Here is a 57671-nt window from a genome sequence, read left to right as displayed (position 1 = left end):
ATAACTTTTTGTTTCTTCTTCTGTTCCTTTGTGGCCTTACTCTTCTCATAGAGGAACTTGCCGTAATCCATGATTCGGCAAACCGGCGGCTCGGCGTTCGGACTGATTTCAACTAAATCAACACCTGCTTCCTCGGCTTTTTCTAATGCTTCATTCAGACTGACAATGCCAAGCTGTTCGCCTTCGACGCCAGTTAAGCGTACCTCGTGTGCGCGAATTTCTCTGTTGATGCGATTAGGACGCGCCGGTTGAACTCGTTTTCCGCCTTTAATACCTTATTCCTCCAATTGATGAAGACTACGGCTGCGAATCTCTTGTTGCAGCTTGCTAATAACTTCACTGACATCAAGGCTCCCCAGGTCTTTACCTCGACGAGTGCGGACAGCAACTTTCCCTGCTTCCACTTCTTTATCGCCACAGACCAGCATATAGGGAACACGCCGTAAAGTGTGCTCGCGGATTTTAAAGCCTATCTTCTCATTTCTCAAGTCTGCTTTTACGCGAATGCCTGCTTCTTGCAGTTTTCTGGTCAATTCGCTGACATAATCAGACTGGCTATCGGTGATATTCATAATCACCGCTTGTACCGGTGCCAACCAGGTTGGGAAGAAGCCGGCGAATTCTTCGGTAAGAATACCGATGAAGCGCTCCATTGATCCCAGAATGGCACGGTGAATCATTACCGGTACCTGACGTTCGTTACTTTCACCCACGTAGGAGGCATTCAGGCGACCCGGTAGTGAAAAGTCGAGTTGCACCGTACCACACTGCCAGGCGCGATCCAAACAATCATGTAAGGTAAATTCAATTTTTGGTCCGTAGAACGCCCCTTCGCCAGGCTGATATTCAAATGGAATATCATTTTCGCTCAATGCGGCGGCCAAATCTTTCTCGGCACGATCCCACATTTCATCGCTGCCAATACGTTTCTCAGGACGGGTAGATAATTTCACCACGATTTTTTCAAAACCGAAGGTGCTGTACATATCATACACCATTTTGATACAGCTATTGACCTCATCACGCACTTGTTCTTCAGTACAGAAGATATGCGCATCATCCTGAGTAAAGCCGCGAACGCGCATCAAACCATGCAGGGAACCCGACGGCTCATTACGATGGCAGCTACCGAACTCGGCCATACGCAGCGGCAGATCGCGATAAGATTTCAATCCCTGATTGAAAATCTGTACGTGACCCGGGCAGTTCATCGGCTTAATGCAATATTCACGGTTTTCTGACGATGTGGTAAACATCGCTTCTTTGTAGTTGTCCCAGTGCCCGGTTTTTTCCCACAGCACGCGGTCCATCATGAATGGGCCTTTCACTTCCTGGTACTGGTACTCTTTCAGCTTCATGCGTACGAACGCTTCCAATTCGCGGAAGATAGTCCAGCCATCATTATGCCAGAACACCATACCCGGCGCTTCTTCCTGCATATGGTAAAGATCGAGCTGCTTGCCGATCTTGCGGTGATCGCGTTTGGCCGCTTCTTCGAGGCGTTGCAGGTAAGACCCAAGCTGTTTTTTATCTGCCCAGGCGGTACCGTAAATACGTTGCAGCATTTTATTTTTGCTGTCGCCGCGCCAGTAGGCGCCTGATGTTTTCTGCAATTTGAAATGATGGCAGAAACGCATGTTCGGCACGTGCGGACCACGGCACATATCGACGTATTCTTCATGATGATACAACCCGGGGCGATCATCATGACTGATGTTCTCGTCCAGAATGGCAATTTTATAAGTCTCACCGCGGGCAGCAAACGTATCGCGCGCTTCCTGCCAACTGACTTTCTTTTTAATCACGTCATAGTCAGTGCTGGCGAGCTCATGCATGCGCTTTTCAAGCAGATCGATATCTTCCTGAGTCAGAGTACGATCGATATCAACATCATAATAAAAACCGTTATCAATGACCGGGCCAATCGCCATCCTGGTATCTGGCCATAATTGCTTGATGGCGTGCCCCAACAGGTGGGCGCAAGAGTGGCGAATAATCTCCAGCCCCGCTTCATCTTTGGCAGTGATAATCGCCAACTGCGCATCGGTTTCGATTTTGTCGCTGGCGTCTACCAGTTCGCCATTGACACGACCGGCAATACAGGCTTTTGCCAATCCGGGACCAATATCAAGGGCAACATCAAGGGGAGAAACGGCGTGGTCATATTGACGCTGACTTCCATCAGGAAGGGTAATAACAGGCATTATAATTCCCTTATTTGCAGTGGTGACCCACACGAAAGATCACATACAAAATCATTTAACTATTGAACATCAAAATGTTAACCATGCTATTCCTCTATACTCTGCGAAATATATACACATGGATGCGCATACATAAAAATGCCCACCAGCGTGACATGGATAACGTCGCGGTAATAATACACCGTATAATGCGTGTGTTAAAGCCAGTCACAACAGGTTAATCGAGGGAAACCATCAACATGATGAACACCCTCGCCCTCGCCGCCACAGCACGGCATCAACATGCCCACCTTAAACGCCGCAATAAAAGCGCGCATTAGTATAAATCTGTTAATTGGAACACTGAATTCAAAAAAATAGAACGCTATTCTGATTTTAATACCCACTCAACATTAATGGTTTTACATTGTCACTATTCCCATCATCCAGAAAGGAAATGAAGTATGAAAATGAAATTGTTGTCTGTAGTTTTAACAGCTTTTTTGCGGTCGGTGTTTTTGCTGCAGAGAGTGCGATTAAAGATGGCACTTATAAAGCCGAAGCGATCACCTTTGATGAGAATGGCTGGAAACCTTTTCTAGACTTAACCTATAAAGATGGAAAAATCACTGAGGTCAAATTTGATTACACCAGTGAAAAAGATGGTCATCTGAAAACCAGCGACGAAGAATACATCAAGAAAATGCACGCCGTGACCGGCACATCACCCACTATTTACACCGTCAAGCTTTCTCAGAGCTTACTGGAAAAACAAAATGTTGCAGAGGTTGATGGCGTCACCGGCGCAACACATTCAACGGAAGATTTTAAAATACTGGCAGGCGCGGCGATACAGAACGCCAAAGCAGGCAATCTGGAAACGGCCAAGATAGAATAAGCCCTAATGTTATCATTAAAGATGATCATAATTTCATCCAATAACCATCGGCTATAATCAATCTCCCGCATTTTGATTGAATGCGGGAGAATCGGCGAGCTTTCGGAGCAGCCTTTTCCATTTCACTGGGGTAACGTTAATCAAACAAGTTTCAGCGGTAGTTTATAGATCAGTAAAATACACGAACGTCACGGGCTATCGTCATACGCGGTGATCAACGTTCAGGAATGACGTTTTTAAATGCCAGCACATCATCACGCTCTTGAATTTGTAACGCATCAGCGTCTTCCGCTTTCTCTTCGCGCACTTCCTGCGGAACCAACATGTTTAACAGCGTCAACTGTTGCCGCTGCTGCTCAACAATTTCATGCAGCAATTTAATCTGCTCATTTGCCCGAACGCTCGCCCGGTTAATGAAAAACCAAACCAGCATCACCAGCACTACCACCAGCGCGATAAAGACCATTTCTAATATGTTCACACCAACTCCACTTAACATTCCGTCAATCAGGACAAACGGCAAACAGCCGTTCGCTGCACTCATCTTAACACTGAGCGCCCGACAAGTTCGATACTCTTGCCGGTATCACCTTTGCGAGTCACGGAACCGATAGCCCGCGCCATAAAAAAAGCCTGCCGCAAAGACAGGCTTAACTGCACGGTTTAAATCAGAATGGATATTCGTGGTATCCCATCTGCTCAGAGATATTTCTGGCGGCGATATGCAGCATCTTAACGTATCCGAGTTTGTTTTCTTCAGAAAAACGAATGGTCGGGAATGAAATGCTCAAGCCGGCGATAACCACGCCAAAACGGTCGAAAACAGGAACCGCGATGCAACGCAACCCTTCTTCCTGCTCTTCATTATCTTCACCATATCCCTGCCCACGCACCAGATCCAACTGCGTTATCAGTTCATCCGCGGTACAGAGAGTATGCGGCGTACTGCGGGTAAATTCGACCGTCGAGAGGATTTCCTCCACCTCCTCTCTGTCGCGCCATGCCAGCAGCACTTTACCAATAGCCGTACTGTGTAATGGGTTACGACGCCCAATACGCGAGTACATACGCAGGTTATACATTGAATCAATCTTGTGGATATAAACGATGCTGTCTTCGTCCAGCGCGCCCAGGTGAATGGTTTCCCGCGTAAGCACCGAAAGCTCGCGCATCTGTATATCCGCACTACGGATCAAATCGACGTTTTGCAACGCCTTAGCCCCGAGTTCAAATAACTTAAGCGTCAATGAGTATTTCTCCGATTCGCCCTCCTGCGCTACATAGCCGAGGGATTTCATCGTCTGCAAGAAGCGGTACACGGTACTTTTGGACATCATTACACGTTGAGACAGTTCGGTAATACCAATCTCACGCTCTTCACCTAATGCCTGCAAAATACCAAAAACCTTTAAAACGGACGACACGGAATCGGGTTGTTTATCTAAATCTGCAATAGCCATTTTTGTGGTTACCCTACTCAGTTTTTTCTTGTTTTAAAAAAAATAGAACAATGGTTTTAGTATAAAGGGAACGCTTTGATTATGGCAATGGAGCAAAGACGATAATCAAGTAACTTTGATAAATATCAGCGTCAGAAACGTTACGAATTAACTATGTAAGCAAATTTATAGGTAATAAACCGCGACATTCAACATGACGGCACGGTTTATCAAGTATTGTTACTGCCAAACTGAGTCCGGCACCTTCGCCAGATACAGCGCCGGTTTTCCGTCAACATCGGAAGTAAACAGAATTTGCTTATTATCCGGTGTGAAAGAAGGATGCGGATGCGTTACCTGACGGTCGCCCTCCAGCACTTTCCAGGATGTATTATGTTGCGCCACACGGTGTTGCTTGCCGGTTTGCATATTAAATACATACAGGAAAGGATCGTTTTCAATCTTGTAACCACCGTCATCCTGCACATCAACCGGTGCGTCGGAACCATCGCCCACCAGCAACGATCCATCATAGTTGCTCATCAGGTGAGAACAGGCTGGCATAACGGTCAGTTGACGATCTTCCAGCGTAACTGGGTCAACGCTACAGATATAGCGGTTTGGATTACCCTTGTGATAAGAAACGTAGATCATCGCTGAGCCGTCAGGAACCCAGAATTCGTGGGTACAGCTCTCGCCTTCAGCATGCTCTTTCACTTTACGCATGTTGGTGCCGTCTTCATTGATGAACCACATACGGGCGTCAACCAGATCGTGCGGCCCTTCATGGCAGAACGCCACCGTGTTGTCATCACCGGGACGGTAGATCGGGTGACCCAGCCATTTATTTTCCTGAAGGATGGTTTCCGCTTCGCCCGTCGCCAGATCAACACGGATCAGACGGCAGCACGGGTTGGTGAAATAGAATTCCTGGAATTTTTTCCAGTCAGTTAACGGTTTCCAATCCTCTTTCCTGATTTCAATGCCAACCATCTTGGTGCAATCAGAATTCGCTACCCAGGTGCCGTAACCAACCCAATCATCAGGAACCTGATAAATGGTTTTCTCTTCCAGCGTTTTCAGATCGACGCGCATCAGGTTACGTACGTTCTTCACATAGTACAGCGCATCATCGTCAGGAGACAGGAACCCGCCGAAGGTGTTATCACCTTTGCCTTCGGTCAACTGCGTGGCTTCCTGCGTGTTCAGATCCAGCAGGTAATAGTTCCACGGGCCATCAAACGCGCCACCAAACAGCAGTTTACTTCCATCATTGCTGAAACATTTTTGATAAAAGTAATTGCGGTGGCAGATGACATCGGGCGGGGTTAAGCGCACCACTTCGGTGCCGGTTGCCGCATCCTGATAGGAATGAAATTTTAGGGGGAATTTGTTGCCTTTGGCCATCCGTAAATCCTTAGAACTTATCATGAAGAATCTGACGTCGCACGAGCATACAACCAGGAAGACCCGTCACTCTGGCTATACTTTCTCACACGAATTACCTAGTATGCTGACATTATAGAAACAATGTTTCATTTTTCCGTGATCGTGGTTTTATTTTATAAAACATTCTTTCTGTTTTCACCAGATGTTTCAGATTCAATGAAACCATTTTATGCCTGATGTTACAGAAACCGGCGGCGGCGTTTCAGAAAGAAAAAAGCCTGAGGCCGGTGGAATACCGAACTCAGGCTTCTATTAGCCCAGGCTTTTAAGAAAGGCCGCTATAACCTTATTTCAGATAAGCCCCTGAACGCAGCGCTTCGATGCGTTTGTCCAACGGCGGGTGCGACATAAACAGCTCGCTGAATGATTTGGATTTACCATTGATACAGAACGCCATCATGCTGTTTTCTTCCTGCGGTTCGTAGCTGGTTTTCAGACGCTGCAACGCGGCAATCATCTTTTCACGCCCGACCAGTTTTGCTGAACCGGCATCAGCGTGGAACTCACGGTAACGGGAGAACCACATGGTAATAATGCTGGCCAGTATGCCAAACACCAGTTCCAGCACGGTTGCCACCGCAAAGTAAACCAGCGGATTGCCGCTGCTGCTCTCGCCATCGCGATTAGCGGACAGGAAGCCCGACGCGACCTGCGCGATCAAGCGGGAAATAAAGATGACAAAGGTATTCACGACACCTTGAATCAGCGTCATCGTGACCATGTCGCCATTGGAAATATGGCTGATTTCATGCGCAATGACGGCCTCCGCCTCATCACGGCTCATGTTTTGCAGCAAGCCCGTGCTAACCGCAACCAGTGACGCATCACGGCGGGCGCCGGTTGCGAAGGCGTTAATATCAGGGGCATGGTAAATCGCTACCTGAGGCATCGCGATACCGGCCTGCTGTGACTGCGAACGGACAGTTTCCAGCAACCAGCGCTCTGTTTCATTGCGTGGCCGTTCAATCACTTCACCACCGACAGATCGTAATGCCATCCATTTGGACATCAGCAGAGAAACAAACGCACCGCCAAAGCCAAACAGCCCAGCCATAATCATTAAACCCTGGACACTGCTGGATTGAATTCCCGTCAGGCTGAGTACCAGCCCGAAAACCAACATCACCGCCAGGTTGGTGATCAGGAAAAGTGCAATACGCATCATAGAAGTCTGATTTCCTCTCGCAGAAAAATAAAGTTTGCAACACTCACATCGTATGGGTTGCCATGGCATTTTCAAGCATTCTTAACTTTTCAGTTACTAAATCCACATAACTTTACATTTTTCAAAAGGAAAGTCGCTTTGCATTAATCTATTTGCCCCTTATCTTCCCAACCGATAATCCACCGCTGACCAGCATGGTCGGCTATTCCTTCGTAATGGTAGAACGTTGAATGATTATTCAGCGGCGGGAAGATCAATTTTCAGCAGCCGAGTGAAATCCGCCGCTGACATCGGATGACCGAACAAATATCCCTGTGCCTCCTCGCAGCCTTTGCTTCTCAAGCGCTCGCACTGCTCCTGCGTTTCGACCCCTTCCGCAATGACCCCCAACCCGAAACTTTTGCCGAGATAGAGTATTGCCCGAACAATCGCCGCATCCGCGGGTGATTCACACATGGTGCGAACAAACGTCTGATCAATCTTGAGTCGCGTCACCGGATAGTTTTTCAACATACTCAGCGAGGCATAGCCTGTACCGTAGTCATCAAACGCAATTCCGATACCTGCATCGCGAAGTTCGTTTAACGGCTGCAACATATTTTCGTCATAGCGCAGAATAATGTTTTCGGTGATCTCCAGCTCAAGCGCACTTGGCTGCAATCCCGTCTGCATCAGCACATCGGCAATCTTCTGCGCCAGCATTCCCGAACGAAACTGAGCGCTGAACAGGTTAATGCTGATGCGGAAATTTTCAGCGCCCGCATTACGCCAGCGGGCAGTTTGTTCGCAAGCGGTTTTAACAACCCAATCGCCAACGCGCTCAGCCCAGGGACCGTGCTCCAGTGCAGCAAGAAACGCGCCCGGTCCCAGTAATCCCCGATGTGGATGACGCCAGCGTAACAGGGCTTCCGCGCCTACAATCTCGTTTCTCGCCAGATTTACCTGCGGCTGATAGAACATCTCAAATTCATGTTGCTCATACGCCCGCACGAACTCGAGTTGGAAAGCATGTCTGGCCTGAAAAATTTCGCGCAGCTCACGGGTAAAAAACCGATAGCAATTTCGGCCCTCGGACTTGGCCTGATAAAGCGCCAGATCCACGTTGGTCAACAATTCCTGTGCCGTAACGCCATGTTCAGGCGCCAGCACGATCCCGATACTGGCGCTGATATTGATTTGGTGATCATCAATAATCATGGCCTGAGAAACCTCGTGGATAATTTTTTCCGCAATGCGGGATATGACGTGCGGGTCGGTCATCCCCTGAAACAGCAAAACAAATTCATCGCCGCCCATGCGGGCAACCAGATCGCCAGTCTGGGCAATGGACTGAATTTTCTTCGCCACACGAACCAGGATGTGATCGCCGCTGGAATGGCCCAGGCTGTCATTGACATCCTTAAAACCATCCAGATCGACCATCATCACGCAGACCACAGGATCTTTTTTCAGCGCCTGTTCCAGGCTAGTGGTCAGCAAGGTACGGTTTGCAAGCCCGGTGAGCGGGTCCATATGCGCGAGTAAAAACAGCCGTTCTTCATTACGACGGCGCTCAGTGATATCACGCAGAATTGCGCCGTAGCTGACATGCTCATTATCTTCCCACATGGAAATCGACAGCTCGACAGGCACCATCACACCGCTTTTGGTTCTGACAGTCAGTTCCAACATGACGCCTTTGAGCAAGGCCTCACGATCGCTAATCAGGTGATCCAACTGCACAAGAAAATCATCGGGCACGATGGTATTAATATTTAAGCCAATAATTTCATCGCCGATATATTCAAGCATCTTGTGAGCAGCGGCATTCCAAAACGTAATCACGCCTTTCTCATTCACGCAGATAATACTGTCTGGCGATGTATTGGCGATATTTTCAAATCGCACCTGACTGGCTTTTCGCGCTAAATCAAGGCGCCGCATTTCCAGCTTATCCATCACCAGTACAGCCAAATCCTGCAAATTGTGTTCGTCTCTGGCGCTGAAAGCGAGACGAGGCTTGACGTCAACAATGCAGAGCGTACCAATCGCGTAGCCCGCCGGTGTTCTTAATGGAATACCGGCATAAAACCGAACATGAGGGACGCCGGTCACCAACGGGTTATTTTTGAAACGTAGATCTTTGCTGGCATCGGGAACCACCATGATTTTCTTTTTCAGAATCGCATGGGTACAAAAAGAGAGATCTCTTGGCGTTTCATAAAAAGCAATCCCCAGACTCGCCGCAAATAGCTGTCGTTCTGATTCCAGCAATGAGATCCAGACAATAGGAACGTCAAAAATATTTGCCGCCAGATTAATCAAATTGTTAAGGCCAGTATCAAATAAAAAATTTTTGATACCATACTCACGAAGAGCAGCAATACGGGCAGCTTCATCTTTGCCTATTGGGGCACGACTCATAGGTTCCCCCTACAGTATCCATCGTCTTAGGTTTCAGATTAAAAAGTAAAATTTAAGTTATAAATATAATGAATTGTTGCAATGGTATCGGCGCAAACGGTAACCCCGCGCTGGCAAGCAGAATTATGGGTAAAAAACCCATATTCAGAGCAGTAAACTCCCATCGTTGATAAATAATTATGGCAAAAGATCCCGTGTCTATCCCCTTGGCACACACTAACAACAATCCGATGTATTAAGATCTTTGGATAACTTATTGCTCAATGGCTACATAAAAAGCCATCACACATATTGATTACAACCAAGTCGGAGTGGTATTGCTTGCAAAGCTGGAATGCAAACTTTTGCACGATAACGGAACTGATCAGATGCTTACTGCGACAAGTATTCTTGATCAATTCTCGCGAGGTTCATCGTTGGAAAACATGCTGAATTGTGTACCTTTTATGCAGATAGCACCAAAGCGTTCACAGCAAGGAGAGTTAAATTCGGGAGGAGGAGATGTCTTTAGTACGCGACATGATTGCACCGGGAACGGTTTTCAGAAACTTATTTTTACGAAAAAAACGGCCTTTTTGCATAGTAATGCGGTTTTGCTGAGACGCCGATATTCAGCACATCAGCGATCGCTGTCAAAGGGTTCCCAGATATCCATGTTTCCCTGCCGGTTCAGGTTTACCCGCCATCTTTCAGGTTGAAAGAGCACAGTCCTCATTACGGCTCCTTTCTGGCATTCGTCAATTGCCCTCAGGTCACTTCCTTGTGTAAACGCCTGGGGATTCATTCAACTGCCTTCCTGGATTCAAAAGCTATTGGATATATACGGTTATCGCATCGATTTTTTATTAGATAAATTACTGGCCACGATATAATCAGGCTGGAAAATAGCTTATCGAATGTTCCGGCGTATTATTTTTTGCCTTGATGATTAAATCCCAATCACCGGTATACGGGACCGTTAAATAAATCTCATTTTCCGCACTAACGCTAATAGCGCCCGACGTAACCGTCTGATTCTGGTCGTTTTCGGTCTGACTACCATTAACCATTTGAAGTTCAAAGGTATTAGGACACCGAACGATCACAGTATCACCGCCAAAAAGACTCAAACACGTGCGAATTACAGACATACATCCTCCGCGGCATATCACTATTAGCATGCCTTTATGAAACCTATCGATGAGTTATTTTCCCACAACGGGATTTTCATAAGAACAAAATGCATACAGTCAGATTGTGATTTAGATCAAGTTAAATCCACGTTTTTAACAAAGTCGCGGTGTAATAAGACGAACCTATGAAGAGAATCATTACATTAGTTTTTTTGATAGCGACAATGACCCAGACTGAATAACAAAATAAACAAGTAAGGAGGCGATTTCCCTAGCATAAAATACGGTAAAAACTCCGAAATAGTATTTTTTGCCAATAATGATTCTAATTTTTATACTTGCCGAAATCCTGACATACGGTGGAAACACGATCCCGCGCCTATACTCTTACAATCATCAGTAAGATTTCAGAGGCCAGTATGCTTTGGTTTGAAGAAGGTCTGTATCTGAGAATAAAAGAGTTGGACAATGGCCCTACCCCTTTGCCGCTCAAAAGCGGCTTTAACGCTGAAACGGCATACCGCGCGATTGGAATGTTCAATCCATCTGAAACATCTGACGCCTATTACATTCTGTCCAATGACAGAAATGAAGTTTGGTTTATCTGTAACAGACACCTGAGAACCGTTGCCATGTCGCCTCTCCCCGCTGATTTCAGACGGCCGCTGGCCTCATTTCAACCATGAAATGACTCTGTTTTTGACGTAGACGTAATAGAAACCGATTGGCAACCATTGCAGATAAATAACGGGGAAAACAAAAACAAAGAGGCCAATAAAGGCCCCTTCTTCTTAATCTTCGATAAACGCCGATTACATATTATCGATAATGTCCTGCGCGAACTCGCTGCATTTCCGCAGCTTGGCGCCGTCCATCAGACGTTCGAAATCGTAGGTCACGGTCTTGTTCTTGATCGCGCCTTCCATTCCTTTAACAATCAGGTCGGCGGCTTCGAACCATTGCATGTGACGCAGCATCATTTCAGCAGACAGGATGACGGAACCCGGGTTCACTTTGTCCTGACCCGCATATTTCGGCGCCGTACCATGAGTCGCCTCGAACAGCGCGCATTCGTCACCGATGTTGGCTCCCGGCGCAATACCGATACCGCCAACCTGTGCCGCCAACGCATCAGAAATATAGTCGCCGTTCAGGTTCATACAGGCGATAACATCATATTCAGCAGGACGCAGCAGGATTTGCTGTAAGAACGCATCGGCAATCACGTCTTTTACCACAATGTCTTTGCCGGTGTCCGGGTTTTTAATCTTAACCCACGGACCGCCGTCGATCAGTTCACCACCGAATTCTTCGCGCGCCAACTGATAACCCCAGTCTTTAAAGGCGCCTTCGGTGAACTTCATGATGTTACCTTTATGCACCAGCGTGACGGAATCACGATCGTTGGTGATCGCATAGTAAATTGCGGCGCGAACCAGACGTTTCGTTCCTTCTTCGGAACACGGTTTAATACCGATACCACACTGTTCAGGGAAACGGATTTTATTAACGCCCATTTCCTCACGCAGGAATTTGATCACTTTGTCAGCTTCCGCCGAACCCGCTTTCCATTCGATACCCGCATAGATATCTTCTGCGTTTTCGCGGAAAATCACCATATCGGTCAACTCCGGATGTTTTACCGGGCTGGGTGTACCTTCGTAGTAGCGTACCGGACGCAGGCAAATATACAGGTCCAACTGTTGACGCAGTGCAACGTTCAGAGAACGAATGCCGCCGCCTACTGGTGTGGTCAGCGGGCCTTTAATCGCAACACGGTATTCACGAATCAGATCCAGCGTTTCTTCAGGCAGCCAAACGTCTTTACCATAAATTTGTGTGGATTTTTCACCGGTATAAATTTCCATCCAGGAAATAGCGCGCTTGCCTTGATAGGCTTTTTTCACTGCCGCGTTCACGACATCAATCATGGCGGGCGTCACATCGACGCCAATGCCGTCGCCTTCAATAAACGGGATTATCGGATTATTGGGGACAACCAGTTTGCCTTGGGCATCAACCGTGATCTTTTGCCCCTCTGTCGGTACAACTACTTTGCTTTCCATTAACCTCTCCTTCGAGCGCAATTTTGTTAATGACTTGTAAGATGCGTGTCAATACTACTTGAATATTCAGCCCGCGCCAATCGCAAACCATTTCGAGTATAATGCTTTTGTTTTCCGCGGCCATAAAGATGATGAATAAATTCCCTGTTAAAAATCACAACGTTAAACGATTCAGCTCGCAGACGGCACGAAAAAGGCGTCCAGATAACGCCCCCCGGCGCATCGTGCTGTTCAATAAACCCTTTGATGTCTTGCCGCAGTTCACCGATGAAGCGGGCCGCAAGACGCTAAAGGACTATATTCCACTAAGCGATATCTATGCCGCCGGGCGTCTGGATCGGGACAGCGAAGGACTGATGATCCTGACCAATGACGGTAAACTACAGGCCAGACTCACGCAACCGGCACAAAAAACGGCAAAAATCTACTATGTGCAGGTCGAAGGCATCCCGGATGATGACGCGCTGGCACAGTTTCGCGGTGGGCTTGAGCTGAAAGATGGGAAGACGCTGCCAGCGGGCGCCGAGATTGTAGAAGAACCGGTATGGCTGTGGGCACGGACGCCACCGATTCGCGAGCGGAAAAGCATTCCCGATTGCTGGCTGAAAATCACGTTGTATGAAGGGCGTAACCGTCAGGTTCGCCGTATGACCGCCCATATTGGTTACCCGACACTGCGTCTGATTCGCTACAGCATGGCCAATCAGACAGTGGGAACCCTGTTACCCGGAGAATGGAAGGAAATCACCGATGTTTAAACCTCATGTTACGGTTGCCTGCGTTGTTCAGGCCGAGAACCATTTTCTGGTCGTTGAAGAGTTGATTAACGATAAACGCCTGTGGAATCAACCCGCAGGACATCTGGAAGCCGATGAAACGCTGATCCAGGCGGCCAGTCGCGAGCTATGGGAAGAAACGGGAATTCACGCCGTGCCGCAACATTTTCTGCGTATGCATCAGTGGATTGCACCAGACCAAACCCCGTTTCTGCGCTTCTGTTTTGCTCTCGATCTCCCGCAGCGTGCCGAAACCCAACCCCACGACAGCGATATTGAGTGTTGCCACTGGCTGAGCGCCGAAGAAATTCTGCATTCGCACTGCCTGCGATCTCCACTGGTGGCGGAAAGTATTCGCTGCTATCAGCAGCCAGAACGTTATCCTTTAACCCTGTTACAAGCCTTTAACTGGCCTTTTTAACAGCCGGTCCGTCAGGAATAGCGGTGCAGGCCCCAACGCAACATGCTAAAATGCGCCGCCTGTTTTTGCTTTTAATGCGTAAGTATTCCAGTTCGTGAGATGTCCATGTCAGATAACAGCCAGAAAAAAGTGATCGTCGGTATGTCCGGCGGTGTTGATTCATCCGTTTCCGCTTACCTGTTACAACAACAGGGCTATCATGTTGAAGGCCTGTTCATGAAGAACTGGGAAGAGGATGACGACACGGAGTATTGTTCTGCGGCAACCGATCTTGCCGACGCCCAGGCCGTTTGTGACAAACTGGGTATTGAGCTGCACACCGTTAACTTTGCTGCCGAATACTGGGACAATGTATTTGAACTGTTTCTGGCAGAATACAAAGCCGGCCGCACCCCCAATCCGGACATTCTGTGCAACAAAGAAATCAAATTCAAAGCCTTCCTCGAATTTGCCGCCGAAGATCTCGGTGCGGATTACATTGCGACCGGTCACTACGTCCGCCGTCAGGACGTTGACGGCAAAAGCCGTTTACTGCGTGGTGTGGATGGCAATAAAGATCAAAGCTATTTCCTCTATACGCTAAGCCACGAACAAATCGCGCAAAGTCTGTTTCCCGTCGGGGAACTGGAAAAACCCGAGGTTCGCAAAATTGCCGAACAACTGGAACTGGTCACGGCCAGGAAAAAAGACTCCACGGGCATTTGTTTTATCGGCGAGCGTAAATTCACCGATTTCCTGGCGCGTTACCTGCCAGCCCAACCGGGCCCAATATTATCCGTTGATGATGGCAAACCGATGGGCCAGCATCAGGGGCTGATGTACCACACGCTGGGACAGCGTAAGGGGCTGGGCATTGGCGGCGTCAAAGACGGCGGCGAAGATCCGTGGTATGTCGTAGACAAAGATGTCGCCAATAATATTTTGTACGTCGCGCAAGGGCACGAGCACCCTCGCCTGATGTCGTACGGGTTAATTGCCCAACAGTTACATTGGGTCGACCGTCAACCGCTGACTGCGGCATTACGTTGCGTCGTCAAAACCCGTTACCGTCAGGCTGATATTCCCTGTACGGTCACCCCACTCGGCGAAGACCGCATCTCGGTTCGTTTTGATGAGCCGGTCGCCGCAGTCACCCCGGGACAGTCCGCCGTTTTCTATCTGGGTGAGGTCTGCCTTGGCGGAGGCATTATTGAAGAACGTTTACAGGAGTGATCGTGGCGAAAAATTATCATGATATTACCCTGGCGCTGGCGGGCATCTGTCAGTCGGCCCATCTGGTTCAGCAATTGGCGCATACCGGTCATTGCGACAATAGTGTTCTGCACACCTCTCTGAACAGTATTCTGGTAGTCAACCCGACATCTACGCTGTCGGTTTATGGTGATGCGGAAAGTAACCTGAAAACCGGTCTGGAAACCTTGCTGGGAATTCTGAACACCAGCAGTAAAGGTCCGGGCGCCGAACTATCGCGTTACGCGTTCAGCCTGATCGCCCTTGAGCGTAAGCTGAATGCCAAACCTGCCTCGCTGGACGAACTGGGTAAACGCATCGGGCAGTTGGAACGGCAGTTGGAGCATTTTGAACTGCTCTCTGATACGATCATCGGCGCGCTGGCCGGTATTTATGTTGATGTGATCAGTGCGCTGGGGCCGCGTATTCAGGTCATGGGTTCGCCGGACATACTGAAAAACAGTCAGATTCAGGCCAAGGTACGCGCGGTGTTGCTGGCCGGAATTCGGTCTGCCGTACTGTGGCAACAGATTGGCGGAGGACGTCTTCAGTTGATGTTTTTCCGCGGTCATCTGGTCAAACAAGCCAAACAGATACTGGCTCGTTGCTGACAATCGATTAATCGGCTACGACTTATGCTAACCGTCTCTCAATATTTTTATTAAAACCAATCTCAGGAGTTGCTTGCAATGGAATTATCCTCACTGACCGCCGTTTCCCCCATCGATGGACGCTACGGCGATAAAGTCAGCACGTTGCGCACGATTTTCAGCGAATTCGGTCTGCTGAAGTTCCGCGTACAGGTTGAAGTACGTTGGCTGCAAAAACTGGCAGCCTGTGCAGAAATCCGGGAAGTTCCTGCATTTGATCGTGACGCAAACGCTTTCCTTGACCAGATTGTCGCCGAATTCAGCGAGCAGGATGCCGAACGCATTAAAACCATTGAACGCACCACCAACCATGACGTTAAGGCCGTTGAGTATTTTCTGAAAGAGAAAGTGGCGTCGGTGCCTGCGCTGCACGCCGTCAACGAATTTATCCACTTTGCCTGTACGTCTGAAGACATCAATAACCTGTCTCACGCATTGATGCTGAATACGGCACGCCGCGATGTCATTCTGCCGCAGTGGCGCAAAATCATTGATGCGCTGGCCGATCTGGCTCATCAATACCGTGATATCCCTTTACTTTCCCGCACGCACGGTCAGCCGGCCACGCCGTCCACCATCGGCAAAGAATTTGCCAACGTAACTTACCGTATGGAGCGCCAATATCGACAGCTTCAGCAGATAGATATTCTGGGCAAGATCAATGGGGCGGTCGGCAACTACAACGCTCACCTCGCCGCCTATCCGGAAGTTGACTGGCACCAGTTCAGCGAAAGTTTTGTCACCTCGCTGGGCATTAACTGGAACCCGTATACCACGCAAATCGAACCGCATGATTACATCGCCGAACTGTTCGATTGCATTGCCCGTTTCAATACTATTCTGATCGATTTTGACCGTGACATCTGGGGTTACATCGCCCTGAATCACTTCAAGCAAAAAACCATCGCGGGTGAAATCGGCTCCTCTACCATGCCGCATAAGGTAAACCCCATTGACTTTGAAAACTCTGAAGGCAACCTGGGTCTGGCGAATGCCGTACTGGGCCACCTGGCCAGCAAACTACCGGTTTCCCGCTGGCAGCGCGATCTGACCGATTCGACCGTTCTGCGTAATCTGGGCGTGGGCGTTGGCTATGCGCTGATTGCTTATCAGGCAACCCTGAAAGGCATCAGCAAGCTGGAAGTGAATCGCGATCGCCTCGCTGACGAACTGGATCACAACTGGGAAGTGCTGGCCGAGCCTATTCAGACCGTGATGCGCCGCTACGGCATTGAGAAGCCGTATGAAAAGCTCAAAGAGCTGACCCGCGGCAAGCGCGTTGATGCCGCAGGCATTCAGGCCTTTATTGACGGTCTGGCGCTGCCTGAAGAAGAAAAAACCCGTTTGAAAGCCATGACGCCGGCCAACTACATTGGTCGCGCAATCAAAATGGTCGACGAACTGAAATAAGCTAAATCGTTGCTCAGGCGGACCTCGTCCGCCTTTTATTTCCGCCAAACAATTCCTGCGTTTATTACCTGTTTACTCCTTGTTTGTTATCGTTATGGATAGTTTAATCTTTTCATCAGGTTGATTTTGCCTGTTTGACAGAGGAAATAACCGTGCGCATTCTGGTTATCGAAGATAATATTTTATTACGTCACCATCTGACCGTTCAAATGAATGAAATGGGACATCAGGTTGATGCCGCCGCCGATGCGAAAGAAGCCGACTATTTTTTACATGAAAATACGCCCGATATTGCGATTGTGGATCTCGGCCTGCCTGATGAAGACGGCATAAGCTTGATTCGACGCTGGCGTTCACAGCAGGTTAAATTGCCAATTCTGGTGCTGACCGCCCGTGAAGGATGGCAGAATAAGGTCGCCGTGCTGGAAGCCGGTGCGGATGACTACGTCACCAAACCGTTTCATATGGAAGAAGTTGCCGCACGTTTACAGGCGCTGATGCGCCGCAACAGCGGGCTGGCGTCACAGGTGATCAACATCGCACCGTTTGAAATTGATCTTTCACGACGCGAGCTGATGATTCATGGCGCGTTGGTCAAGCTCACCGCGTTTGAATACACGATCATTGAGACCCTGATTCGTAACAGCGGTAAAGTGGTCAGCAAGGAATCACTGATGCTGCAACTCTATCCCGATGCAGAATTGCGTGAAAGCCATACCATTGATGTACTGATGGGGCGTTTACGCAAAAAAATACAAAGCGCCGGATCACCCGACGTCATCACGACGGTCCGTGGTCAGGGATACCGTTTCGACATTGAGAACCATCAAACGCAAAATGAGTGAACCGAAACCGCCGTTTTCACTACGCGTTCGCTTTTTGCTGGCGACAGCCGCTATCGTCCTCGCTCTGTCGTTGTCTTACGGCGTGGTAGCCATTATCGGCTACAGCGTCAATTTTGATAAAACCTCTTTCCGCCTGCTGCGGGGTGAAAGTAATCTGTATTATAGTCTGGCACAGTGGCGGGATAATCAGCTCAACATCGTGACGCCCCCGGATGTGGATATCAATTTCCCCACGCTGGTGCTGATTTACGATCGGCAGGGAAATATTCTCTGGCGTGAAAAGAAAGTTCCCGAACTCGAAGCCTTAATCAAACCTGAATTGCTGCAAAAAACCGCCTACCATGAGCTGGATACCGACAGCGATACCAGCAGCGCCGTGCTAACAGGCAATACGCTGCTTCTGAATGGCCTGCGGGCGCTCAACAACGTGCATAGCAATGCCCTTACCCACTCGATCGCGGTGAACGTCTACCCGCAAACCGAACATCTTCCCCAGTTGACGATTGTCGTCATTGACAGAATTCCGCAGGAATTGCAGCAGGCAGACGTGGTCTGGGAATGGTTTAACTACGTATTGCTGGCCAACCTGATACTGGTTTTACCCCTGCTCTGGCTGGCCGCTCACTGGAGCTTGCGGCCGATCAAACACCTGGTGAGGCAGATTGCCGAGCTGGAAAACGGAACGCGGGAACAGCTGGATGAAAATCCTCCGCGGGAAATGCTCAGTCTGGTGAGAAACCTGAACATCCTGCTGAATAATGAACGACAGCGTTACCACAAATATCGCACCACCCTGACAGATTTAACGCACAGTCTGAAAACCCCGCTGGCGGTGTTACAAACCACCCTGCGGGCATTACGTACCGGTAAAGAGATCACCATCGATCAGGCAGAACCAATTATGCTGGCCCAAATCAGCCGGATATCACAGCAGATAGGTTACTACCTGCACCGCGCCAGCGTCCGCTCGGAGCACCATATGCTGATGCGGGAAGTCCATTCCGTGCCCGCTATGCTGGACGGGCTTTGTTCTGCGCTAAATAAGGTGTATCAGCGGAAAGGCGTCGTACTGACGCTGGATATCCCCCCCGAGCTCACGTTTGTGGGTGAAAAAAACGACTTTATGGAAGTGTTGGGCAACATTCTGGATAACGCCTGCAAATACTGTCTGGAATTCGTCGAGATCAGCGCTCAGCATTCCGACCATAAACTTCATCTGATTATTGACGATGATGGTCCCGGCATTCCCGCCAGCAAACGGGAAGTCATTTTCCAGCGAGGGCAGCGCGCTGATCGGTTACGCCCCGGACAGGGCATCGGCTTATCGGTTGCCGCAGAAATTATTGAACAATATCAGGGAGAGATCCTCATCAGCGACAGCAAACTGGGCGGCGCCCGGGTGGAAGCCATCTTCTCCCGCCAGAATCTTGCTCAGAATGAGGTGTGAAAGTCAGTACAGCTGACGGCGCTTCCGCTATAATTGCTTCCAGCCTCTTGTTTCCTGGGAAATATGGTATGGACTATCAGCTCAATCTCGACTGGCAGGATTTTTTTGCACGCTACTGGCAAAAACGCCCGGTCATTATCAAACACGGTTTCACGAATTTCATTGATCCGATTTCTCCTGATGAACTGGCAGGTCTGGCACTGGAAAATGAGGTCGATAGCCGTCTGGTGAGCCACAACAATGGCCGCTGGCAGGTCAGCCACGGTCCTTTTGAAAGTTTCGATCATTTGGGTGAGACCAACTGGTCGCTATTGGTTCAGGCCGTCGACCACTGGCACGAGCCTTCCGCTGCGCTGATGCGCCCTTTCCGTCAGCTACCGGACTGGCGCATGGATGATCTGATGATCTCTTTCTCCGTTCCCGGTGGCGGCGTTGGCCCTCATCTGGATCAATATGACGTGTTCATCATTCAGGGCACCGGACGCCGCCGCTGGCGCGTGGGCGAAAAGATCCCGATGAAGCAGCATTGTCCTCATCCTGACCTGCTACAGGTCGATCCGTTCGATGCCATCATTGATGAAGAAATGGAACCGGGCGATATTCTGTATATTCCGCCCGGTTTCCCGCACGAAGGCTATTCGCTGGAAAACGCGCTCAACTACTCCGTGGGCTTCCGTGCCCCGAATGCGCGTGAGTTGGTGAGTGGTTTTGCTGATTATGTGCTTTCCCGCGAACTTGGCAGCTACCGCTACAGCGATCCGTCAATTCCCTCGCGTGAGCACCCGGCGACCATCCTGCCGCAGGAGATGGACGAGTTGCAGAAAATGATGTTGGAGCTGGTTCAGCAGCCAGAACATTTCCAGAATTGGTTTGGTGAATTTATTTCTCAATCTCGTCATGAGCTCGATCTCGCGCCGCCGGAACCACCTTATCAGGCGGGTGAAATCTACGAGTATCTGCAACAGGGTGAGCAATTACGTCGTCTGGGCGGGTTACGCGTCCTGTGCGTCGGCGATTGCTGTTTTGTGAACGGCGAAAAAATCGATACGCCGCACAAGCAGGCCGCATTCGCGCTGGCTGAGCACTATGCCATTGATGCATCCATGTTGGGTGAAGCGTTGGACGATCCGTCGTTCCTGGCTCAGCTCACCGTTCTGGTTAACAGCGGCTACTGGTATTTCGCCGATTAATCTCCAGAATGATACATAGAAATAAGGCGGGGTTTCCCCGCCTTTGGTTTTTAATTATGCCGACAGCGCGCGACAAAACCGGCTTACTGTGGTTTGGCCCGCTGGGCGGTCAATTCGGCAATTCTCATGATGACGGATACCGCCTGCTCCATACCTTCCAGCGTCACAAACTCATGCTTTCCATGGTAATTGTATCCGCCGGTAAACAGATTCGGGCACGGTAACCCCTGAAACGACAGGTGTGCGCCGTCAGTTCCGCCGCGAATCGGCTTGAGAACCGGTTCAATATCGCAATCCCGCATGGCCTGCTGCGCCAGCGCGATAATATGCGGATGTTGCTCAACCTGTTCCCGCATATTGTAATAGCTGTCGGTTATCGTCACCTCGATATAACAATCGGGATGCAGACCCGCCCCTACTTTTTCGGCAATCTCGATCATCTTCTGTTTGCGTCGTTCAAAACCCGCACGCTCAAAATCACGCACGATATAGTGCATTTCCGCGCGTTCAACCACACCTTTGACACTGTGCAAATGATAGAAACCCTGATAACCCGAGGTCTTTTCGGGGGATTCATCGGCAGGGACTTCCTGATGGAAACGAGACGCCAGCGTCAGCGCATTCACCATTACGCCTTTGGCGCTGCCTGGATGCACGTTATTACCAACAATTTTTACAGTCACCGAGGCGGCATTGAAGTTTTCATACTCCAGTTCACCAACGCCGCCGCCATCAACGGTATAGGCCCACTGCGCATTAAAGGCTTTCACATCAAAGAACTGTGCCCCTTTGCCGATCTCTTCATCGGGCGTAAACGCAATGCGAATTTCCCCATGCGCCACCTGACGTTTTTTCAATCGCATCATCGCCGTGATAATTTCGGCAATTCCCGCCTTATCATCCGCACCCAGCAGCGTTTTGCCGTCGGTGGTAATCAGCGTATGGCCTAACAGTTGATGCAACACCGGGAACATCACCGGCGACAACACCTCGTCACCAATCCCCAACGCAATATCACCGCCGCGATAGTTTTCCAGTATTTGTGGATTAACATTTTTTCCGGTGTAATCAGGCGACGTATCCATATGAGAAATAAAGCCGATGGTCGGCACCGCCCAGGCAACATTCGCAGGCAGCGTCGCCATCACGCAGCCATGTTTGCTAAGCGTTACCTGTTCAAATCCCAACTCCAGCAGTTCCTGTTGCAAAGCACGCGCCAGTCTGAGTTGTCCTTCTGTACTCGGTACCTGCCGAACGCCGGATTTTGACTGAGTATCAAAAGAAACGTAATTTAAAAACCTGTCGAGTAATTTATCCATCTCTATTGCCCTCTGGAGCCCTGTTTTGCATTATGAGGATGGCTATCAACGCAGATATTGCGTCAGGTCAGTTTTTACTGTGTTAGCGTCCTGAAGCGGAAAAACCGTAATTTCCACTATTCAGCGTCGTTTGCAAGGTAGCAAAATACGACAAAGACGCTGCCCCACCGGCCATATTTCACAGATTATCATCAAAAAAAGAACAATCATGAAATATTCAGATATCATTCCCCCGCCCTCATTTATCAGGTAATCCAGATTCCCGGTCAGAAGTATGTCAACACAAGTTGGCGTTAAGCATCGTTTCCCGTAAAATGCCGCCCTCAACTGAGTTCGTAGGCTGAAAGGTGATAACCCTTGGCATGCATCACAGCGGATCTTCCGTGGACACGCCATACTTGGAAACAGAGCAATACCTTAATGAAAGATAACGCTTGCGCTACACCGGTCGTCGAGTTGATCGATGTCCATAAAAATTTTGATGGCAAAGACATCATTTCTCACTTTAATCTCACCATTAATAACGGCGAGTTTCTGACCATTCTCGGTCCCTCCGGCTGTGGTAAAACCACCGTATTACGGTTGATCGCCGGTCTGGAAACCGTAGATAGCGGCAATGTTATATTAGAAAAACAGGATATTACCCACCAGCCTGCCGAGCAGCGGTACATTAATACCGTTTTCCAAAGCTACGCCCTATTTCCTCACCTTAGCGTTTTTGACAATGTTGCCTTCGGCCTGCGGATGCAGAAAACGCCGGCGGCCGAAATTACCCCGCGCGTGATTGAAGCCCTGAAGATGGTGCAACTGGACAGTCTGGCGCAACGTCGCCCTCATCAACTTTCCGGCGGCCAGCAGCAGCGCGTGGCGATTGCCCGAGCGGTCGTTAATCAGCCGAAAGTTCTGCTGCTGGATGAACCGCTTTCGGCGCTCGATTACAAGCTGCGCAAGCAGATGCAAAATGAACTGAAAGCCCTGCAACGTACGCTGGGCATTACGTTTATTTTTGTGACGCACGATCAGGAAGAAGCGCTCACCATGTCTGACCGCATCGTGGTGATGCGCGATGGTCGTATTGAGCAGGACGGTACGCCGCGAGAAATCTATGAAGAGCCGAAGAACCTGTTTGTGGCCAGTTTTATCGGTGAAATCAATAGGCTTGATGCCATCGTGTTAGAACAGATTGACGAACAGCGGGTACGCGCTCGTGTGGAAGAACACGAGTGCGTGGTTACAGTCAATTTCCCGGTTAGCGTCGGGCAGCACCTCAACGTGTTACTGCGACCGGAAGACCTGCGGGTGGAGGAAATCAATGACAGCACGCAGGCCGAGGGGATCATCGGGTACGTGCGCGAGCGAAATTACAAAGGCATGACGCTGGAATCCAACATTGAGCTTGAGAACGGCAAAATGGTGATGGTCAGTGAGTTCTTCAATGAGGACGATCCTGATTTTGATCACTCGCTCGATCAGAAAGTCGCCGTGACCTGGGTCGAAAGTTGGGAGGTCGTTCTGCACGATGAAGAAGCCGCGTAAACGCTTTCAGAACGCCATTATCACAATTATTGTCGCCTGGCTGACGCTGTTCGTTTTCATGCCGAATCTGATGATTATCGGCACCAGTTTTCTGACCCGTGACGATACCGATCTGGTCAGTCTGGTGTTCACGCTGGACAATTACGCCCGTCTTGCCGATCCCATGTATGCCTCGGTTCTGCTGCACTCGTTGAATATGGCGGCGATCGCGACGCTGTGCTGCCTGATTCTGGGCTACCCCTTCGCCTTTATTCTGGCCCGCCTGCCAGAACGAATCCGTCCGCTGATGATGTTTTTGCTGATTGTCCCTTTCTGGACAAATTCACTGATTCGTATTTATGGGCTGAAGATATTTCTGAGCACGCGCGGACATTTGAATGAATTCCTGATGTGGACCGGCATCATTGATAGCCCCCTGCGCATTATGTACACCTCCGAAGCGGTGGTGCTCGGCCTGATCTACATCCTGCTGCCTTTTATGGTGCTACCGCTCTATTCAAGCATCGAGAAACTGGATAAGGCGTATCTCGAAGCCGCCCGCGATCTGGGCGCCAACAAGTGGCAGACATTCATCCGTATCGTCATTCCGCTGACCATGCCGGGGATCATTGCGGGCTGTTTGCTGGTGCTGCTGCCAGCAATGGGGCTGTTCTTCGTCGCAGACCTGATGGGCGGAGCCAAAAACCTGTTGATTGGTAATGTCATCAAAAGTCAGTTCCTTAACATTCGTGACTGGCCATTTGGCGCAGCGACCAGTATCTGCCTGACCTTAATCATGGGGGTACTGCTGTTTATCTACTACCGCACGGCCCGCCTGCTGAACAAGAAAGAGGAACTGGCATGATTGGACGTCTGTTGCGTGGCGGATTTATGTCCATCATCTACGCCTATCTGTACATTCCTATCATTATTCTGATTGTGAACTCCTTCAATCAGGCACGCTTCGGCATTAACTGGCAAGGCTTTACGCTGGACTGGTATCGCCGGCTGCTGAACAACGACAGCCTGTTGCAGGCCGCCCAGCATTCGCTGACCATGGCGGTTTTTTCCGCTACCTTTGCCACGTTGATCGGCTCACTGACCGCCGTCGCGCTCTATCGCTATCGCTTTCGTGGTAAACCGTTCGTCAGCGGCATGTTGTTCGTCGTGATGATGTCACCCGATATCGTCATGGCGATCTCCCTGCTGGTGCTATTTATGCTGTTGGGGATTTCACTGGGATTCTGGTCGCTGCTGTTCTCTCATATTACATTCTGTCTGCCTTTCGTCGTGATAACCGTCTATTCGCGGCTGAAAGGATTCGATGTTCGGATGCTGGAGGCGGCCCGCGATTTGGGCGCGAGTGAAGTCATTATTCTGCGAAAAATTATTCTGCCGTTAGCCATGCCGGCGGTTGCTGCCGGTTGGTTACTCAGTTTCACCTTATCCATGGACGATGTGGTCGTATCGTCTTTTGTTACCGGTCCGACGTATGAAATTCTGCCGTTGAAAATATACTCGATGGTCAAGGTTGGGGTTTCCCCGGAAGTCAATGCGCTGGCGACGATGTTGCTCATGTTATCGTTACTTTTGGTTCTCAGCAGTCAGCTGATCCTGCGCGACCGTACCAGGAAATAATCGGGAATGCATGGCAAAACCAGGATTAGGAAAACGAAATCACATTTAATCACTAGCCTGTAATACTTATACCCAACAGGTTTCAAAATAGCGGTACGTATCCTTTGGGACATTTAAGGAGATAAACAATATGAAAAAGTGGTCACATCTGCTGGCAGCCTGTTCGCTGGCTTTGGGGCTTAACAGCGCCAGTGCCAACGACGGTAAAACCCTTTATTTCTATAACTGGACAGAGTATGTACCGCCCGGACTGCTGGAACAGTTCACCAGGGAAACGGGCATCAAGGTGATTTATTCCACCTATGAATCCAACGAAAGCATGTATGCCAAGCTGAAAACCTATCAGGACAGCGCCTACGATCTGGTCGTGCCGTCTACCTATTTCATCTCCAAAATGAGCAAAGAGGGCATGCTGCAAAAGATTGATACCAGCAAGCTCAACAACTTCCACAATCTTGATCCGAACCTGTTGCACAAATCCTTTGATCCTGACAACGAATACTCCGTCCCCTATATTTGGGGCGCAACGGCAATTGGCGTTAACGGTGACGTTATCGATCCGGCCAGCGTCACTCGCTGGGCCGATCTGTGGGACACAAAGTATAAAAATAGCCTGCTGCTGACTGATGACGCTCGCGAAGTGTTCCAGATTGCGCTGCGTAAGCTGGGCTATTCCGCTAACACCACCGATCCGAAAGAGATTGAAGCCGCCTATAACGAACTGAAGAAATTAATGCCTAACGTATTGACCTTCAATTCCGATAATCCGGGTAATCCGTTTATGGAAGGTGAAGTGAATCTGGGAATGGTCTGGAACGGTTCCGCGTATGTCGCCCGTCAGTCGGGCACCCCGTTGGATGTGGTCTGGCCGCAAGAAGGCGGTATTTTCTGGATGGACAGCCTGGCTATCCCGGCTAATGCTAAAAACGTCGATGGCGCGATGAAAATGATTAACTTCCTGTTGCGCCCCGAGATTGCCGCACAGGTCGCTGAGACCATTGGTTACCCCACACCGAATCTTGCAGCAAAGAAACTGCTGCCTGCCGAGGTATCAGGTGACAAAACGCTGTATCCGGATGAAGAAACAATCAATAAAGGTGAGTGGCAAAACGACGTTGGCAGCGCCAGCACGCTGTACGAAACCTATTTCCAGCAGTTGAAAGCGGGTCGTTAATCTTTTGATGCTTACTCCATCTCAATCCTCCCCCTCGCAGGGGAGGATTGTTAGTGAGGAGCAGTGTTAGTGAGTTTCCTCCACCGGGAAGAAGGGGGGGTTGCAAAAGCCAACACCGCGGGGAGATTTACTCTTTTTGCTCCTGCGCCAAATCCTGCGCAATGTGTACCGTTTCATCCAGGTAAGGATCGGGTGCCTGATAATCTTTTGGCAGATCTTCCAGTGACTTCAGCGGTTTTTTACCTTCCCTTGCCAGACGCTCGTTGATTCGTCCCAGACGCATCGCTTCGTCGTCTTCATTTTCCTTTTCACGCTGAGCAAGGTTGAGCGACACCGTGTTGCGTTTGTCTTTCGTCGAGTTATAGCGCGCGATATCCTGAGCGACATACTGGAATTCAGGATCTTTGGCAATCCGCTCCTGATGGTGCTCGTTCAGCGAACCGATCAGCGGTTTCAGATCGCCACTCTTCGTGTAGTTAGCGGCTTTAATGCTATCCCACGGCAGCGCGTTATCTTCAAACTTCTCACCGGTATCCACCGTTTCCGTTCCGGTTGGCATCATCACATCTGGCGTGACGCCTCTCATCTGCGTGCTGCCGCCATTGATACGATAAAATTTCTGAATCGTATACTGAACAGAACCTAACGCCGGCCAGTCAGGACGCAACATCTGATCGTAAATGCGGTTCAGTGAGCGATACTGCTGTACCGTACCTTTACCAAAGGTCGGCTCGCCCACAATCAGCGCGCGACCATAGTCCTGCATCGCCGCCGCAAAGATTTCCGATGCGGATGCGCTGAAACGGTCTACCAGCACCACCAGCGGCCCTTTGTAATACACAATGCCGTCAGTATCGCTATCTTCACGAATTTTGCCGTTATTATCGCGAATCTGAACAACCGGACCGCTCGGAATAAACAGACCGGACAAACCGACCGCTTCCGTCAGCGCGCCGCCGCCGTTGCTGCGCAGATCGATAACAATGCTGCTGACATGCTGTTTTTCCAGCTTCTGTAGTTGGACTTTGACGTCATCCGTCAGGCCGACATAGAAACCGGGGATATCCAGTACGCCAACCTTCTCTTTGCCGACATTCTTGACCGACATCTTCACCGCGCGGTCTTCAAGACGAATGCGTTCACGCGTCAACGTCACCGTCCGGGTTTTCGTTCCTTTACCCGCTGGCAGAATTTCCAGGCGAACCTTGCTGCCTTTCGGTCCTTTAATCAACGCGACAACATCGTCAAGCCGCCAGCCGATAACGTCCACCATCGGTTTGCCGGTTTGCCCCACGCCCACCACCCGATCGCCAACGGAGAGGCTTTTGCTCTTCGCAGCCGGACCGCCGGGTACCATGGAGTTAATCACGGTGTAATCGTCATCCATTTGCAACACCGCGCCAATACCTTCCAGCGATAGGCTCATTTCAGTATTGAACTGTTCGGTGTTCCTTGGGGAGAGATAGCTGGTGTGCGGATCGATTTCCCGCGCAAAAGCATTCATGACCAACTGAAAGACATCTTCGCTGTTGCTCTGCGCCAGACGGCGAATCGCAAACTGGTAACGCTTGGTCAGTGTTTCTTTGATATCTTTGTCATCTTTGCCGGTCAGTTTCAGGCTCAGCCAGTCATACTTGACTTTGGCATCCCATAACCGATTAAGCTCCCCCGCATTTTGCGGCCAGGGCGCTTTGCTGCGGTCAAGATCGATGGTGTCGTTGCCGGTAAAGTCCATCGGCTTTTCCAGTAACGACAACGCGTATTGGTAACGTTCAAAACGTCTTTTTTGCGCCAGATTATAAAGCGCATAAGGGATATCCAGCTTACCTGATTTGATCTCCTCGCCCAGCTGCGTTTTCTTATTGGAAAACTGCGCAATATCCGATGCCAGCAACACATTGTGGCTGTAGTCGAGCATATTGAGATAGCGGGAGAAAATCTTTTCGGAGAACTGATCGTCCAGCATGAACTGACGATAATGGGAGCGCAGGAAACGTGACGCAACGCGATCGCTTACCGTTGCATGCTGAGGTTCCTGCTGAAGCTGAGGAATTTGCTCAGCGCGTGTAATATTTTCATTTGCATTTACATTTGCAAAACTGACGCCTGTCAACAGCAAACCCGCAATGGCGGTCATTCTGACTAAATTGTTCATGCCCAGGTTGGCCTCCGTATCAGAACTGCAAATGTTCTGCGCGCACAATCATTGCCAGACCTGAAGCCAACTGAACCCTGACTTCACCTTTGGCAATCTCAAGCACAGTGGCATCCATGGCATCTTTGCCGGCTCTGACCTTGATTTCCTGACCGATTTGCAGTTTGGAAACATCCGTAACCGCAACACGCTGAGGCTCGCTGGCGACTGGTTTGGCCTGCCGTGGCTGCGCTTTGGCGGGTTGCTGAGCAGATGACGTCGGCTGGCGGAACGAAGGCTGACGTGATTTACGCGGTGCAGTGTTGGCACCATCACGGTCACGACGCGGCGCGCTCTTTCCCTGAGGACGTGGGGTACGGGCGGATTCGGCGGATTCCCCGGCGGCTTCGCGTTTTTTAGCCTGTTGCTCAGCACGCTGCGCCTGGACCCGGGCTTTCGCTTCTTCCAGTTGCTTACGGGCATGATCGACATGCTGCTGTTCCAACTCGCCGCATGGATTTCCATCCAAATCCACGCGCTGAGCGCCCAATTTAACGCCGTACAGGTAACGCCAGCTTGAGGTATAGAGCCTCAATGCAGAACGCAATTGCGTTTTACTCACGTTATCTGATTCCGGCACACGCTCAACAAGATCTTGAAATATACCGATCTTTAACGGGCGGGTTTCACCCTCAGTAGTGAAACAAAGCGGGAATCGCTCTGCCAAAAAGGCAATGACTTCTTTACTGCTGTTCAACTTAGGTTGATTTTCCATGAAATTTCCTGATTACAACGGGTTTGCCAACCGGCGCAGGCATGAACAGGCGTCATTATAATGACGCCATCAGCAATTGCTACGTTATCCTTGTCTCAACGTGAGAGAATTGATAAAAGTCAGCACATCGCTCTCTTCAAGTTGTGCGCAAAGTACGTTCACCACGGCTTTAAGACCCTCTTCATCATCCGCGTCAAACCGTTGATAAATCGTGCTATCAATATCTAAAACACCGATCAATCGACCGCTGACTATCAGCGGCAGGACAATTTCAGCGTTACTTGCTGCATCGCAGGCAATATGACCGGGAAAGGCATGCACATCATCTACGCGCTGGATTCGATTTTCCGCGATCGCCCGACCGCATACGCCTTTACCCGCCGGAATACGGACACAAGCAACCCGTCCCTGAAAAGGTCCCAGGAACAGCGTATCGTTTTCCAGTAGATAAAAACCAGCCCAGTTAACCCCATCCAAACGCTCAAACAGTAATGCGCTACTGTTTGATAGTATTGTTATAAAACGGTTTTCTCCCGCGATCAGCGATGATAGATCACGGGTTAAATCCTTATAAAATTCTTGTTTATTCATAATAATATGTAGGTGTCTTTTCAGTTCAGACAGATAACAGCATAAATCATAATACGAAAATACCCGCTACAGGATGCCACAAGATTTATTCATCCGCGCCCGGAATTCTCCGCATTACCATGCAGGCAACGTGCATAATGTGCTATTTATGCGCCGAACACCATATCAATATCGCAACCGCGTATCTTATCCGCTATATGTCTTTTTCTCATAGCCATAAACCGCATAAATAAAGTGTAGCCTCGTTTTATGTCAGGCATCATTCAGTTACGCTATGGCACCGTTCGGTTATGCGCCAGTAGCTGATACACTAAAATTGTGTCTGTTCACCTGACAGCAGGAAATATGAAGATACATCACATAATCAGTCCTGCCCCTTTTCCGTCTTCCAGACCGCCGCTGGTGGACGGCATTACGGCGTCATCGCAGACCATGGCGCGTTACCATCGCTGTCCGGAGTGCGATGCGCTCTTTATGATACCCGGACTCAAGCGCAACCAGACGGCCAACTGCCCGCGCTGCGATGCCAAAGTCAGTTCGGGGCTCGACTGGCCCATCTCCCGGCTGACCGCCATGGCCGTTGCCATGCTGGTTCTCATGCCGTTTGCTTTTACCGAACCGTTAATCAGCATTCGGTTGCTTGGCGTCTCCATCAATGCCAGCCTGTTTGAAGGCATCTGGCAGATTACCCGCCAGGGAAACCCGGTAACGGCAAGCATGGTGGCCTTTTGTACCGTCGGCGTTCCGCTGACGCTGGTTTTCGCGCTGTTGTATCTGTTCTTTGCGCCGCGTATCGGCATGAACCTGCGTCCTATCCTGCTGATGCTGGACAGGCTGAAAGAATGGATGATGCTGGATATCTATCTGGTGGGGATGGCCGTGGCCGCCATCAAAGTCCGGGAATTTGCCGATGTCGAGCCGGGGCACGGCTTGATTGCGTTTCTGGCGCTAATGGCATTGAGCGTCCTGACGCTGATTCATCTGAATACCGACCAGTTGTGGCAGCGTTTTTACCCCCGCCTGCGTCCGGTTATTTCACCAGAACGCTATCGAATTTGTATCGCCTGCCACTTTACCAGTTCACCCGATAATCAGGGACGCTGCCCGCGTTGCCATGTCCCTTTGCGGTTGCGGCGGCGGCATAGCCTGCAAAAATCCTGGGCCGCCCTGATTGCATCGGTCATTTTTCTGTTTCCAGCCAACCTGCTGCCTATCTCGATTATCTATGTGAACGGCGTTCGTACCGAAGACACCATTTTTTCCGGTATTCTCTCGCTGGCATCCGGCAATATTCCGGTGGCACTGGTGGTATTTATCGCCAGTATTCTGGTGCCTTTTACCAAGGTCGTTGTGCTGTTTGGTCTGTTGCTCAGTATTCATTTCCGGGTAGAAAACGGCATCATGGCCAGAATGCGGCTATTGCGTATGATTGCTTGGATCGGGCGCTGGTCCATGTTGGATTTATTTGTCATTGCGCTGACGATGTCGCTCGTCAACCGCGATCAACTACTCGCTTTTACGATGGGGCCCGCCGCTTTTTATTTTGGGGCGGCGGTGGTGCTAACTATCCTGGCCGTTGAATGGCTGGATAGCCGACTGATGTGGGATAACGATGCAAGACAACAAACCCGAGATATCAAGCCAGGCAACAGTGAAGAATAAACGTCGGTTTTCTCCTTTCTGGCTGCTGCCGTTAATTGCGCTACTGATTGCCGGCTGGTTGGTTTATACCAATCAAAAGGAGCGTGGAACGACTGTCACGATTGATTTCGTCTCCGCGGACGGCATTGTCGCCGGGCGCACGCCAGTTCGTTATCAGGGGGTTGAAGTCGGCACCGTGCAAGATATTAAGCTCAGTGACGATCTGCGCACCATTCAGGTCGAGGCCAGCATTAAAAGCGACATGGCCGATGCCCTACGGACCGGTACGCAATTCTGGCTGGTAACGCCCAAAGCCTCCCTAGCCGGCGTCTCCGGCCTCGATGCGCTGGTCGGCGGCAACTATATTGGCATGATGCCGGGGTCAGGCGAACCGCAGTCACATTTTTCCGCCCTGGATACGCAACCCAAATATCGGGTGAATACCGGTGAGCTGTTAGTTCACCTGCGGGCCGATGATTTAGGTTCACTGAATAACGGCTCGCTGGTCTATTACCGCAAAATTCCGGTGGGAAGAGTGTATGACTATACGGTTTCGCAAGATCACCACGGTGTGACGATCGACGTTCTGATTGAGCGACGCTTTACCAATCTGGTGAAAAAGGACAGCCGTTTCTGGAACGTGTCCGGTTTCAATGCGGATATCAGCTTTAGCGGCGCCAAAGTTGAAATGGAAAATCTGTCCGCGCTGGTCAACGGCGCGATTGCATTCGATTCCCCGGAAAGCGGTGAAATAGCCAGCGCCGAACAATCCTACCGTTTATATCCCGATCTGGCGCAAAGTCAGCGCGGGGTGGTGATAACGCTTGAATTGCCGTCAGGAGACGGGCTGGCCGAAGGCCGTACGCCGCTGATGTATCAGGGCCTGGAGGTCGGAACGTTGAACAAAATCACCCTGATCCCCGACAGCCCGCGGGTCAATGGCGAACTGATTATCGATCCCGCCGTGGTTTCCCTGATGCGTGAAGGCACACGCATTGAACTGACCAAACCCAAACTATCGCTTAACGATCTGAACATTTCCCGACTGCTCAACGGGCCGACGCTGACGTTGATCCCCGGAGAAGGCGGCCCCCGGCAACATTTTGAGGTGCTGGACAGCAGCCAACAGCCGTTGTCGCAGCCTGGCGCCCTCGCCATACAGTTGAACGCGGCTCAAAGCTATGGCATCGACAGTGGACAGCCTGTTTTGCTGCACGGCGTACAAATTGGTCAAATTGTTAAGCGCACGCTGGATGAACAAGGCGTCACTTTCACTCTGGTGATCGAGCCACAGTATCGTCATCTGTTGCATAAGGACAGTAAGTTCATCGTCAACAGCCGGGTGAACGTTAAAGTGGGGTTGGACGGCATACAGGTGCTGGGCGCCAGTGCGCAGGAATGGGTAAGCGGAGGAATTCAGGTACTGCCTGGCACCAAAGGTGACATCCTGACGAGTTATCCGCTTTTCAGCGATCTCGAAAAAGCACAGGAAGGCATTCGTGGAACGACCCCCTCGCCGACCCTTACATTAGTGACGGACAGCCTGCCTGATATTCAGGATGGTTCGATTGTGCTCTACCGTAAGTTTGAGGTGGGTGAAATCATGCACGTCCGGCCCAAAGCAAATTATTTTGAAGTCGATGTCTATATTCGTCCGGAACACCGTAAGCTGCTGACCGATAACAGTGTGTTCTGGGCCGAGGGCGGCGCGCGCGTACAGTTGAATACGTCGGGTTTAACCGTGCAGGCATCGCCGCTCAATCGTGCGCTGAAAGGCGCCATCAGCTTTGATAACCTCCAAGGCGCGCCTGAAATCAAAGGCGGTAAACGCGTCCTCTACAATAATGAGACAGCAGCCCGTGCGGTCGGCAGCCGCATCATCCTTCGTACTTACGATGCCAGCAAGCTGTCGCCGGGAATGCCTATTCGCTATCTGGGTATCGATATCGGTCAGCTTGATTCACTGAAACTGTCCGAGCAGCGTAATGAAGTCTGGGTACAAGCGGTGCTTTATCCCGAATATGTGCGTAATTTCGCCCGTTCAGGTACGCGTTTTTCCGTGGTGACACCGGAAATTTCAGCGGCCGGCGTGAATCATCTGGAAACATTATTCCAGCCTTATATCAATGTTGAACCGGGCAGTGGCAGCGTCACTCGCAGTTTTGAACTACAGCAAGCAACCATTTCCGATTCACGCTATCAGGATGGATTAAATATCAGCGTGGATGCGCCAGAAGCTGGCGCGCTACAGGTGGGAACGCCGGTGTTATTCAGGGGTATTGAGGTGGGAACGGTCACCGGTTTATCGCTGGGGATACTCTCCGATCGCATTTCCGTTGCATTACGCATCAGTAAACGTTACCAGCATCTGGTAAGAGACAATTCCGTATTCTGGCTGGCTTCTGGCTATAACCTACAGTTCGGGTTAACCGGCGGCGTGATAAAAAGCGGCACATTCCAGCAGTTTATCCGTGGAGGTATCGCGTTCGCGACGCCGGCCACCACTCCATTATCACCGCAGGCGCAGGAAGGCAAACATTTCCTGTTGCGCAACGAAGAGCCGAAAGAGTGGCGTCAATGGGGAACGGCAATTCCGTCAAACTAAACGCTATCAGGGGCAGTGATACTGCCCCTGCCTGACCCATTTGGTAAAATCATTTTTATGGTAAACTCCGCCACTTATTCTTTATCGCTGTAATGGGACATCCCGCGTGGCTAAACAGACTCCGGCCAATTTACCTGTTGAATTTCTTGATGCAACGCGGGCGATCATGCCCGCCCAGCTTTCGATGGATGATTTTATTGCCGCCTGCCAACGACCGTTGCGCCGTAGCATCCGTGTCAATACGTTAAAAATCAGCATCGAAGCCTTCCTGCGACTGGTTGAACCCTATCAATGGCAGCTTGAACCGATCCCCTGGTGCGAAGAGGGCTTTTGGCTGTCAAATGCAGACGATGAAAGTATTCGGCTGGGCAATACGCTGGAACATCTGAGCGGCCTTTTTTATATTCAGGAAGCCAGTTCGATGCTGCCGGTCAGCGCTTTGCTCCATGGCCACGCGATGCCACAAAAGGTTCTGGACGTTGCCGCCGCCCCCGGTTCCAAAACAACACAAATTGCAGCCCGACTGAATAATCAGGGCGGTATTATCGCCAATGAATACTCCGCCAGCCGGGTCAAAGTGCTGCATGCCAACATCAGCCGCTGCGGCGTGAGCAATACGGCTATCACTCATTTCGATGGCCGGGTGTTTGGCGCGGCCTTACCCGAGTATTTCGATGCCATTCTGCTGGATGCGCCCTGCTCTGGCGAGGGCGTGGTTCGCAAAGATCCGGCCGCCATGAGTCACTGGTCGCCGGAAAGCATTGTCAGCATCGCCGCTACCCAGCGCGATCTGATTTTGAGTGCCTTCCATGCGTTAAAGCCCGGCGGCGTCATGATCTACTCGACCTGTACGCTGAACACACAGGAAAATCAGCAGGTTTGCCACTGGTTACAACAGCAGTTTCCCAACGCTTGCGAATTCGAGTCGTTAGCCGAGCTCTTCCTGAATGCATCACAGGCCGCCACCGAAGAAGGGTTTTTACATGTTTTTCCGCAAATCTATGACAGCGAAGGATTCTTTGTCGCACGCCTGAGGAAAACAGCCAGCGTACCGCCACTCCCCGCTCCGGGCTATAAAGTCGGTAAGTTTCCGTTTTCGCCGCTGAATGCCAAAGAGGCAACGTTGATGATGCAGGCGGCAGAGAAGCAAGGTCTGACATGGGACCGCAATCAACACCAGCTATGGCAGCGCGACAGTGAAATCTGGCTTTTCCCCACCACGCTGATCACTGCGTTTGGCAACATCAAATTCTCGCGGATCGGCGTCAAACTGGCGGAACGCTTTCCCAAAGGCTATCGCTGGCAGCATGAAGCCGTCATTGCCCTGGCAAAAAACGATGCCCGCCACGGTTATGCGCTGACACCCCAACAGGCCAGTGAATGGTTTCAGGGCAAGGACAGCTATCCGGACCACCTTCCCGTTGCGAATGAACTGCTGCTCACCTATCAGAATTGTCCTGTTGGTCTTGCCAAGCGTATTGGCAGCCGGATCAAAAACAACCTGCCGCGCGATCTGGTTCGAGATGGCGCCGGCTCTGCCGGCTCGGATCGTCACTAAACAACGTTCTCAACTGCCCCCGCGTTTATCAGGTGGTGATAAAACCACCTGATAAACGCGAGTATCCTCACTTCTCCAGCGTTTTCATCTACAATTGCCAGTAGCGTATCAGGAAATAACCGTGGCATTGAATGATAGATACCCAGGCGGTTTCAAGATGCGGAAAAACGGGTAGCAGGCCCCTTGCGGCTTTAAAAATGGCGGATATAACATCGGAAGGTTGAGGACATCATGTTTGCACTGGTGATATTTGTTTGTTACCTCGGGCATGGCTGTGATGAACTGGTGGCCGGTGCCTACAACACGGAAGCACAATGCCTGCGGGCCATGGACGAGCAACGTTTACGCCGCGCGGGATGTTACCCTATTGAAGAATTTATCGACGGTTTCTGGATACCGGCACAGGAATACACCGATTTTTAATCCTCTGCGCCCGTTCAATCGGCGTCATCGGCACACGCCAAAACCTCTCATACCCAGATGAAAATGGTTTGCGTGTGCCGCGTTATATTCTGGCCCCAGTGAATTGCCAAAAAAACGGCAGCTATCCCTGAAGGTGGCCCGCAGATAGTCCCCGCGTTCATTATTTTCCGGCCATTGGTTCAATACGCTGATCTGACGGCCGTCAGCCAGACGAAAACCAACAATATCCACGGCATCCGCCGTAGCATGTTCACTTAATCGCCCTTCGGGACGATGGTAAATATTTCGACAGGCATAACTACCGACATGGTCAATCCGAATCAGCGAGGTTCCCAACAGCGACGCTTGCGGAATAGCCGATTGCATAACAAACATCGTGCTGCTCAGCGCCAGCGGGCAACTGGCCAGAAAGCTGGTACTGAGTCCGACCGCGCCAAAACGCTGTACGCGTACAGGCGAGGATAGCGGACATTGCCCTTTCACATCATTCACCGCTGAAAAGGTGATTCGCCCTTTCTCTTGCGCCTGTGCCAATACCGTCAGGCATTCTTCAGGGTTACTCGCCAGTTGCCTCAGCTTGTATCGGGTAACAAAAGTTGGCGGATCGTCAACCGACAACGTCGAAAACGGATCATAACCAGGCGGAAGGTGGCGCAGGAGCCAGGGAGCGAAAACAATCAGGCCCCCCAGAATAATCAGACTAACCAACAATCCTCGCACTACGCCACCTCCTCCGGTTCAAATCTTCTCCGGCACGATCCCGTAGCATGCGCGCCACATCACACAAACTCATCCGGGCTCATACCCAAAAACACGCCCGCTTCAACAATCTTTTGCCATTCCTGATCGGACAGTTCGATACCCTCCGCTTCGCGCTGCGCTTTGGTTCTGATTTCTGGTTCGCCGGCAATCAGAATCGGTTGATCAGGATCCGGCGCCCGGGAAGAGCGGACATAGTCAAGCATGGCATCATATTCCTGCTGTAGCCACGTCATGGATACCATGCAGGAAGGATCGATCACGATAGTGGTCATATTGTTTACAATGGCGCCATGCCGTTCATTCTCCGGTTGAATCGTGCCGCCGCCGGATAACAGGCCCGCCAGCATTTCCGCCGCGATAATCAGCCCACCGCCTTTATGTCTGGCAATGGGTTTCAATGCGCCATGCGTTTCCCCTTCCCACATGACGCTGGGGTCATTGGTCGACCGGCCATGACTATCCAACATCACGTCTTCATCAAACTTTTTACCCGCCAGATAAGCGACGCGAGTTTTTCCCAGCGCCACAATACTGGTGGCGAAATCGAGCACAAATGCAGCATTGTGTTCGCTCTTCGGGAACGCGATACAAATAGGGTTAGTGCCGAAACGCGCTTCGCTGCCACACCAGGGAGCGACAATCGGGTCCAGATCGTTGACGTTGACGAAATGGATCGACACCATCCCGGCGGCGGCGGCCATCTCACCATAGGTTCCAATTCGCCCAAGGTGGCAGGTAGATGACAGCGTCATTAAACACACGCCGGTGGTTTTCGCCCGCTCAATCGCCGCCTGCATCGCTTCTTTACCCGTACGCTGCCCAAACCCGCGATCGCCGGTGAATTGCAGTACCGCGCCCCCATCGCGCAATAAACGGGCTGGCGTGTTCGGATGCATAATTTCATCGTGAATAAAGCTCACATAATGCGGCAGCATGCCAACCCCGTGGCTATCATGTCCTTTCAGGTTGGCGGCAACCAGATGCTCGGCGACACAGGTAGCCTCAGCCTCCTCACAGCCAACTTTTTGTAACAATGCCTGAGTGACCGTGGCTAAGCGACGTGCTGATATCTGCATAGTTATTCCTTTCGTTTTATGTTCATGAATACTTTTTTACCTTTCTTTATCCTACTGCGTAACGCCATAGGATGGCACAACAGAAAATAGACAATTTTTTTGAATGAGAAATGCCGTCTATCCGATATCCATTAACCAACGGCACCGCGACGCTGTATAAATAAGTTCATTGGTGATAGAGATGAAATTCCCCCTCGTACCGGTGGATTATTATTTTTAATGGTTATTATTACATTACGGAATTATTTACCATCTGGAAAAGTGAGTTTTTATCCCCTCTTTGCACAAAGCTTATTTATCCCCCCCGGATATGAACTAGCCCAACATTGAATTTCTTATGGTTATAAAAATCATTTTGAGACTGGAATCTTTTTATTACACTGCTATCTTTAAAATTAACTACATGTTTCCCTGGTGTTAGTCGACTTTGACGCCTCCAATTTTACGGAATTGGAGTTTTTTTTATAAAATTAGCAAACTAATAATTAATCTCTCTATTTGACAACACATTGAACGCCATAACCGATCAATAACGAAGAATTGATCTGTATAAACGTTTATAAAATGTACACAGGTGGGCTTTTTTACATCCGTCATATCGTTAAGTAAAAAAACCTGAATAGTTATGACGTATTTCGGGAAATTCGGGAAACTCTCGTTCACTCAAACCGGATTTCTGTTTTTTACTGACGCCGATCATGTGTATTCGCAACTGGTTGAAATAAAATGCAACTGTGTGGTTTATAAAAACGTATGGAACAAAATAGATAATGCGTATGGAAATTATTTATGAAGAAATATCTCTGTTTGTTTGCCTTCCCTTTATTGACTACAGCCTGCACCGAAACTAAACCGCCCGTCTGTTGGGGAAAAATAGAGATTGGGCGTCATGTGTATGACCAGCCAATTTATGATAAAAGGCAGGAGTTACGAGACACTCGATATTTAGTAGGTGACTCGTTCAAATACACATGGGTTTCCAAATCGAAATTCACTGACCTATCAGAGTATAGGGCTAATTTTAATTAACCACCGAACGCCCTGAGTCCGGGCGTTCCCCCGCTCAGTTAACAAGCCAACAATTTTTCCTCCAACAACTCATTGGCATCATCCAGGTCCCCTTGTTTACGCAAAGGCTAGGAAGAACGATTTAATGACGGGATTTCATCCAGTTTCTGTAGCAACCCGACTTCTTTTAAGGACAGAACAACATCCATCTGACCATTTTGATTTTAGCAGCATCGCGATAACCTTCAGTGGCTTTTTTCCATAGTTCAGATTTTGAATATTTTTTATTGGGTTCTTTCAATGCTAGCTTTGCAGCAGCTATAACATAGTTTTTATTTGGGCTTTCGGACGGAAAATAATCACCCTTTTTATTCCCCTGATATACCATTTTGGTGGTTTTACCTTCTATGATTTTGAACTTAATGCTGACTTCAGTTTCTTTTTTTAGCGACTCGTTGCCAATATCGGATTCTTTAGATGGATTATTTAGAACGGACAGTAAAGAATGTGAAACATTTAACGAAATAAAGGCACAGAATAAAATCGCTGTGCCTTTATTTAAAATACCATAAATCACGTTGTGGATTATCTTTTTCTGAGATGATTGTGAGCAGAATAACGTGGCTGATTATATAAGGGGTGAGAGGGGTTGCACGCAATATCATGAGGACACAGAGGCTTGGCTGAATTCGTATCTCCTCTTACAATATAGCCTTTCTTTTCAAGCAGACGGAATAAAGCCCTTAATCGACGTAAGAAATTCTTCATGATCTAATCTCCCTTACCTACTTTCCTATTACTTATAAGATATCACCGGTCTAAACCATTTTCAATATTTTACTGTTTAAAAAAACAGCCTTTCCTGGCTATACCATTACTTCGGAGTTTTTCCCGAACCTCCTGAACCTGCCCCTGTAATGGGAATAGAAGAAGTTATCATTGCTGCTACTGTCGGATGATTCCCGGATTGATCCGACTCTTGGCGTGTTGTTGAGGTTTTCATTTTCAGTACCATCAACTTTTTTTTGTTTTATAAACTGTTTGAACTTGCATCGGAGAAGTATCTGTTTGAGACGTCGGAACCTTCGCGTCTTCTTGATTGCCTATGGTTTGGCGAGCAATAGTTGTTTCCGCCTGCTGCGGTGCGATTGTTGATGGCTGTTGCTGAAGACTTGCGAGCGATTCAATGCTCTTCTTGGCATAAACTCAGAAATGCAGATTTAGGGCATCCTTTTTCCGGCTTTCTTTGCTGTCGGTGAAATGAGTAATCGAGTGTTCCCAGCATTCCCTTGGATTTTACCCAGGAGCATAGCTATTTGCGGCCGCTACCGTCGTTTCACCATATACTCCCATATCACGCTTCTATTTCATTATGAATTCGATTGCTGAGAACGCTGGTCGCCAGAGACTCTTCAACATACAGCCAGCGCATACACCTCTTGGCCAGACTAAATATTCCGGCCACTCGTCCGTCGGTATCACAACTCCTGTGATAGCTACAGATTTTCGCAAATGTTCAAACGTTGCCGTAAGACCCCCTTTCAGCACTCAGTCGGTCTAAAACGCGAACCACTCGATAAGCCGGTATATTCGAATCACCTCGATTACCAGCGCTTCCCGGTTAAAATCATCTACCACGTTGAATAATCTGAATCGCCGCCCGTCTATCAAGGCATCACTCATAAAATCAACTGACCAACAGTGGTTCATTTCAATGAAAACGACAAATATCTATCTTGATAGCCGTAAAAACGAGTGGACAGAGATTTAGGCCGGATATCGAATTTCGGACATTTTCGGACATTCAAAAATAAATCGTTATAAATTAACAAATTAAAAAAAGACCGAATACGATTCCTGTATCCGGTCTAGGGAAATGGCTCTTGGGAGAGAGCCGTGCGCTAAAAGTTGGCATTTATACAAGCTGAACTAGCCTTGCTACTTAAGCGTAGTAAACTCCCCTGCATTTTCCAGTCTCAACCATCTAGCAGCCATCACAAATGGAACAAGTTTCACACTTTACGATAACCATTCAGTATCTGTTGATTAACAACTGAATAAGAATCAATCACTTTAGGATTTTTTATCCGGCAGACAGAGTGACTCGGCCCGTTCAATAAATGGTTGCAGACTTTTCTTTTGACCGGGGGTTTTAGGGTCATCAAGCCAAATTTCATCTATCGGTTTGGCATTCACCAGCCCGGCCTTCATTTGTTCCGTCGCCGCGTCATTGAGCGGATATTGCATCAATGTCCCGGTGTGTAAAGCATATATCGCCTTGCCAGGCCGACAAATCAACTGGACTTCTTCTCGCGTAAAGGCCCATTGTTCTCCATATTCCAGACGACTAATGTTCGCCAGTTTCGCCGCAGCAAATGCGTTCACAGACAGAGAAGCGAGAATAATAGCTAGCAATAGTTTCTTCATCAGATGTTCCTGAACATGATTATCCAGACGATTATGCAACATCATATTTACAAACCGTCCTATCCGGACAAAGATAAATATCAAACCTTATAAAACATAAGGTTGCATATAGACTCTGTGAGCGATCATAACGGCAGTATCCAATGAAGTCGAGCGGCAAACCCATGCTTATTGATAAGTAATCGATCTGGCAAAATGGCAACGCGTAGCACAGAAACAGCGCCATTTTTCGGTAAATCCGCGCGCCGTAGATAAGAAAATCAGGAAGGGAAAGCCGTAGAAAAAACAACATGGGATGAGTCACGTTCTCATCCCATGTCTGCTAAAAATAGCTTGGTGACATTAGCTTGCTGAACCTGAAACAGCAGCAGACATTTTCTTCAGATCCTGATCGATGAAGAACAGACCGCCGTCGTTGGTATTAACCAGCGACAGCTTATCAAGGATGGATTTGAACAACTTCTCTTCTTCATGTTGTTCAGCAACGTACCATTGCAGGAAGTTGAAGGTTGAGTAATCCTGCTGCATCATTGCAGCATGTGCCAGTTCATTGATTTTTGAAGTGACAAGCTGTTCGTGTTCATAAGTGAGCTTGAAAACGTCAGATAGTGACGTGAACTCTACCGGCGGCGCAGCGATCGCTCCCAGAATTGGCAAGCTGCCCGTGTCGTCCAGGTAATCAAACAAACGCTGCATATGCTCCATTTCTTCCTGAGAATGGGCTTTTAAAAATGCGGACGCACCTTCAAAACCTTTATCGCCACACCATGCACTCATTTGCAAATACAAATTTGCAGAATAAAACTCCAGGTTAAGTTGCTCGTTCAGTTTTTGTATCATTTCTTTTTTTAACATCGGTATCCCTTATTTTTCTGGCAGGTAAATCAATTGAATAACATTATGCCTTGAAGAGGAAAAATAAAAAACATCTTATTAACTAAATTAACAATAAATAACTATTAACTTCAAAATCAATCAAATGTTATTTTTTACTGATAGTAATTTTCATTATCAATAAATTCGTAATCTTTATTGATAATCATTTTTATTATCAGTAAGAAATAAACCTTAAATATAGGTATATTCAATTTCAAGATATAGATGATGCTCCCCAATAAATCCCGATAAGATGATGAAAGTCAGTGATTCTGCTGAGGGATAAAATGACAGGTGAGGCTGGCCCTGCCTGCCTCCTCCTCCCGATACGCGATCCAGATAAGGTCAGGTAACGCGCTCACCCCATCGGCAATCCGGAAAGGCGCCTCGTATCACTTGCGATTTTTATGGCTCTGCTTTACCTTGACGCCAGCATATCGTCACGATGAATCAGGAGAAAACGCGATGGGACATAACCTGGCGGAACTTTCTAAAGAAGAAATGGATAAGGTTAATGTTGATTTAGCGGCGTCCGGGGTTGCTTTCAAAGAGCGGTATAACATGCCTGTCATTCCTGAAGTGATTGAAAAAGAGCAGCCTGAACATCTGCGCAGTTATTTTCGTGAGCGCGTTGCCGTTTATCGTCAACTCTCACTCCAGTTTTCACGCCTTCCCTATGAACCCAAAGCCAAATAATTTTTTTGGCTCAGCAGAGTCGCAATAAAAACCATTTTTCCCCTTGCATATTGGGTAAAACAGGCGGTTAATGGGTAGGCAAACCAACCTTTTTCAAGCGAGGTAAGATATGAGTAAAGGAATGGACAGCAAAAAGAACAGCAAGAAGAAACCCCAGAAAACCGCCGCAGAAAAACGGGCGGACAAAAAGGCAAAGAAAGCTCAACCACAGGCTGACATCAATTAAAACTATCGTGCTGCTCGGTAAACCCGCCTTTCTGCGGGTTTACTCGTAGTGTGCAATCGGCGCTAACTGTCAGACTTTTCCAACACCATCAGCAAGAACGCGTACTCCAGCGCAATATCCTCATAATGTTTAAAACGCCCAGATTTGCCACCGTGTCCGGCATCCATATCGGTATACATCAATAACAATCGATTATCCGTCTTCATGTCACGCAGTTTGGCTACCCATTTCGCGGGTTCCCAGTATTGGACTTGCGAGTCATGCAGCCCGGTGGTCACCAGCATGTGAGGATAATCCTGCGCCGTAACGCCATCGTAAGGGCTATATTGTCGGATATAGTCATAGTAGGTACGGTCATGAGGGTTGCCCCATTCGTCATATTCCCCCGTCGTTAACGGAATGGAATCATCCAGCATGGTTGTCAGGATATCCACAAACGGCACCTGAGCGACCACTCCTTTAAACAGATCCGGAGCCAGATTGACCACCGCTCCCATTAATAATCCACCGGCACTACCGCCCATCGCGAACATATTTTGACGATCGCCATAGCCTTTCTCGATCAACGCCTGAGAAATATCGATGAAATCATTAAATGAGTTCATTTTATTCAGCAATCGTCCATCGTCGTACCACGTCTGACCCAACTCGCCACCGCCGCGAATATGCGTCAACGCAAAAACAAATCCCCTATCCAGTAGACTTAACCGACTGACGCTAAAATCGGGATCCATGCTGCTGCCATACGCGCCGTAGCCGTATACCAGTATCGGATTCTGCCCCGGTTTAAAATGTTCCCGGTGGTAGACCAGCGATACGGGAATTTCTACGCCGTCACGCGCTTTGATCCACAGGCGCTCACTCTGGTAGTCTGCCGGCGTAAAATTTTTCACTTCGGCTTGCTTCAACAACTGCTGCTGTCCGGTATCCATATTCAGTTCATACAGCGAACTCGGCGTCGTCATCGATGCATAGCCGTAACGCAGCAAGGCGGTTTCCGGGGACGGGTTATAGGATAGCCACGTGACATAGCTGGCATCATTGAAAGTAATCGCTTTCTCTTCCTGCGTTTGCCAGTGGATCTGGCGCAGGCTGGTCAGACCCCGTTCCCTTTCCTCAACCACCAGCCAGTCACGGAAAAGTTCAAATCCCTCCAACACGCGATGCTTACGTGGAGCAATCAACGTCTCCAGCTCACTTTCATCGGGTTTCTGCGAACGATAGAGACCAAAATTCTTGCCTTCCCGGTTGGAACGCAGATAAAACGAGTTCTGATAGTGATCTACCCCATATTCATGATCTTTACGACGCGGGATGAATACCTGCGGCACCGACGCCGTATCCACCGCGTCAATCAATCGTACTTCCGTCGTCGTTGTGCTGCTCAGGTAGATGGTGATATAGCGCTCAGAAGTGGTTTTTCCCAAACTGACGTAATAGGTATCATCCAGCTCTTCGTACACCAGTTCATCATCCGCCGGATCGCTGCCTAGATGGTGCCGATAAACCTGATAAGGCAATAAGGTCTGCGGATGCTTGCGCACGTAATAGATGACGGTCGAATCGGCAGACCATTCAGCACCAGCAGAGACCTTTTCAATCACATCTGGCAGCCATTCCCCACTCGTCAGATCGCGGAAACGAATGTCATATTGCCGACGGGAGAGGAAATCCTCTGACAGTACCAGAAGCTGGTTATTCGGGCTGACTTCCAGCGCCCCCAGGCTGTAAAAATCGTGGTTCTCCGCTCGCTGATTACCATCCAGCAACGTTTCCCATTCGTCAGTTATCTGTTCAGGCTGACGCAGATAGATGGCATATTCTTTGCCCGGTTCATAACGGCTCTGGTAGCGATAACCATTGCGAACATAAGGTACCGACATGTCCTCAGACGGTATCCGTTTGACCATTTCGTCATACAACGCTTGCTGAAGGTCGTGGTAAGGCGCCATCACATCGTCACAATAACGGTTTTCCTGCCGCAGATAATTCAGTACCTGCGGATCGCTCCGCTGGTCATCACGCAGCCAGTAATAGTTATCAACTCGAGTATCGCCATGAGTGGTCAACGGATGGGGTCTTTTTTCTGCTTGCGGTGCACTCATTACGTTCGGATCCCCTTTATTTTGAATAATAACCAGTGTTGAAAAAGCTGATTGCAGAGTGGCACGATTCTCCGACGATGCCAAGCGGGGCCGCTAAAGCCTTGCTGACTTTGTAGCCGGACGTATTGCGCACTTATCGCCTGTGGTGCGCACGCAAACGTTTTCGTTTATACTGCGCCCATTTTTATGACGGGCGTCCTGCCCGTCACCTTATAGACCGTCGCAAGCGACGTTGAAAATCGCTCCCGACGACTTTTCACAACCCGATCAGGTAGACGTTATGTTAACAATTGGAACGGCCCTGCGTACCGATGCTACACGCGTGATGTTGCTCGGTTCCGGCGAGTTAGGCAAAGAAGTGGCGATTGAGTGTCAACGCCTGGGTATTGAAGTTATTGCCGTTGATCGCTACGCCGATGCGCCTGCAATGCAGATCGCGCATCGCAGCCATGTCATTAACATGCTGGACGGTGAAGCGTTAAAAGCCCTGGTTGAAGCGGAGCGTCCGGATTACATCGTGCCGGAGATTGAAGCCATCGCCACCGATATGCTGGTGACGCTGGAGCAGCAGGGTCACCATGTGGTTCCGTGCGCAGAGGCCACCCGCCTGACGATGAATAGAGAAGGTATTCGCCGTCTGGCTGCGGAAAAGCTGGGTGTGCCGACCTCCACCTACCGTTTTGCGGATAGTGAAGCGAGTTTCCAGCAGGCCGTGTCTGAGATTGGCTATCCCTGTATTGTTAAACCGGTGATGAGTTCCTCCGGCAAAGGACAAAGCCTGATCCGTGAACCGCAGCAATTGAAACAGGCCTGGCAATATGCGCAGCAAGGTGGCCGGGCTGGCGGCGGACGGGTTATCGTTGAAGGGCTGGTCAAGTTCGATTTCGAGATCACGCTGCTGACCATCCATGCCGTTGACGGTATTCATTTCTGCGCGCCAATTGGTCACCGTCAGGAAGACGGCGACTATCGTGAATCCTGGCAACCGCAGCAGATGAGCAAACTGGCGCAGGAGCGAGCGCAGGCGATTGCCAGTCAGGTCGTCAAAGCGCTCGGCGGTTACGGCTTGTTCGGCGTTGAACTGTTCGTTTGTGGCGATGATGTGATTTTCAGTGAAGTATCCCCTCGCCCTCACGATACCGGCATGGTCACGATGATCTCTCAGGATCTGTCTGAGTTCGCTTTACATGTACGCGCGTTTCTGGGATTACCGATTGGCGCGATTCGGCAATATGGCGCAGCCGCTTCTGCCGTGATCCTATCGGAACTGGATAGCCGGAATGTTCGCTATCAGGGACTGGAAAATGCCTTGCTGCCTCACACGCAGATCCGTCTGTTTGGCAAACCGGACATCAGCGGAAAGCGCCGCATGGGCGTTGCGCTGGCAACGGCGGAAACGACGGACGACGCGGTGATATTAGCGAAAAAAGCCGCCGCGGCGGTCAAGATCAATGGCTAAGAAATAGCGACAACACAAAAAAGCCACCCGTCTCTGGGTGGCTTTTGCCAATCTGCAAAGCTGAATTACGCTTTCGCGCCTTCAACCGCCTCACGAGCCAGTTCAGTGATACGTGCGTAGTCGCCGCTTTCCAGCGCATCATTCGGTACCAACCAGGAACCGCCGACGCACAGTACGCTTTTCAGCGCCAAATAATCGCGGTAGTTCTTCGGCGTAATGCCACCAGTCGGGCAGAAACGGATATGCGCGAATGGGCCACCGATAGCCTGTAGCGCTTTCACACCACCATTAGCTTCAGCCGGGAAAAATTTGAACTCACGCAAACCATAATCCATACCCAGCATCAGTTCAGAAACCGTGCTGATACCGGGGATCAACGGAATAGTGCCTTCGGTAGCCGCTTTCAGCAACGGCTCGGTCAGCCCCGGGCTAATGGCGAATTGAGCACCCGCTTCGATGACAGCAGCCAGTTGCTGAGGGTTGGTTACCGTACCTGCGCCAACGATAGCGTCAGGCACTTCTTTTGCAATAACGCGAATCGCTTCTATGGCGCAGTCGGTACGCAATGTCAGTTCCAGAACGCGAACGCCGCCCGCGACCAACGCTTTTGCCATAGGAACCGCGTGCTCCAATTTGTTTACCACAATCACAGGAACAACAGGGCCCGCTGTCAAAATCTGTTCCGCGCTCGTTTTCCAGTTTTTCATCAAAAGTTATCTCCAGTCATGCCCGCAGGCATCATTAATTATATAGCGCGCCCCTGCCACAGGGATCTGCATTGACTGCAGATGTCCGACCGCACCGTTAGCCATACATTAAAAACTGCAACTACCCAATACACGGCGGCCAATAACAGGACGCCACAACATCCTTTATACCCGCCCTATTCCACTGTTGTGCGTTGGCAGCCAGACGCTGCCGCACGCCATATTTTGAAGCCGGTCGGGTATCTTTAATTAGTGATTATTCAAACTCGTTCCAGGAACGTCCGTCGCGGGTAATCATCGCAACGGAAGCTACCGGCCCCCAGCTTCCCGCCTGATAAGGCTTCGGCGCGTCATTATCCATTGACCAGGCATCCATGATTGAATCCACCCATTTCCAGGCTTCTTCCACTTCATCACGGCGCACAAACAGAGCCTGAATACCGCGCATGGTTTCCAGCAACAGGCGTTCATACGCATCCGCCAGATGTTGCTGATTGAACGTTTCAGAGAAGCTCAGGTCCAGTTTTACCGTTTGCAGACGGTGTTTGTGTTCCAGCCCCGGGATCTTATTAAGAATCTGAATTTCAACGCCTTCATCCGGCTGCAAACGAATAATCAGCTTATTCTGCGGCAGTTGCTGGTAGGAATCACGAAACAGATTCAGCGCTGGATTTTTGAAATACACGACAACTTCAGAACATTTCGTCGGCAGACGTTTACCGGTACGCAGGTAGAACGGCACACCAGACCAGCGCCAGTCATCGATATCAACGCGAATCGCCACAAAGGTTTCGGTGCTGCTGGTTTTATTCGCGCCCTCTTCTTCCAGATAACCCGGCACTTTATGCCCCTGAACGAAGCCAGCGGTATATTGTCCGCGCACCGTCGTTTCATGCACGTTGGAACGATCGATACGGCGCAGTGAACGCAATACCTTCACTTTTTCATCGCGGATACGATCGGTCGTCAAATCAGACGGCGGCGACATGGCAATCATGGTCAGAATCTGCAACAAGTGATTCTGAATCATATCGCGCATCTGACCGGCCTGATCAAAATAGCCCCAGCGTCCTTCGATCCCCACTTCTTCCGCTACGGTAATCTGCACGTGATCAATCGTACGGTTATCCCAGTTCGCGGAAAACAGAGAGTTGGCAAAACGCAGCGCCAGCAGGTTCAATACCGTTTCTTTACCCAAATAATGGTCAATACGGTAGACCTGACACTCATTGAAGTACTCTGCAACCTGATCGTTAATAACGCGAGAGGACGCTAAATCGGTCCCCAACGGTTTTTCCATCACCACGCGCGCGGGTTCATTGTTTAACCCGGCAGTACCCAGACCACGGCAAATCGCGCCAAAGGTGCTGGGCGGCATGGCGAAATAGTTAATGGTGGTACGATTCTTCTGGTCGAGCATCTTGCCCAACCGGCTAAAGTTCTTCGTATCTTCAACATCAAGATTGCAGAAACTCAACCGGCCGCTCAATGTTTCCCACAACGCCTCGTCAATGGGTTCTTTCATAAACGTTTCCAGCGCCTCTCGCACCACGCCGGTATACGCTTCTTTATCCCACTCTGCTCGGCCCACGCCGATAATCCGGGTTTCCGGGTGGATATGGCCCGCTTTTTCCAACTGATACAGGGAAGGCAGCAATTTACGGCGCGCCAGATCGCCCTTGGCACCGAAAATAACCAGGTCGCATGCCTGGGCTGTTGAAGTTACCGCCATGTTCATCTCCTCGTTGCAGGATGCTGTAATTTTATTACAGCAGTAATGTACTCTTTTTGACTATAGCCAGTAAACCGTAACAAAAACTCAAAATCCGAGGTAAGCCAGGTAGAGTCCATAAAAAGCCGGCCTGTTATTCTGGCTAAAATGCCTGTTGCATATGCCCAAAAGAGAAACTTTTTATCGTTTCTGACAGCGGATTACTTTTCTGAAAGTTAGACACAAGTCATGTTCTGGTAAAAAAAGCGCTCAACTTCACGTTTTTTCCCCTGCCAACCGTTACAGGGTCGTAGTATATTTTCACGAAATTCGCATCGGTTGCGCCTTTGATTGAAATTGGAAAAAACTTATATGGCTTTTGTTATATGAACATGCTGGAAAAAATTCAGAGTCGTTTGGAACTTTTAAGCAAGTCAGAAAGAAAGGTTGCCGAAGCTATCCTGAGCACTCCGCAAACAGCAATTCACTCCAGTATCGCCACGCTGGCAAAGATGGCTGACGTCAGCGAGCCCACCGTCAACCGCTTCTGTCGCCGTCTGGAAACCAAAGGTTTTCCCGATTTTAAACTGCATCTGGCCCAAAGTCTGGCGAACGGCACGCCTTATGTAAACCGTAACGTCGAAGAAGATGATAGTGTTGATGCCTATACCAGCAAAATCTTTGAATCGACGATGGCCGGGCTGGAGCATGTGAAATCCTGTCTGGATATTACTGCCGTCAACCGGGCGGTAGATCTGCTCACCCAGGCGAAAAAGATTTCCTTTTTTGGCTTCGGGGCCTCTGCGGCTGTTGCGCATGACGCGATGAACAAGTTTTTCCGTTTCAATATCCCCGTGGTCTATTTTGACGATATCGTCATGCAGCGAATGAGCTGCATGAATTCCAGCGATGGCGATGTCGTGGTGCTGATTTCCCACACCGGCCGGACAAAAAGTCTGGTAGAAATGGCGCTGCTGGCCAGAGAGAACGACGCCACTGTCATCGCCATTACGTCGGACGGCACCCCGCTGGCGCGCGAAGCCTCATTGACGCTACGGGTTGATGTGCCAGAGGACACCGACGTTTACATGCCGATGGTTTCACGTATCGCGCAATTGACACTTATTGACGTGCTGGCAACCGGCTTTACGCTGCGACGCGGAGCAAAATTCCGGGATAACTTGAAGCGGGTCAAGGAAGCATTACGCGAATCGCGGTTTGATAAAGAAGAAAAATTTAATAACCCTTTCAGATAATTTATTAATATTTAAGCTGTTTTATTTTTACGCTATTATAGTCACCGCACCCTAAAGAGAGAATAACAACAAATCAGACACAACTCGGCATTCGGGTAACGGATACCGCCATCGTGACAGGCATGGTCAGACAGCAGCAATCTGATGTTTCTCCGGCATACCGGGAAGCAGGCAATCGGAAAGCGAACAAAGTCAGTATCGACACACTTTTGACGATGAACGGTATAATGAAGCTATAGATGAAATAATTTCGTTGTAAAGTTACACTTTACAGAGTTATCCGACATTAATCGCAACACTACTGCTTCACAAGTCAACGGAGTTATACATGTCCAGACGGCTCAGAAGAACCAAAATTGTCACCACCCTGGGGCCAGCTACCGACCGTGACAATAATCTTGAAAAGATTATTAGTGCGGGCGCTAACGTAGTACGCATGAATTTTTCCCACGGCACACCAGAAGATCACCAATTACGTGCCAACAAAGTTCGCGAAATTGCGGCCAGATTAGGTCGCCATGTTGCCATTCTAGGCGATTTGCAGGGACCGAAAATCCGTGTGTCCACCTTTAAGGAAGGCAAAATTTTCCTGAACGTGGGCGACAAATTCCTGTTGGACGCCAACTTGTCCAAAGGTGAAGGCGATAAAGAGAAAGTGGGGATCGATTACAAAGGCCTGCCGGCCGATGTGGTCCCCGGCGACATCCTGTTACTGGATGATGGCCGCGTACAGCTGAAAGTCCTTCAGGTTGAAGGCATGAAGGTGTATACCGAAGTCACCGTCGGCGGTCCTCTGTCAAACAACAAAGGGATCAACAAGCTGGGCGGCGGCCTTTCTGCCGAAGCATTAACAGAAAAAGATAAAGCGGACATCATCACCGCCGCAAAAATCGGCGTGGATTACCTGGCCGTTTCCTTCCCGCGGACGGGGGAAGATCTGAATTATGCCCGTCGTCTGGCCCGTGACGCCGGCTGTAACGCCAAGATCGTTTCCAAAGTCGAACGTGCGGAAGCCGTTTGTTCAGATGAAGCCATGGATGACATTATTCTGGCCTCTGATGTCGTGATGGTTGCCCGTGGCGATTTGGGTGTGGAAATCGGCGACCCTGAACTGGTGGGTATTCAAAAGAAACTGATCCGCCGCGCACGTCAGCTTAATCGTGCTGTCATCACCGCCACCCAGATGATGGAGTCCATGATCACCAACCCGATGCCAACCCGTGCAGAGGTAATGGACGTGGCCAACGCCGTGCTGGACGGTACCGATGCCGTGATGCTCTCCGCCGAAACGGCTGCGGGGCAATATCCGGCGGAAACGGTATCCGCTATGGCGAAAGTCTGTCTTGGCGCCGAGAAGATCCCCAGCATCAATGTTTCCAAACATCGTCTTGATGTGCAGTTTGACAACACGGAAGAATCTATCGCGATGTCTTCCATGTATGCCGCTAACCACCTGAAAGGGGTAACTGCGCTGATTGCCATGACGGAATCGGGTCGTACCGCGCTGATGATGTCTCGCATCAGTTCCGGTTTGCCCATTTTTGCCATGTCACGCCATGAACATACGCTGAACCTGACCGCATTGTACCGTGGTGTTACGCCCGTACATTTTGACAGCTATACCGATGGCGTTGCCGCGGCTAACGATGCTGTCCTCCTGCTGCGTGATAAGGGATTCCTGATGTCAGGGGATCTGGTTATTGTGACACAGGGCGACGTCATGGGGACGGTTGGCACCACCAACACCATTCGTATTCTGCGCGTGGAATAATCGCTTATCGGTACGAAAGTACATCGATCAAGAAAGTACACCGATCAAAAAAGCCGGATGATTCATCATCCGGCTTTTTTAACGCGCCTATTTATTTGGCTTAGTCTCGATACAGATCGTCGCGGCAGTAGGGTTCAATCTCTCCCGGTTTACGGGTTTTCAGCAGTTTCAGAATCCACGTATATTGCTCTGGATTCGGCCTGACAAGAATTTCCACCTCTTCATTCATACGACGAGCAATATGCTTATCATCAGCATCCGCCAAGTCATCCATCGGCGGACGGATAAAAACATCCAGACAGCACTCTTTGGCGTTATACACAGGAAACAGCGGAACGATATCGGCGCGGCAGACTTTCATTAAACGCCCCACCGCAGGCAGCGTAGCCTTGTAAGTAGCAAAAAAATCAACAAATTCGCTGTGCTCTGGACCATGATCCTGGTCCGGCAGGTAATATCCCCAACAGCCGCTACGCACCGAGCTGATAAACGGTTTGATGCCGTCATTACGCGCGTGGATACGGCCACCGAAGCGGCGTCTCAGCCGATTCCACCAGTAATCTATCAAGGCATTTTTCTGGTTGTGGAACATGGCGGCCATACGCTGCCCGCGTGATGTCATCAACATGGCGGGAATATCTACGCCCCAACCATGCGGCACCAGAAAAATCACATTTCGCTGCTGTTCCTTCAATTTATTCAGTATCTCTTCACCATGCCAGCGAACATACTTTTCGACATTTTTGGGGTTGCGGATACCGACTTCCACCATCATGATCATCGACTGAGGCGCCGTCGCGAACATATTATCGATAATGATTTCACGCTGTTCTTCAGTCAGCTCCGGCATGCAGTACAGCAGATTGATTCGGGCGCGGCGACGAGCGCCTTTCGATAAGCGCCCGACAAAGCGTCCCATCCCCCCCAATACCGGGTTTCTTAAACGAGCAGGAACATAGGCAGCAACCGCCATCGCACCAACGCCCAGCCAGACGCCCCAATAACGCGGGTGGTAAAAGGCTCGTTGGAACTGAGGAACAAACTCAGCGCTCGTTTTTTTCTCGTTTTCCATGCATAAACTCTTCAAATAAATCCAAGATAATGATAATTGCCCATCACGGCTTTGCCATTAGCCGCCGCTATCATAAAGGCACAATCAAAAATCAGAAACCTATACCCGAAATAATTCGAGTGCAGGAAGGCAAACCCAGTAGGACGAGGCCCGGAATGGGGCGGGTAACAAAGCCAATGCACCTGCAATCTGAAGTATGACGGGTATATAAATGAAAATGCCGGCAGCAAGCTCCCGGCAGAAAAAATGCCACACAGAATCAGTCAAACGCGAGTTGTGGGACCACTTCTTTTACCTGAGCCAGATAATCGCGGCGCTCTTTACCTTCCAGCCCTTCAGAACGCGGCAACTTGGCCGTTAGCGGGTTGACAGCCTGCTGGTTGATCCAGAATTCATAGTGCAAATGCGGGCCGGTAGAACGACCGGTGTTGCCAGACAAACCGATGCGATCGCCACGTTTCACTTTCTGTCCCGGTTTCACCAGTATACGGTTCAGGTGCATGTAGCGCGTGGTGTACTGACGACCATGACGAATGGCGACGTAGTTACCTGCCGCACCGCTGCGTTTGGCGATCACAACCTCGCCATCGCCTACCGCCAGCACCGGAGAACCAACCGGCATCGCGAAATCGACACCTTTATGCGGGGCAATGCGCCCGGTCACCGGGTTAAGGCGACGAGGATTGAAGTTGGAAGAAATACGGAACTGCTTCATCGTCGGGAAACGCAAAAATCCACGCGTCAAACCTGAGCCTTCACGATCGTAGAATTTGCCGTCTTCCGCGCGTATGGCGTAATAATCTTTTCCGCCGGTATTCAGGCGCACGCCCAACAGTTCGCTTTGCTCACTCTTGCCATCCAGCATTTCACGGGACATCAGCACAGAGAATGTATCGTCCTTGCGTAATTTACGGAAATCCAGCTGCCATTGCAGTGCTTTGATCACTGCGCTGATTTCACTGTTGGTCAAACCGGCATTTTTAGCACTATTGACAAAACTACCGTTCAGACGGCCATTCAGGACGGCGTTACGCCACTCCCCTTTTAACATCTCGATTCTTTCTTTGAAATCAGAACCGACACGTTCATAGATGCGGGTTTCGCGGCGGGACATTTGCCATGTCAAACTCTGTAGTTCGCCATTTTCACCCAGCCCCCAGGAGATTTGCTGTCCGATCTTCAGATTACGCAGATCTTTATTTTGCTCGGCAAGCTGCGTGATATCGGCAATATCAATGCCGTACTGCGTAAGAATACTGCTTAGCGTATCGCCCATTGATACGACATATTCGTGCACGCCGCTTTCTTCGGAGACTTTGTCATCCAGTTCATCCTGCGGAATTTCATCATCCGGTACGGGCTGGTCGATCGGTTCACTCGCTTCCGGGGTCAGCGTGCGCAGTTGGTTGGCTTCCAACGCGATATCTTTCACAACGACCGGGGCATCATTAACGGGGGGATAAACAAAAGGCCGCCAAACAGCAACGGCCAATGTCATAACGGTAAGCGACCCCAGCATGACGCGATGGGGTCTTGGTAAGCTGTTATACGCCAGAGCGATAGTTCGGACTATCTGCTGCACTTATTCGCATCCTCATGATTTTTCCTCCAGACAGCTCCGATACTGGTTTGATAGCTGCAACAAGAAATCCGCATAGCTATCTCTACCCAGTTTGATATTGCTTCCCAACGGATCCAGCACGCCCGAGCGCACATCAGTTCCCTTGGCAACAGCATTAATAACGGCTGGCCTGAATTGCGGTTCAGCAAAAACACATACGGCTTTATGCTCAACCAACTGTGTTCGAATTTGATGTAAGCGCTGTGCACCAGGTTGAATCGCGGGATTAATCGTAAAATACCCTAATGGACTTAGACCGTAGTGTTTCTCAAAGTAGCCATAGGCATCATGAAACACGAAATATCCTTTACCCTGCACAGGCGCTAGCATCTTAGCAACTTTTTCATCTGTCTGCGCGATTTTATCCGTGAAATAAAGCAGATTCGCGTCTAGTTTGTCTTTATTTTGAGGCATAAGTTCCAATAATTTTGCATGAATTGCAATTGCCGCTTGTTTTGACATCTCCGGTGAGAGCCAAATGTGCATATTGTACTCGCCATGATGGTGTCCATCGTCTTCTTCGTCATGCCCTGCCTCAGTCGCCGCATGATGATGATCGTGGTCCTCCGCGGCGTGGGTAGCGTGGATTTCGTCACCATGTTGAGCGCCATGATCGTCATCGTGTTCATGTTGATGAGCCGATTCTTTTACCAGTTCGGCCTTGATGCCGGGCAAGTTCACCAGCGTAATCTGTTTTGCGGCCGGAATCTGTGACAGCGGTTTCCCTAAAAAGGCCTCCAGTTCCGGACCAACCCAAATAACCAGATCGGCAGACTGTAATTGCTGGACATCAGACGGGCGCAAGGCATAATCGTGGGGCGACGCGCCATCAGGCAGCAATACTTCTGTTGGGATCACGCCTTCCGCTATCGCCGAAGCAATGAATCCCAACGGACGGATTGACGTCACCACAGCAGCGGAAGCGGCATTGATCGAAGCCCCCGCCGTTATCAGGGCGCTGGCAACAAACACACTTTTTAACCATTTATTTTGCTGAATACGCTTTTGCATTGAAGGCTATCTCATCGATTTTTAACGTGTAGTTTGTTATATTATAACATTACAGAGTCTGTGCAAGTCGAATTATATGTCCACTTTGGTATCACTCAATAATATTTCCGTTACATTTGGCAGCCGGAAAGTGCTGTCAGATATCTCGCTGTCTTTACATGCGGGACGCATTCTTACGCTTCTGGGGCCGAACGGCGCGGGGAAATCGACGCTGGTCAGAGTCGTTCTGGGATTACTGTCCCCAACTGCCGGCACCCTGCAACAAACCCCGGGGTTACGTATCGGTTACGTTCCGCAGAAACTGCACCTCGATGCCACGCTGCCGTTAACCGTCAGCCGTTTTATGCGCCTGCGTCCCGGGGTGAAACAGCAGGATATCCTGCCCGCGCTCAAACGTGTACAGGCCGCTCACCTGTTGGAACAACCGATGCAAAAATTATCGGGCGGCGAAACACAGCGCGTGCTGCTGGCCCGGGCGTTGCTGAACCGGCCCCAGCTTTTGGTGTTGGATGAACCGACGCAGGGTGTGGATGTGAATGGTCAGCTTGCCCTTTACGATTTAATCAATCAGCTACGGCAGGAATTCAATTGCGGCGTGCTGATGGTTTCGCACGATCTCCATCTGGTAATGGCGAAAACCGACGAAGTGCTGTGTCTCAATCAACATATCTGTTGCTCAGGCACTCCGGAAGTGGTCTCTTTGCACCCCGAATTTTTAGCCATGTTTGGTCATCGCGGTGCCGAGCAGTTGGCGATTTATCGTCATCACCATAATCACCGTCATGACTTGCACGGCCGCATTGTTCTGAAAAGACAGGGAGGCGTAGTCAATGATTGAGCTGCTTCTACCCGGTTGGCTGGCAGGGATTTTTCTGGCCGTGGCGGCCGGCCCGCTTGGCTCATTTGTTGTCTGGCGACGAATGTCCTATTTTGGCGATACCCTGGCTCATGCGTCTTTACTGGGGGTGGCTTTCGGCCTGCTGCTGGATATTCATCTCTTTTACGCGGTCATTGCCGTTACGCTGGCGTTGGCGTTAGGGTTGGTATGGCTGGAGCGTCGTCCGTATTTGGCGATTGATACCATACTGGGCATTATGGCGCACAGTGCGCTGTCACTGGGGCTGGTCGTCGTCAGCCTGATGGACAATGTCCGCGTTGATCTGATGGCTTATCTGTTTGGGGATTTACTCTCGGTAACATCAGACGATCTCTGGATTATCGGCTGCGGCGTGGCGGTTGTGTTGACGGTGATGATATGGCAATGGCGCGCCCTGCTCTCTATGACAATCAGCCCTGAGCTGGCGCATGTCGATGGCGTGAAACTTCAGCGAACCAAACTGATTCTGATGCTGGTCACGGCTTTAACCATTGGTATCGCCATGAAGTTTGTCGGCGCGTTGATCATTACATCGCTGTTGATTATTCCTGCGGCCAGTGCACGACGTTTTGCGAAAACGCCGGAGCAAATGGCAGGTTTGGCGATTATTGCGGGTGCGATTGCGATTACGGGAGGACTGGCGTTCTCTGCTGGTTACAACACCCCAGCCGGCCCATCCGTGGTACTTTGCGCATCGCTGCTGTTTGTTGCCAGTTTAATCAAGAAACAACCGGCCTGACACAGCTCAGGCTGGTCGTAAAAGGAATGCATCACGCGAGGATTTATTCCTCGCGTATCAGACCGAAATGACGATACGCATGCTGAGTGGCCATTCGTCCGCGTGGCGTGCGCTGAATAAAGCCTTGCTGAATCAGAAAGGGCTCCAGCACGTCTTCAATCGTTTCCCGCTCTTCGCCGATCGCCGCCGCCAAATTATCCAGCCCAACCGGGCC

The 57671-nt window shown here is 49.9% G+C and carries 50 protein-coding genes and 1 pseudogene (2 of these 51 cut by a window edge); 25 read left to right on the top strand and 26 right to left on the bottom strand.

Going from position 1 to position 57671, the window contains the following annotated elements:
* Together infC and thrS are read right to left on the bottom strand one after the other, a co-directional pair.
* Positions 1–272, bottom strand: partial view of a translation initiation factor IF-3 gene (gene infC, locus B4923_RS13905; protein WP_109054963.1) — the 5' portion only. It extends 271 nt beyond the left edge of the window; only the first 272 of its 543 coding nucleotides appear in the window; it begins with the start codon at positions 270–272; the stop codon falls past the left edge of the window.
* Between the two features lie 3 nt (positions 273–275).
* Positions 276–2204, bottom strand: coding sequence for a threonine--tRNA ligase (gene thrS / locus B4923_RS13900; protein ID WP_109054962.1), 1929 nt, complete (start codon positions 2202–2204; stop codon positions 276–278).
* A gap of 436 nt (positions 2205–2640) precedes the next feature.
* Here thrS and B4923_RS13895 point away from each other — a divergent pair, with 436 nt between their 5' ends.
* Complete coding sequence (locus B4923_RS13895; RefSeq protein WP_109054961.1) at positions 2641–3081, top strand: FMN-binding protein; 441 nt, start codon at positions 2641–2643, stop codon at positions 3079–3081.
* 214 nt (positions 3082–3295) lie between these two features.
* Here B4923_RS13895 and B4923_RS13890 read toward each other — a convergent pair whose 3' ends face one another.
* The 6 genes from B4923_RS13890 to B4923_RS13865 form a co-directional block, all read right to left on the bottom strand.
* Positions 3296–3562, bottom strand: coding sequence for a YebO family protein (locus tag B4923_RS13890; RefSeq protein WP_425428630.1), 267 nt, complete (start codon positions 3560–3562; stop codon positions 3296–3298).
* A 187-nt stretch (positions 3563–3749) separates the two neighbouring features.
* On the bottom strand, positions 3750–4541 hold the full coding sequence (kdgR, locus tag B4923_RS13885) for a DNA-binding transcriptional regulator KdgR (protein ID WP_109054960.1): 792 nt from the start codon (positions 4539–4541) through the stop codon (positions 3750–3752).
* Positions 4542–4760: 219 nt separating this feature from the next.
* Positions 4761–5927, bottom strand: coding sequence for an oligogalacturonate lyase (gene ogl, locus B4923_RS13880; protein WP_109054959.1), 1167 nt, complete (start codon positions 5925–5927; stop codon positions 4761–4763).
* Positions 5928–6255: 328 nt separating this feature from the next.
* Entirely contained in the window at positions 6256–7134 is an 879-nt protein-coding gene (gene htpX, locus B4923_RS13875) for a protease HtpX (protein ID WP_109054958.1), read from the bottom strand.
* 234 nt (positions 7135–7368) lie between these two features.
* On the bottom strand, positions 7369–9537 hold the full coding sequence (locus B4923_RS13870) for a sensor domain-containing phosphodiesterase (RefSeq protein ID WP_109054957.1): 2169 nt from the start codon (positions 9535–9537) through the stop codon (positions 7369–7371).
* A gap of 872 nt (positions 9538–10409) precedes the next feature.
* Entirely contained in the window at positions 10410–10667 is a 258-nt protein-coding gene (locus tag B4923_RS13865) for a hypothetical protein (RefSeq protein WP_109054956.1), read from the bottom strand.
* Between the two features lie 401 nt (positions 10668–11068).
* Here B4923_RS13865 and B4923_RS21095 point away from each other — a divergent pair, with 401 nt between their 5' ends.
* Positions 11069–11335 (top strand): hypothetical protein, encoded by a 267-nt coding sequence (locus B4923_RS21095; protein WP_109054955.1) that lies wholly within the window; start codon positions 11069–11071, stop codon positions 11333–11335.
* Positions 11336–11461: 126 nt separating this feature from the next.
* On the opposite strand, the gene icd is transcribed toward B4923_RS21095, so the two are convergent.
* The gene (gene icd / locus B4923_RS13855; RefSeq protein WP_109054954.1) at positions 11462–12715 is read right to left on the bottom strand and encodes an NADP-dependent isocitrate dehydrogenase; all 1254 of its coding nucleotides are present in this window, start codon (positions 12713–12715) and stop codon (positions 11462–11464) included.
* Between the two features lie 131 nt (positions 12716–12846).
* On the opposite strand from icd, the gene rluE reads away from it, so the two are divergent.
* From rluE to B4923_RS13815, 8 genes are all read left to right on the top strand, one after another.
* Entirely contained in the window at positions 12847–13473 is a 627-nt protein-coding gene (rluE, locus tag B4923_RS13850; RefSeq protein WP_170116064.1) for a 23S rRNA pseudouridine(2457) synthase RluE, read from the top strand.
* Complete coding sequence (locus B4923_RS13845) at positions 13466–13912, top strand: NUDIX hydrolase (RefSeq protein ID WP_109054952.1); 447 nt, start codon at positions 13466–13468, stop codon at positions 13910–13912. The genes rluE and B4923_RS13845 overlap by 8 nt, the downstream gene beginning before the upstream one ends.
* 105 nt (positions 13913–14017) lie before the next feature.
* On the top strand, positions 14018–15124 hold the full coding sequence (mnmA, locus tag B4923_RS13840; protein ID WP_109054951.1) for a tRNA 2-thiouridine(34) synthase MnmA: 1107 nt from the start codon (positions 14018–14020) through the stop codon (positions 15122–15124).
* Between the two features lie 2 nt (positions 15125–15126).
* A complete protein-coding gene (gene hflD, locus B4923_RS13835) occupies positions 15127–15753 on the top strand; it encodes a high frequency lysogenization protein HflD (protein ID WP_109054950.1) in 627 nt (208 codons plus the stop codon).
* Between the two features lie 78 nt (positions 15754–15831).
* Positions 15832–17202 carry an adenylosuccinate lyase gene (purB, locus tag B4923_RS13830; RefSeq protein ID WP_109054949.1) on the top strand — a complete coding sequence of 457 codons (1371 nt, stop codon included), beginning with the start codon at positions 15832–15834 and terminating at the stop codon, positions 17200–17202.
* Between the two features lie 152 nt (positions 17203–17354).
* Positions 17355–18047, top strand: coding sequence for a two-component system response regulator PhoP (gene phoP / locus B4923_RS13825; protein ID WP_109054948.1), 693 nt, complete (start codon positions 17355–17357; stop codon positions 18045–18047).
* Complete coding sequence (phoQ, locus tag B4923_RS13820; RefSeq protein ID WP_109054947.1) at positions 18040–19494, top strand: two-component system sensor histidine kinase PhoQ; 1455 nt, start codon at positions 18040–18042, stop codon at positions 19492–19494. The genes phoP and phoQ overlap by 8 nt, the downstream gene beginning before the upstream one ends.
* 68 nt (positions 19495–19562) lie before the next feature.
* Complete coding sequence (locus B4923_RS13815) at positions 19563–20684, top strand: ribosomal protein uL16 3-hydroxylase (RefSeq protein ID WP_109054946.1); 1122 nt, start codon at positions 19563–19565, stop codon at positions 20682–20684.
* 83 nt (positions 20685–20767) lie between these two features.
* Here B4923_RS13815 and pepT read toward each other — a convergent pair whose 3' ends face one another.
* Positions 20768–22003, bottom strand: coding sequence for a peptidase T (gene pepT / locus B4923_RS13810; RefSeq protein ID WP_109054945.1), 1236 nt, complete (start codon positions 22001–22003; stop codon positions 20768–20770).
* Positions 22004–22423: 420 nt separating this feature from the next.
* On the opposite strand from pepT, the gene potA reads away from it, so the two are divergent.
* From potA to potD, 4 genes are all read left to right on the top strand, one after another.
* On the top strand, positions 22424–23539 hold the full coding sequence (gene potA, locus B4923_RS13805) for a spermidine/putrescine ABC transporter ATP-binding protein PotA (protein ID WP_109054944.1): 1116 nt from the start codon (positions 22424–22426) through the stop codon (positions 23537–23539).
* Positions 23523–24383 carry a spermidine/putrescine ABC transporter permease PotB gene (potB, locus tag B4923_RS13800; RefSeq protein ID WP_109054943.1) on the top strand — a complete coding sequence of 287 codons (861 nt, stop codon included), beginning with the start codon at positions 23523–23525 and terminating at the stop codon, positions 24381–24383. The genes potA and potB overlap by 17 nt, the downstream gene beginning before the upstream one ends.
* Complete coding sequence (gene potC / locus B4923_RS13795) at positions 24380–25156, top strand: spermidine/putrescine ABC transporter permease PotC (RefSeq protein WP_109054942.1); 777 nt, start codon at positions 24380–24382, stop codon at positions 25154–25156. The genes potB and potC overlap by 4 nt, the downstream gene beginning before the upstream one ends.
* A gap of 130 nt (positions 25157–25286) precedes the next feature.
* Entirely contained in the window at positions 25287–26330 is a 1044-nt protein-coding gene (potD, locus tag B4923_RS13790) for a spermidine/putrescine ABC transporter substrate-binding protein PotD (protein ID WP_109054941.1), read from the top strand.
* Between the two features lie 127 nt (positions 26331–26457).
* On the opposite strand, the gene prc is transcribed toward potD, so the two are convergent.
* The 3 genes from prc to B4923_RS13775 all read right to left on the bottom strand — a co-directional run bounded on the left by prc (position 26458) and on the right by B4923_RS13775 (position 29830).
* Positions 26458–28485, bottom strand: a complete 2028-nt coding sequence (gene prc / locus B4923_RS13785) for a carboxy terminal-processing peptidase (RefSeq protein ID WP_109054940.1) — start codon at positions 28483–28485, stop codon at positions 26458–26460.
* Between the two features lie 19 nt (positions 28486–28504).
* Positions 28505–29239: an RNA chaperone ProQ gene (gene proQ, locus B4923_RS13780; RefSeq protein WP_109054939.1), complete on the bottom strand. Its 735-nt coding sequence runs from the start codon at positions 29237–29239 to the stop codon at positions 28505–28507.
* A gap of 84 nt (positions 29240–29323) precedes the next feature.
* Positions 29324–29830, bottom strand: coding sequence for a GAF domain-containing protein (locus B4923_RS13775; protein ID WP_109054938.1), 507 nt, complete (start codon positions 29828–29830; stop codon positions 29324–29326).
* A gap of 345 nt (positions 29831–30175) precedes the next feature.
* Between B4923_RS13775 and yebS the strand changes: the two genes are divergently transcribed.
* From yebS to B4923_RS13755, 4 genes are all read left to right on the top strand, one after another.
* Positions 30176–31492 carry a membrane integrity lipid transport subunit YebS gene (gene yebS, locus B4923_RS13770; protein ID WP_109054937.1) on the top strand — a complete coding sequence of 439 codons (1317 nt, stop codon included), beginning with the start codon at positions 30176–30178 and terminating at the stop codon, positions 31490–31492.
* Entirely contained in the window at positions 31443–34076 is a 2634-nt protein-coding gene (locus tag B4923_RS13765; RefSeq protein WP_109054936.1) for a PqiB family protein, read from the top strand. Before yebS ends, B4923_RS13765 begins: the two co-directional genes overlap by 50 nt.
* A 106-nt stretch (positions 34077–34182) precedes the next feature.
* On the top strand, positions 34183–35634 hold the full coding sequence (gene rsmF, locus B4923_RS13760) for a 16S rRNA (cytosine(1407)-C(5))-methyltransferase RsmF (protein WP_109054935.1): 1452 nt from the start codon (positions 34183–34185) through the stop codon (positions 35632–35634).
* Positions 35635–35865: 231 nt separating this feature from the next.
* Positions 35866–36057, top strand: a complete 192-nt coding sequence (locus B4923_RS13755) for a YdfD/YebW family protein (RefSeq protein ID WP_109054934.1) — start codon at positions 35866–35868, stop codon at positions 36055–36057.
* Positions 36058–36081: 24 nt separating this feature from the next.
* Here the strand turns inward: B4923_RS13755 and B4923_RS13750 are convergent, their stop codons facing one another.
* Together B4923_RS13750 and B4923_RS13745 are read right to left on the bottom strand one after the other, a co-directional pair.
* Entirely contained in the window at positions 36082–36777 is a 696-nt protein-coding gene (locus B4923_RS13750) for an extensin-like domain-containing protein (RefSeq protein ID WP_109054933.1), read from the bottom strand.
* A 59-nt stretch (positions 36778–36836) separates the two neighbouring features.
* On the bottom strand, positions 36837–37895 hold the full coding sequence (locus tag B4923_RS13745) for a malate/lactate/ureidoglycolate dehydrogenase (RefSeq protein WP_109054932.1): 1059 nt from the start codon (positions 37893–37895) through the stop codon (positions 36837–36839).
* Between the two features lie 789 nt (positions 37896–38684).
* Here B4923_RS13745 and cor point away from each other — a divergent pair.
* Positions 38685–38924, top strand: a complete 240-nt coding sequence (gene cor, locus B4923_RS21330; RefSeq protein WP_109054931.1) for a phage exclusion lipoprotein Cor — start codon at positions 38685–38687, stop codon at positions 38922–38924.
* Positions 38925–39090: 166 nt separating this feature from the next.
* Here the strand turns inward: cor and B4923_RS13735 are convergent, their stop codons facing one another.
* The 4 genes and pseudogenes from B4923_RS13735 to ftnA all read right to left on the bottom strand — a co-directional run bounded on the left by B4923_RS13735 (position 39091) and on the right by ftnA (position 42185).
* Positions 39091–39480, bottom strand: coding sequence for a hypothetical protein (locus B4923_RS13735; RefSeq protein ID WP_109054930.1), 390 nt, complete (start codon positions 39478–39480; stop codon positions 39091–39093).
* Between the two features lie 957 nt (positions 39481–40437).
* Positions 40438–40613, bottom strand: a pseudogene (locus tag B4923_RS13730) (DDE-type integrase/transposase/recombinase); the annotation flags it as partial.
* Positions 40614–40976: 363 nt separating this feature from the next.
* Complete coding sequence (locus B4923_RS13725; RefSeq protein WP_109055020.1) at positions 40977–41330, bottom strand: YebY family protein; 354 nt, start codon at positions 41328–41330, stop codon at positions 40977–40979.
* Between the two features lie 342 nt (positions 41331–41672).
* Positions 41673–42185: a non-heme ferritin gene (gene ftnA, locus B4923_RS13720; RefSeq protein ID WP_109054929.1), complete on the bottom strand. Its 513-nt coding sequence runs from the start codon at positions 42183–42185 to the stop codon at positions 41673–41675.
* Positions 42186–42671: 486 nt separating this feature from the next.
* On the opposite strand from ftnA, the gene B4923_RS13715 reads away from it, so the two are divergent.
* A complete protein-coding gene (locus B4923_RS13715) occupies positions 42672–42902 on the top strand; it encodes a DNA polymerase III subunit theta (RefSeq protein WP_109054928.1) in 231 nt (76 codons plus the stop codon).
* 288 nt (positions 42903–43190) lie between these two features.
* On the opposite strand, the gene B4923_RS13710 is transcribed toward B4923_RS13715, so the two are convergent.
* A complete protein-coding gene (locus B4923_RS13710; RefSeq protein ID WP_109054927.1) occupies positions 43191–45233 on the bottom strand; it encodes a S9 family peptidase in 2043 nt (680 codons plus the stop codon).
* A gap of 280 nt (positions 45234–45513) precedes the next feature.
* Between B4923_RS13710 and purT the strand changes: the two genes are divergently transcribed.
* Positions 45514–46692, top strand: coding sequence for a formate-dependent phosphoribosylglycinamide formyltransferase (gene purT / locus B4923_RS13705; RefSeq protein ID WP_109054926.1), 1179 nt, complete (start codon positions 45514–45516; stop codon positions 46690–46692).
* Between the two features lie 65 nt (positions 46693–46757).
* Here purT and B4923_RS13700 read toward each other — a convergent pair whose 3' ends face one another.
* Complete coding sequence (locus B4923_RS13700; RefSeq protein ID WP_109054925.1) at positions 46758–47399, bottom strand: bifunctional 4-hydroxy-2-oxoglutarate aldolase/2-dehydro-3-deoxy-phosphogluconate aldolase; 642 nt, start codon at positions 47397–47399, stop codon at positions 46758–46760.
* A 256-nt stretch (positions 47400–47655) separates the two neighbouring features.
* Positions 47656–49131 carry a glucose-6-phosphate dehydrogenase gene (gene zwf / locus B4923_RS13695; protein WP_109054924.1) on the bottom strand — a complete coding sequence of 492 codons (1476 nt, stop codon included), beginning with the start codon at positions 49129–49131 and terminating at the stop codon, positions 47656–47658.
* Positions 49132–49496: 365 nt separating this feature from the next.
* Here zwf and B4923_RS13690 point away from each other — a divergent pair, with 365 nt between their 5' ends.
* Positions 49497–50366, top strand: a complete 870-nt coding sequence (locus tag B4923_RS13690) for a MurR/RpiR family transcriptional regulator (protein WP_109054923.1) — start codon at positions 49497–49499, stop codon at positions 50364–50366.
* A 328-nt stretch (positions 50367–50694) separates the two neighbouring features.
* Complete coding sequence (gene pyk, locus B4923_RS13685; protein ID WP_109054922.1) at positions 50695–52137, top strand: pyruvate kinase; 1443 nt, start codon at positions 50695–50697, stop codon at positions 52135–52137.
* A gap of 100 nt (positions 52138–52237) precedes the next feature.
* On the opposite strand, the gene lpxM is transcribed toward pyk, so the two are convergent.
* From lpxM to znuA, 3 genes are all read right to left on the bottom strand, one after another.
* Positions 52238–53209 (bottom strand): lauroyl-Kdo(2)-lipid IV(A) myristoyltransferase, encoded by a 972-nt coding sequence (gene lpxM, locus B4923_RS13680; protein WP_109054921.1) that lies wholly within the window; start codon positions 53207–53209, stop codon positions 52238–52240.
* Between the two features lie 259 nt (positions 53210–53468).
* Positions 53469–54791: a murein DD-endopeptidase MepM gene (gene mepM / locus B4923_RS13675; protein ID WP_109054920.1), complete on the bottom strand. Its 1323-nt coding sequence runs from the start codon at positions 54789–54791 to the stop codon at positions 53469–53471.
* Between the two features lie 12 nt (positions 54792–54803).
* On the bottom strand, positions 54804–55841 hold the full coding sequence (gene znuA / locus B4923_RS13670) for a zinc ABC transporter substrate-binding protein ZnuA (RefSeq protein ID WP_109054919.1): 1038 nt from the start codon (positions 55839–55841) through the stop codon (positions 54804–54806).
* A 76-nt stretch (positions 55842–55917) separates the two neighbouring features.
* Here znuA and znuC point away from each other — a divergent pair, with 76 nt between their 5' ends.
* Both znuC and znuB read left to right on the top strand, forming a co-directional pair.
* Positions 55918–56679 (top strand): zinc ABC transporter ATP-binding protein ZnuC, encoded by a 762-nt coding sequence (znuC, locus tag B4923_RS13665; RefSeq protein ID WP_109054918.1) that lies wholly within the window; start codon positions 55918–55920, stop codon positions 56677–56679.
* On the top strand, positions 56672–57457 hold the full coding sequence (znuB, locus tag B4923_RS13660) for a zinc ABC transporter permease subunit ZnuB (RefSeq protein ID WP_109054917.1): 786 nt from the start codon (positions 56672–56674) through the stop codon (positions 57455–57457). Before znuC ends, znuB begins: the two co-directional genes overlap by 8 nt.
* A gap of 43 nt (positions 57458–57500) precedes the next feature.
* Here the strand turns inward: znuB and ruvB are convergent, their stop codons facing one another.
* Positions 57501–57671: the end of a Holliday junction branch migration DNA helicase RuvB gene (gene ruvB, locus B4923_RS13655; RefSeq protein ID WP_109054916.1), read on the bottom strand. Its footprint extends 834 nt past the window's final position; 171 of the gene's 1005 nt are visible here — the last part of the coding sequence; its start codon lies beyond the right edge, outside the window; the stop codon is at positions 57501–57503.

Origin of the sequence: Brenneria roseae subsp. americana, assembly GCF_003115815.1 — a bacterium.
Taxonomy (GTDB): domain Bacteria; phylum Pseudomonadota; class Gammaproteobacteria; order Enterobacterales; family Enterobacteriaceae; genus Brenneria; species Brenneria roseae.
Note: the sequence above shows the minus strand (reverse complement) of the source record. Positions and strands in the feature narration are given on the sequence as shown.

Excerpts from the sequence above, each read along its gene's own strand:
- potD (WP_109054941.1), top strand. The coding sequence starts at position 25,287 with ATGAAAAAGTGGTCACATCTGCTGGCAGCCTGTTCGCTGGCTTTGGGG.
- B4923_RS13865 (WP_109054956.1), bottom strand. The coding sequence starts at position 10,667 with ATGTCTGTAATTCGCACGTGTTTGAGTCTTTTTGGCGGTGATACTGTG.
- B4923_RS13895 (WP_109054961.1), top strand. The coding sequence starts at position 2,641 with ATGAAGTATGAAAATGAAATTGTTGTCTGTAGTTTTAACAGCTTTTTT.
- B4923_RS13700 (WP_109054925.1), bottom strand. The coding sequence starts at position 47,399 with ATGAAAAACTGGAAAACGAGCGCGGAACAGATTTTGACAGCGGGCCCT.
- znuC (WP_109054918.1), top strand. The coding sequence starts at position 55,918 with ATGTCCACTTTGGTATCACTCAATAATATTTCCGTTACATTTGGCAGC.
- B4923_RS13710 (WP_109054927.1), bottom strand. The coding sequence starts at position 45,233 with ATGAGTGCACCGCAAGCAGAAAAAAGACCCCATCCGTTGACCACTCAT.
- znuB (WP_109054917.1), top strand. The coding sequence starts at position 56,672 with ATGATTGAGCTGCTTCTACCCGGTTGGCTGGCAGGGATTTTTCTGGCC.
- B4923_RS13755 (WP_109054934.1), top strand. The coding sequence starts at position 35,866 with ATGTTTGCACTGGTGATATTTGTTTGTTACCTCGGGCATGGCTGTGAT.
- cor (WP_109054931.1), top strand. The coding sequence starts at position 38,685 with ATGAAGAAATATCTCTGTTTGTTTGCCTTCCCTTTATTGACTACAGCC.
- B4923_RS13870 (WP_109054957.1), bottom strand. The coding sequence starts at position 9,537 with ATGAGTCGTGCCCCAATAGGCAAAGATGAAGCTGCCCGTATTGCTGCT.
- rluE (WP_170116064.1), top strand. The coding sequence starts at position 12,847 with ATGAATAAATTCCCTGTTAAAAATCACAACGTTAAACGATTCAGCTCG.
- lpxM (WP_109054921.1), bottom strand. The coding sequence starts at position 53,209 with ATGGAAAACGAGAAAAAAACGAGCGCTGAGTTTGTTCCTCAGTTCCAA.
- B4923_RS13765 (WP_109054936.1), top strand. The coding sequence starts at position 31,443 with ATGCAAGACAACAAACCCGAGATATCAAGCCAGGCAACAGTGAAGAAT.
- B4923_RS13725 (WP_109055020.1), bottom strand. The coding sequence starts at position 41,330 with ATGAAGAAACTATTGCTAGCTATTATTCTCGCTTCTCTGTCTGTGAAC.
- B4923_RS13715 (WP_109054928.1), top strand. The coding sequence starts at position 42,672 with ATGGGACATAACCTGGCGGAACTTTCTAAAGAAGAAATGGATAAGGTT.
- pyk (WP_109054922.1), top strand. The coding sequence starts at position 50,695 with ATGTCCAGACGGCTCAGAAGAACCAAAATTGTCACCACCCTGGGGCCA.
- B4923_RS13845 (WP_109054952.1), top strand. The coding sequence starts at position 13,466 with ATGTTTAAACCTCATGTTACGGTTGCCTGCGTTGTTCAGGCCGAGAAC.
- ftnA (WP_109054929.1), bottom strand. The coding sequence starts at position 42,185 with ATGTTAAAAAAAGAAATGATACAAAAACTGAACGAGCAACTTAACCTG.
- yebS (WP_109054937.1), top strand. The coding sequence starts at position 30,176 with ATGAAGATACATCACATAATCAGTCCTGCCCCTTTTCCGTCTTCCAGA.
- icd (WP_109054954.1), bottom strand. The coding sequence starts at position 12,715 with ATGGAAAGCAAAGTAGTTGTACCGACAGAGGGGCAAAAGATCACGGTT.
- B4923_RS13745 (WP_109054932.1), bottom strand. The coding sequence starts at position 37,895 with ATGCAGATATCAGCACGTCGCTTAGCCACGGTCACTCAGGCATTGTTA.
- htpX (WP_109054958.1), bottom strand. The coding sequence starts at position 7,134 with ATGATGCGTATTGCACTTTTCCTGATCACCAACCTGGCGGTGATGTTG.
- potA (WP_109054944.1), top strand. The coding sequence starts at position 22,424 with ATGAAAGATAACGCTTGCGCTACACCGGTCGTCGAGTTGATCGATGTC.
- potB (WP_109054943.1), top strand. The coding sequence starts at position 23,523 with ATGAAGAAGCCGCGTAAACGCTTTCAGAACGCCATTATCACAATTATT.
- purT (WP_109054926.1), top strand. The coding sequence starts at position 45,514 with ATGTTAACAATTGGAACGGCCCTGCGTACCGATGCTACACGCGTGATG.
- zwf (WP_109054924.1), bottom strand. The coding sequence starts at position 49,131 with ATGGCGGTAACTTCAACAGCCCAGGCATGCGACCTGGTTATTTTCGGT.
- B4923_RS13815 (WP_109054946.1), top strand. The coding sequence starts at position 19,563 with ATGGACTATCAGCTCAATCTCGACTGGCAGGATTTTTTTGCACGCTAC.
- ogl (WP_109054959.1), bottom strand. The coding sequence starts at position 5,927 with ATGGCCAAAGGCAACAAATTCCCCCTAAAATTTCATTCCTATCAGGAT.
- kdgR (WP_109054960.1), bottom strand. The coding sequence starts at position 4,541 with ATGGCTATTGCAGATTTAGATAAACAACCCGATTCCGTGTCGTCCGTT.
- thrS (WP_109054962.1), bottom strand. The coding sequence starts at position 2,204 with ATGCCTGTTATTACCCTTCCTGATGGAAGTCAGCGTCAATATGACCAC.
- B4923_RS13775 (WP_109054938.1), bottom strand. The coding sequence starts at position 29,830 with ATGAATAAACAAGAATTTTATAAGGATTTAACCCGTGATCTATCATCG.
- proQ (WP_109054939.1), bottom strand. The coding sequence starts at position 29,239 with ATGGAAAATCAACCTAAGTTGAACAGCAGTAAAGAAGTCATTGCCTTT.
- B4923_RS21095 (WP_109054955.1), top strand. The coding sequence starts at position 11,069 with ATGCTTTGGTTTGAAGAAGGTCTGTATCTGAGAATAAAAGAGTTGGAC.
- prc (WP_109054940.1), bottom strand. The coding sequence starts at position 28,485 with ATGAACAATTTAGTCAGAATGACCGCCATTGCGGGTTTGCTGTTGACA.
- purB (WP_109054949.1), top strand. The coding sequence starts at position 15,832 with ATGGAATTATCCTCACTGACCGCCGTTTCCCCCATCGATGGACGCTAC.
- potC (WP_109054942.1), top strand. The coding sequence starts at position 24,380 with ATGATTGGACGTCTGTTGCGTGGCGGATTTATGTCCATCATCTACGCC.
- pepT (WP_109054945.1), bottom strand. The coding sequence starts at position 22,003 with ATGGATAAATTACTCGACAGGTTTTTAAATTACGTTTCTTTTGATACT.
- B4923_RS13690 (WP_109054923.1), top strand. The coding sequence starts at position 49,497 with ATGAACATGCTGGAAAAAATTCAGAGTCGTTTGGAACTTTTAAGCAAG.
- mnmA (WP_109054951.1), top strand. The coding sequence starts at position 14,018 with ATGTCAGATAACAGCCAGAAAAAAGTGATCGTCGGTATGTCCGGCGGT.
- phoQ (WP_109054947.1), top strand. The coding sequence starts at position 18,040 with ATGAGTGAACCGAAACCGCCGTTTTCACTACGCGTTCGCTTTTTGCTG.
- znuA (WP_109054919.1), bottom strand. The coding sequence starts at position 55,841 with ATGCAAAAGCGTATTCAGCAAAATAAATGGTTAAAAAGTGTGTTTGTT.